61 protein-coding genes and 1 pseudogene (1 of these 62 cut by a window edge) are annotated in these 56,009 nt (G+C 68.6%); 26 read left to right on the top strand and 36 right to left on the bottom strand.

Going from position 1 to position 56,009, the window contains the following annotated elements; all coding sequences use genetic code 11:
• The first annotated feature begins 151 nt into the window (after positions 1-151).
• From hemG to E3T48_RS07545, 10 genes are all read left to right on the top strand, one after another.
• Positions 152-1,573: a protoporphyrinogen oxidase gene (hemG, locus tag E3T48_RS07590; RefSeq protein ID WP_166789667.1), complete on the top strand. Its 1,422-nt coding sequence runs from the start codon at positions 152-154 to the stop codon at positions 1,571-1,573.
• Complete coding sequence (locus E3T48_RS07585) at positions 1,570-2,772, top strand: TIGR04053 family radical SAM/SPASM domain-containing protein (RefSeq protein WP_241986712.1); 1,203 nt, start codon at positions 1,570-1,572, stop codon at positions 2,770-2,772. The genes hemG and E3T48_RS07585 overlap by 4 nt, the downstream gene beginning before the upstream one ends.
• 1 nt (position 2,773) lies before the next feature.
• On the top strand, positions 2,774-3,862 hold the full coding sequence (locus tag E3T48_RS07580) for a ferrochelatase (RefSeq protein ID WP_241986711.1): 1,089 nt from the start codon (positions 2,774-2,776) through the stop codon (positions 3,860-3,862).
• A 265-nt stretch (positions 3,863-4,127) separates the two neighbouring features.
• The gene (locus tag E3T48_RS07575; RefSeq protein WP_134523377.1) at positions 4,128-5,285 is read left to right on the top strand and encodes a LolA family protein; all 1,158 of its coding nucleotides are present in this window, start codon (positions 4,128-4,130) and stop codon (positions 5,283-5,285) included.
• Positions 5,282-6,304: an ABC transporter ATP-binding protein gene (locus E3T48_RS07570; protein WP_134523376.1), complete on the top strand. Its 1,023-nt coding sequence runs from the start codon at positions 5,282-5,284 to the stop codon at positions 6,302-6,304. Before E3T48_RS07575 ends, E3T48_RS07570 begins: the two co-directional genes overlap by 4 nt.
• Before the next feature lie 52 nt (positions 6,305-6,356).
• Entirely contained in the window at positions 6,357-7,211 is an 855-nt protein-coding gene (locus E3T48_RS07565; RefSeq protein WP_166789670.1) for an ABC transporter permease, read from the top strand.
• A gap of 280 nt (positions 7,212-7,491) precedes the next feature.
• Positions 7,492-8,133: a hypothetical protein gene (locus E3T48_RS07560; RefSeq protein ID WP_134523374.1), complete on the top strand. Its 642-nt coding sequence runs from the start codon at positions 7,492-7,494 to the stop codon at positions 8,131-8,133.
• Positions 8,134-8,235: 102 nt separating this feature from the next.
• Positions 8,236-8,682, top strand: coding sequence for a DUF2269 family protein (locus tag E3T48_RS07555; RefSeq protein WP_134523372.1), 447 nt, complete (start codon positions 8,236-8,238; stop codon positions 8,680-8,682).
• 98 nt (positions 8,683-8,780) lie between these two features.
• Positions 8,781-9,050 (top strand): SHOCT domain-containing protein, encoded by a 270-nt coding sequence (locus tag E3T48_RS07550; protein ID WP_134523370.1) that lies wholly within the window; start codon positions 8,781-8,783, stop codon positions 9,048-9,050.
• 28 nt (positions 9,051-9,078) lie between these two features.
• Entirely contained in the window at positions 9,079-10,566 is a 1,488-nt protein-coding gene (locus E3T48_RS07545) for an MFS transporter (protein WP_166789666.1), read from the top strand.
• Positions 10,567-10,734: 168 nt separating this feature from the next.
• On the opposite strand, the gene E3T48_RS17405 is transcribed toward E3T48_RS07545, so the two are convergent.
• The 3 genes from E3T48_RS17405 to E3T48_RS07535 all read right to left on the bottom strand — a co-directional run bounded on the left by E3T48_RS17405 (position 10,735) and on the right by E3T48_RS07535 (position 12,984).
• On the bottom strand, positions 10,735-10,860 hold the full coding sequence (locus tag E3T48_RS17405) for a hypothetical protein (protein ID WP_255455819.1): 126 nt from the start codon (positions 10,858-10,860) through the stop codon (positions 10,735-10,737).
• Between the two features lie 211 nt (positions 10,861-11,071).
• The gene (locus E3T48_RS07540; protein ID WP_134523366.1) at positions 11,072-12,169 is read right to left on the bottom strand and encodes a YVTN family beta-propeller repeat protein; all 1,098 of its coding nucleotides are present in this window, start codon (positions 12,167-12,169) and stop codon (positions 11,072-11,074) included.
• Between the two features lie 308 nt (positions 12,170-12,477).
• Positions 12,478-12,984 (bottom strand): MarR family winged helix-turn-helix transcriptional regulator, encoded by a 507-nt coding sequence (locus E3T48_RS07535; RefSeq protein ID WP_134523365.1) that lies wholly within the window; start codon positions 12,982-12,984, stop codon positions 12,478-12,480.
• A 45-nt stretch (positions 12,985-13,029) separates the two neighbouring features.
• Between E3T48_RS07535 and E3T48_RS07530 the strand changes: the two genes are divergently transcribed.
• Positions 13,030-13,929: an EamA family transporter gene (locus E3T48_RS07530; protein WP_198417639.1), complete on the top strand. Its 900-nt coding sequence runs from the start codon at positions 13,030-13,032 to the stop codon at positions 13,927-13,929.
• Here E3T48_RS07530 and E3T48_RS07525 read toward each other — a convergent pair.
• The 9 genes from E3T48_RS07525 to E3T48_RS07485 all read right to left on the bottom strand — a co-directional run bounded on the left by E3T48_RS07525 (position 13,874) and on the right by E3T48_RS07485 (position 22,529).
• Positions 13,874-14,935: a DsbA family protein gene (locus tag E3T48_RS07525; protein ID WP_134523363.1), complete on the bottom strand. Its 1,062-nt coding sequence runs from the start codon at positions 14,933-14,935 to the stop codon at positions 13,874-13,876. The two genes, E3T48_RS07530 and E3T48_RS07525, sit on opposite strands and share 56 nt — an antisense overlap.
• Positions 14,936-16,165 (bottom strand): aminotransferase class V-fold PLP-dependent enzyme, encoded by a 1,230-nt coding sequence (locus E3T48_RS07520; RefSeq protein WP_134523361.1) that lies wholly within the window; start codon positions 16,163-16,165, stop codon positions 14,936-14,938.
• Between the two features lie 35 nt (positions 16,166-16,200).
• Complete coding sequence (locus E3T48_RS07515) at positions 16,201-17,712, bottom strand: multicopper oxidase family protein (protein ID WP_134523359.1); 1,512 nt, start codon at positions 17,710-17,712, stop codon at positions 16,201-16,203.
• Positions 17,712-18,002: an SHOCT domain-containing protein gene (locus E3T48_RS07510; protein ID WP_134523357.1), complete on the bottom strand. Its 291-nt coding sequence runs from the start codon at positions 18,000-18,002 to the stop codon at positions 17,712-17,714. The genes E3T48_RS07515 and E3T48_RS07510 overlap by 1 nt, the downstream gene beginning before the upstream one ends.
• 101 nt (positions 18,003-18,103) lie before the next feature.
• On the bottom strand, positions 18,104-19,066 hold the full coding sequence (locus E3T48_RS07505; RefSeq protein ID WP_134523356.1) for a F510_1955 family glycosylhydrolase: 963 nt from the start codon (positions 19,064-19,066) through the stop codon (positions 18,104-18,106).
• 14 nt (positions 19,067-19,080) lie between these two features.
• Positions 19,081-19,743: a DUF305 domain-containing protein gene (locus E3T48_RS07500; RefSeq protein ID WP_241986710.1), complete on the bottom strand. Its 663-nt coding sequence runs from the start codon at positions 19,741-19,743 to the stop codon at positions 19,081-19,083.
• A 43-nt stretch (positions 19,744-19,786) separates the two neighbouring features.
• On the bottom strand, positions 19,787-20,326 hold the full coding sequence (locus E3T48_RS07495; protein WP_134523354.1) for a hypothetical protein: 540 nt from the start codon (positions 20,324-20,326) through the stop codon (positions 19,787-19,789).
• 165 nt (positions 20,327-20,491) lie between these two features.
• Positions 20,492-21,049, bottom strand: coding sequence for a gluconokinase (locus E3T48_RS07490; RefSeq protein WP_134523502.1), 558 nt, complete (start codon positions 21,047-21,049; stop codon positions 20,492-20,494).
• A gap of 34 nt (positions 21,050-21,083) precedes the next feature.
• Positions 21,084-22,529 (bottom strand): GntP family permease, encoded by a 1,446-nt coding sequence (locus tag E3T48_RS07485; protein WP_241986709.1) that lies wholly within the window; start codon positions 22,527-22,529, stop codon positions 21,084-21,086.
• A 255-nt stretch (positions 22,530-22,784) separates the two neighbouring features.
• Here E3T48_RS07485 and E3T48_RS07480 point away from each other — a divergent pair, with 255 nt between their 5' ends.
• Positions 22,785-23,534 (top strand): FadR/GntR family transcriptional regulator, encoded by a 750-nt coding sequence (locus tag E3T48_RS07480; protein ID WP_134523352.1) that lies wholly within the window; start codon positions 22,785-22,787, stop codon positions 23,532-23,534.
• A 62-nt stretch (positions 23,535-23,596) separates the two neighbouring features.
• Here the strand turns inward: E3T48_RS07480 and E3T48_RS07475 are convergent, their stop codons facing one another.
• Together E3T48_RS07475 and E3T48_RS07470 are read right to left on the bottom strand one after the other, a co-directional pair.
• On the bottom strand, positions 23,597-24,883 hold the full coding sequence (locus E3T48_RS07475; RefSeq protein WP_134523350.1) for an ATP-binding protein: 1,287 nt from the start codon (positions 24,881-24,883) through the stop codon (positions 23,597-23,599).
• Positions 24,884-25,095: 212 nt separating this feature from the next.
• The gene (locus E3T48_RS07470; protein ID WP_134523348.1) at positions 25,096-27,717 is read right to left on the bottom strand and encodes an excinuclease ABC subunit UvrA; all 2,622 of its coding nucleotides are present in this window, start codon (positions 27,715-27,717) and stop codon (positions 25,096-25,098) included.
• A gap of 205 nt (positions 27,718-27,922) precedes the next feature.
• Here E3T48_RS07470 and E3T48_RS17400 point away from each other — a divergent pair, with 205 nt between their 5' ends.
• Both E3T48_RS17400 and E3T48_RS16700 read left to right on the top strand, forming a co-directional pair.
• Positions 27,923-28,048 (top strand): hypothetical protein, encoded by a 126-nt coding sequence (locus E3T48_RS17400; protein ID WP_255455818.1) that lies wholly within the window; start codon positions 27,923-27,925, stop codon positions 28,046-28,048.
• A gap of 8 nt (positions 28,049-28,056) precedes the next feature.
• The gene (locus E3T48_RS16700; RefSeq protein ID WP_166789665.1) at positions 28,057-28,233 is read left to right on the top strand and encodes a hypothetical protein; all 177 of its coding nucleotides are present in this window, start codon (positions 28,057-28,059) and stop codon (positions 28,231-28,233) included.
• A 100-nt stretch (positions 28,234-28,333) separates the two neighbouring features.
• Here the strand turns inward: E3T48_RS16700 and E3T48_RS07465 are convergent, their stop codons facing one another.
• From E3T48_RS07465 to E3T48_RS07455, 4 genes are all read right to left on the bottom strand, one after another.
• Positions 28,334-28,882: a helix-turn-helix domain-containing protein gene (locus tag E3T48_RS07465; RefSeq protein WP_134523347.1), complete on the bottom strand. Its 549-nt coding sequence runs from the start codon at positions 28,880-28,882 to the stop codon at positions 28,334-28,336.
• An 8-nt stretch (positions 28,883-28,890) separates the two neighbouring features.
• The gene (locus E3T48_RS17395; protein WP_255455817.1) at positions 28,891-29,022 is read right to left on the bottom strand and encodes a hypothetical protein; all 132 of its coding nucleotides are present in this window, start codon (positions 29,020-29,022) and stop codon (positions 28,891-28,893) included.
• A gap of 284 nt (positions 29,023-29,306) precedes the next feature.
• Complete coding sequence (locus E3T48_RS07460; protein WP_241986708.1) at positions 29,307-30,320, bottom strand: acyl-CoA thioesterase; 1,014 nt, start codon at positions 30,318-30,320, stop codon at positions 29,307-29,309.
• 321 nt (positions 30,321-30,641) lie between these two features.
• Positions 30,642-31,124, bottom strand: a complete 483-nt coding sequence (locus tag E3T48_RS07455) for a heme-degrading domain-containing protein (RefSeq protein ID WP_134523345.1) — start codon at positions 31,122-31,124, stop codon at positions 30,642-30,644.
• A 139-nt stretch (positions 31,125-31,263) separates the two neighbouring features.
• On the opposite strand from E3T48_RS07455, the gene E3T48_RS07450 reads away from it, so the two are divergent.
• Positions 31,264-31,467, top strand: a complete 204-nt coding sequence (locus E3T48_RS07450; RefSeq protein ID WP_134523344.1) for a three-helix bundle dimerization domain-containing protein — start codon at positions 31,264-31,266, stop codon at positions 31,465-31,467.
• A 38-nt stretch (positions 31,468-31,505) separates the two neighbouring features.
• Here the strand turns inward: E3T48_RS07450 and E3T48_RS07445 are convergent, their stop codons facing one another.
• Both E3T48_RS07445 and E3T48_RS07440 read right to left on the bottom strand, forming a co-directional pair.
• Entirely contained in the window at positions 31,506-32,006 is a 501-nt protein-coding gene (locus tag E3T48_RS07445; RefSeq protein WP_134523342.1) for a hypothetical protein, read from the bottom strand.
• A gap of 29 nt (positions 32,007-32,035) precedes the next feature.
• Positions 32,036-32,545 carry a universal stress protein gene (locus E3T48_RS07440; protein WP_134523340.1) on the bottom strand — a complete coding sequence of 170 codons (510 nt, stop codon included), beginning with the start codon at positions 32,543-32,545 and terminating at the stop codon, positions 32,036-32,038.
• 177 nt (positions 32,546-32,722) lie between these two features.
• On the opposite strand from E3T48_RS07440, the gene arsD reads away from it, so the two are divergent.
• Positions 32,723-33,145 carry an arsenite efflux transporter metallochaperone ArsD gene (arsD, locus tag E3T48_RS07435; RefSeq protein WP_134523339.1) on the top strand — a complete coding sequence of 141 codons (423 nt, stop codon included), beginning with the start codon at positions 32,723-32,725 and terminating at the stop codon, positions 33,143-33,145.
• A gap of 13 nt (positions 33,146-33,158) precedes the next feature.
• Positions 33,159-34,940, top strand: a complete 1,782-nt coding sequence (arsA, locus tag E3T48_RS07430) for an arsenical pump-driving ATPase (RefSeq protein ID WP_134523337.1) — start codon at positions 33,159-33,161, stop codon at positions 34,938-34,940.
• On the opposite strand, the gene E3T48_RS07425 is transcribed toward arsA, so the two are convergent.
• Complete coding sequence (locus E3T48_RS07425) at positions 34,924-35,415, bottom strand: FBP domain-containing protein (protein WP_134523335.1); 492 nt, start codon at positions 35,413-35,415, stop codon at positions 34,924-34,926. The two genes, arsA and E3T48_RS07425, sit on opposite strands and share 17 nt — an antisense overlap.
• 74 nt (positions 35,416-35,489) lie before the next feature.
• Positions 35,490-36,059, bottom strand: a complete 570-nt coding sequence (locus tag E3T48_RS07420) for a TetR/AcrR family transcriptional regulator (RefSeq protein ID WP_134523333.1) — start codon at positions 36,057-36,059, stop codon at positions 35,490-35,492.
• Positions 36,060-36,193: 134 nt separating this feature from the next.
• On the opposite strand from E3T48_RS07420, the gene E3T48_RS07415 reads away from it, so the two are divergent.
• The 5 genes from E3T48_RS07415 (at position 36,194) to E3T48_RS07395 (ending at position 40,937) form a co-directional block, all read left to right on the top strand.
• The gene (locus tag E3T48_RS07415; RefSeq protein ID WP_134523331.1) at positions 36,194-37,570 is read left to right on the top strand and encodes an FAD-binding oxidoreductase; all 1,377 of its coding nucleotides are present in this window, start codon (positions 36,194-36,196) and stop codon (positions 37,568-37,570) included.
• A gap of 23 nt (positions 37,571-37,593) precedes the next feature.
• Positions 37,594-38,904, top strand: a complete 1,311-nt coding sequence (locus E3T48_RS07410) for a class I SAM-dependent methyltransferase (RefSeq protein WP_241986707.1) — start codon at positions 37,594-37,596, stop codon at positions 38,902-38,904.
• A gap of 975 nt (positions 38,905-39,879) precedes the next feature.
• The gene (locus E3T48_RS07405; RefSeq protein ID WP_134523327.1) at positions 39,880-40,083 is read left to right on the top strand and encodes a ribbon-helix-helix protein, CopG family; all 204 of its coding nucleotides are present in this window, start codon (positions 39,880-39,882) and stop codon (positions 40,081-40,083) included.
• The gene (locus E3T48_RS07400; RefSeq protein WP_134523326.1) at positions 40,080-40,448 is read left to right on the top strand and encodes a type II toxin-antitoxin system death-on-curing family toxin; all 369 of its coding nucleotides are present in this window, start codon (positions 40,080-40,082) and stop codon (positions 40,446-40,448) included. The genes E3T48_RS07405 and E3T48_RS07400 overlap by 4 nt, the downstream gene beginning before the upstream one ends.
• A gap of 291 nt (positions 40,449-40,739) precedes the next feature.
• The gene (locus tag E3T48_RS07395) at positions 40,740-40,937 is read left to right on the top strand and encodes a hypothetical protein (protein ID WP_134523324.1); all 198 of its coding nucleotides are present in this window, start codon (positions 40,740-40,742) and stop codon (positions 40,935-40,937) included.
• 12 nt (positions 40,938-40,949) lie between these two features.
• Here the strand turns inward: E3T48_RS07395 and E3T48_RS07390 are convergent, their stop codons facing one another.
• The 3 genes from E3T48_RS07390 to E3T48_RS17000 all read right to left on the bottom strand — a co-directional run bounded on the left by E3T48_RS07390 (position 40,950) and on the right by E3T48_RS17000 (position 41,821).
• Positions 40,950-41,207: a type II toxin-antitoxin system RelE family toxin gene (locus E3T48_RS07390; RefSeq protein WP_134523322.1), complete on the bottom strand. Its 258-nt coding sequence runs from the start codon at positions 41,205-41,207 to the stop codon at positions 40,950-40,952.
• Positions 41,204-41,452 carry a type II toxin-antitoxin system Phd/YefM family antitoxin gene (locus tag E3T48_RS07385; protein WP_134523320.1) on the bottom strand — a complete coding sequence of 83 codons (249 nt, stop codon included), beginning with the start codon at positions 41,450-41,452 and terminating at the stop codon, positions 41,204-41,206. The genes E3T48_RS07390 and E3T48_RS07385 overlap by 4 nt, the downstream gene beginning before the upstream one ends.
• A 174-nt stretch (positions 41,453-41,626) precedes the next feature.
• A complete protein-coding gene (locus tag E3T48_RS17000; protein ID WP_198417638.1) occupies positions 41,627-41,821 on the bottom strand; it encodes a dihydrofolate reductase family protein in 195 nt (64 codons plus the stop codon).
• A gap of 503 nt (positions 41,822-42,324) precedes the next feature.
• On the opposite strand from E3T48_RS17000, the gene E3T48_RS07375 reads away from it, so the two are divergent.
• Positions 42,325-43,122 carry a hypothetical protein gene (locus E3T48_RS07375; RefSeq protein WP_134523318.1) on the top strand — a complete coding sequence of 266 codons (798 nt, stop codon included), beginning with the start codon at positions 42,325-42,327 and terminating at the stop codon, positions 43,120-43,122.
• A 68-nt stretch (positions 43,123-43,190) separates the two neighbouring features.
• On the top strand, positions 43,191-43,595 hold the full coding sequence (locus E3T48_RS07370; RefSeq protein ID WP_134523316.1) for a hypothetical protein: 405 nt from the start codon (positions 43,191-43,193) through the stop codon (positions 43,593-43,595).
• 82 nt (positions 43,596-43,677) lie between these two features.
• Here the strand turns inward: E3T48_RS07370 and E3T48_RS07365 are convergent, their stop codons facing one another.
• From E3T48_RS07365 to E3T48_RS07355, 3 genes and pseudogenes are all read right to left on the bottom strand, one after another.
• On the bottom strand, positions 43,678-44,169 hold the full coding sequence (locus E3T48_RS07365; RefSeq protein ID WP_134523314.1) for a GNAT family N-acetyltransferase: 492 nt from the start codon (positions 44,167-44,169) through the stop codon (positions 43,678-43,680).
• 484 nt (positions 44,170-44,653) lie between these two features.
• Positions 44,654-45,019: pseudogene (locus E3T48_RS07360) on the bottom strand (recombinase family protein); the annotation flags it as partial.
• Positions 45,020-45,052: 33 nt separating this feature from the next.
• Positions 45,053-46,048: a DMT family transporter gene (locus E3T48_RS07355; RefSeq protein WP_134523310.1), complete on the bottom strand. Its 996-nt coding sequence runs from the start codon at positions 46,046-46,048 to the stop codon at positions 45,053-45,055.
• Here E3T48_RS07355 and E3T48_RS07350 point away from each other — a divergent pair.
• Positions 46,047-47,459 (top strand): aminotransferase-like domain-containing protein, encoded by a 1,413-nt coding sequence (locus E3T48_RS07350; protein ID WP_134523309.1) that lies wholly within the window; start codon positions 46,047-46,049, stop codon positions 47,457-47,459. The genes E3T48_RS07355 and E3T48_RS07350 overlap by 2 nt on opposite strands.
• 320 nt (positions 47,460-47,779) lie before the next feature.
• Here E3T48_RS07350 and E3T48_RS07345 read toward each other — a convergent pair whose 3' ends face one another.
• The 7 genes from E3T48_RS07345 to E3T48_RS07315 form a co-directional block, all read right to left on the bottom strand.
• Complete coding sequence (locus E3T48_RS07345) at positions 47,780-48,382, bottom strand: hypothetical protein (RefSeq protein ID WP_134523307.1); 603 nt, start codon at positions 48,380-48,382, stop codon at positions 47,780-47,782.
• 122 nt (positions 48,383-48,504) lie between these two features.
• Positions 48,505-49,692, bottom strand: a complete 1,188-nt coding sequence (locus E3T48_RS07340) for an MFS transporter (protein ID WP_338145229.1) — start codon at positions 49,690-49,692, stop codon at positions 48,505-48,507.
• Positions 49,693-49,778: 86 nt separating this feature from the next.
• A complete protein-coding gene (locus E3T48_RS07335; RefSeq protein ID WP_134523306.1) occupies positions 49,779-50,003 on the bottom strand; it encodes a YgaP family membrane protein in 225 nt (74 codons plus the stop codon).
• Positions 50,004-50,062: 59 nt separating this feature from the next.
• Positions 50,063-50,683, bottom strand: a complete 621-nt coding sequence (locus E3T48_RS07330) for a class I SAM-dependent methyltransferase (protein ID WP_134523304.1) — start codon at positions 50,681-50,683, stop codon at positions 50,063-50,065.
• Between the two features lie 61 nt (positions 50,684-50,744).
• On the bottom strand, positions 50,745-51,413 hold the full coding sequence (locus E3T48_RS07325) for an HAD hydrolase-like protein (protein WP_241986706.1): 669 nt from the start codon (positions 51,411-51,413) through the stop codon (positions 50,745-50,747).
• Positions 51,414-51,548: 135 nt separating this feature from the next.
• Complete coding sequence (gene nucS / locus E3T48_RS07320; RefSeq protein WP_134523302.1) at positions 51,549-52,244, bottom strand: endonuclease NucS; 696 nt, start codon at positions 52,242-52,244, stop codon at positions 51,549-51,551.
• Positions 52,245-52,253: 9 nt separating this feature from the next.
• Positions 52,254-53,507 carry an MFS transporter gene (locus E3T48_RS07315; protein ID WP_134523300.1) on the bottom strand — a complete coding sequence of 418 codons (1,254 nt, stop codon included), beginning with the start codon at positions 53,505-53,507 and terminating at the stop codon, positions 52,254-52,256.
• A gap of 156 nt (positions 53,508-53,663) precedes the next feature.
• Here E3T48_RS07315 and E3T48_RS07310 point away from each other — a divergent pair, with 156 nt between their 5' ends.
• Entirely contained in the window at positions 53,664-55,082 is a 1,419-nt protein-coding gene (locus tag E3T48_RS07310) for a pyridoxal phosphate-dependent decarboxylase family protein (protein ID WP_134523299.1), read from the top strand.
• 36 nt (positions 55,083-55,118) lie between these two features.
• Here E3T48_RS07310 and E3T48_RS07305 read toward each other — a convergent pair whose 3' ends face one another.
• A protein-coding gene (locus tag E3T48_RS07305; protein ID WP_134523297.1) for an APC family permease crosses the window boundary here: on the bottom strand, positions 55,119-56,009 show its 3' portion. The gene runs 1,095 nt beyond the window's last position; the window shows 891 of its 1,986 coding nt (coding positions 1,096-1,986); its start codon lies beyond the right edge, outside the window — the gene reads right to left on this strand; its stop codon occupies positions 55,119-55,121.

Below are 56,009 nucleotides of genomic sequence, written 5' to 3'. Positions count from 1 at the left end.
GGCATGCACAGACGTGCAAACCGACGTTTTCCGTCGTGCCGCCGCCCGTCTGCCGCGATTTCCGGGGCATCGACCGCCGTAGGATCTGAGATAACAAGGATTGCCACAGGGTGTCGGCTGCGCCGGTTCCGGGCAATTGGAGGAAGATACAGTGCACTCTCGACCACGGATTGTCATCGTCGGCGGCGGAATCAGCGGATTGACAAGTGCACACTATCTGCATCGCCGACTCGGGGACGGGGTGCAGGTCACCCTTGTCGAAGGCGCTCCGCGACTCGGCGGGAAGATCGCCACGGTGCCGTTCGGCGGGCACGCCGTCGATGTCGGACCGGACGCCCTGATGGTGCGTTCCCCCGTCGTCGCGACACTCATCGGCGACCTCGGCCTCGGCGACCTCGTGGTCGCACCCAACGCGGGCGGCGCACGGATCTGGTCGCGCGGGAAGCTGCGCCGGCTCCCGGCCGGCACCCTGTTCGGCATTCCCGACCGGTTGCTGCCCCTGCTCTGGAGCGGGCTCCTTTCCCCCGCCGGGGTGGCCAGGGCGGCCCTGGACATCGTGCTGCCCCGCCGCCGAGGCTCGCAGCCGCCCGACCCCACCATCGCCGAGCTGGTGCGCCCGCGGATGGGTGCGGAGGTGTTCGACCGGCTGGTGGACCCGCTGCTCGGCGGAGTGCACGCCGGCCGCGCCGACGAACTCAGCGCCCACAGCACAGCCCCCGACATCGAGGGCCTCGCCCGCACCAACCGCAGCCTGTACCTCGCCCTCGGCGCACGCCGCCGCGCAGCCCCGCCGAAGACCGCCGCCGCCCTGGTCACCCTTCGAGGAGGACTGGGCACGCTGATCGACGCCCTCGCGGCCCGGCTGGGGGGCGACGACATCCGCCTCGGGAGCCCGGCCTCGCTGATCACCCGCGCCGGCGCCGGCTACACGGTCGCCCTCGCCGACGGCACGAGCATCGAGGCGGATGCCGTCGTGCTCGCCACGTCGGCCGGCGTGGCCGCCGATCTCCTCGGTGCGGAGTCGCCCGACCTGGCAGCAGCACTGGCCGACGTGCCCTACGTGGACGTCGCCACCGTCTGCCTCGCCTACCCGCGCTCCTCGGCCCCCGCCGAACTGGACGGGACCGGATTCCTGGTGCCGCCGGTCGAGGACAAGCTCGTGGTCGGCTGCACCTGGTCGAGCGCGAAGTGGCCGCACCTCGCCAACGATGAGCTCGTGCTGATCCGCTGCATGGTCGGCCGGCGCGGCGACAACCGTTGGCTCGACCTGGACGACGACACCCTCGTCGACCTGGTCCACGGCGAGCTGGTCGAGGCGATGGGGCTGACCCAGCGCCCGATCGAACGGCACATCGAACGCTGGCCCCAGGGGATGCCGCAATACGTGGTCGGCCACCAGGCGCGCCTCGACGCCGCGACGGTGGCGCTGCTCGCCCTTCCCGGCATCCGGCTCACCGGGTCGTCGTATCGCGGCGTCGGCCTGGCCAGCTGCATCGTCGACGCCGAACGCACGGCGGACTCGCTCGCCGCCCTCCTGGCCGGCGACCGCCCCCTCACCGAGGTGGCACCGTGAGCGTCGGCGAGGTCATGCCCGGCGACGTCATGAACACCGTCGCCCAGGCCGGAGTGCTCCCCAGCGTGCCGACCAGGACACGCGGGCCGGGCCCGGACTACGCGCAGCGGCCCATGCTCGTCTTCTGGGAGACCACCCGCGCCTGCGCGCTCGCTTGCCGACACTGCCGCGCCAGCGCGACCATGCAGGCCCTGCCGGGTGAACTCACCACCGAGCAGGGCAAGAACCTGATCGACCAGGTCGCCGGTTTCGGCCGCCCCTACCCGATCCTCGTGCTCACCGGCGGCGACTGCCTGATGCGGCCCGACCTGTTCGAACTCGTCGACTACGCCACCGGACTCGGCCTGCCGACCGCGCTCTCCCCGTCGGTGACGCCCACCCTGACCGCCGAGATGATCGAGAAGATCGTCGCCAGCGGGGTCAAGGCCGTCTCGATCAGCCTCGACGGCGCGATCGCAGCCACCCACGAGGGCGTGCGCGGCATTCCCGGCCACTTCGACGACACCGTGCGCGCCATCCGTGCCCTCTCCGCTGCCGGGCTGACCGTGCAGGTGAACACCACCGTGATGCGCGCCAACGTCGACGAGCTGGCGGATGTCGCTGCCCTCATCGCGGGCGCGGGCGCGTCGATCTGGGAGGTCTTCTTCCTCGTGCAGGTGGGGCGCGGGGTGTCCACCGAGGCCGTCTCCGCCCTCGAGCACGAGGAGATCTGCCAGTTCCTCTTCGACGCGTCCCAGCACGGCTTCATCGTGCGCACGGTCGAGGCGCCGTTCTTCCGACGGGTGGTCGCCCGCCGCCGGGCCGGCGACCCCGCACCGGCCACGCCGCGCTACCTCGCGCTGACCGAACGGCTCGAAACCCTGATGGGGCCGCCGATCGGGCTGCCCAGGGCGCAGACGGCCTCCACCCGCGACGGCAAGGGAATCGTGTTCGTCGCCTATGACGGGGAGGTCTACCCGGCCGGGTTCCTGCCGCTCGGCCTCGGCAACGTGCTCACCACACCGCTCGCGGAGATCTACCGGGACAACACCCTGCTCAAACAGATCCGGGCCACCGAGTTCACCGGGCGCTGCGGCAGCTGCGAATACGCCGACCTGTGCGGCGGATCCCGGGCCAGGGCCTACGCCGACAGCGGCGACCCGCTCGGCGAGGACCCGGCCTGCCCGTACCAGCCGGCGGCGCTCGGTGCCGGCGCCTGACGTGGAGCCCGCCACGCCGGCCTATGACGCCGTGCTGCTGCTCGGGTTCGGCGGGCCGGAGGGCCAGGACGACGTGATCCCTTTCCTCCGCAACGTCACCCGCGGGCGCGGCATCCCGGAGGCCAGGCTCGAGGCCGTGGCGACGCACTACCGGGCCCGCGGCGGGATCAGCCCGGTCAACGCGCAGAACCGGGCCCTGAAAGCGGCGCTTGAGACCGAACTCGCCGGTCGCGGCATCGACTTGCCGGTCTACTGGGGCAACCGCAACTGGACGCCGTACCTCGGCGACACCGTCACCGAGGCAGCAGCGGCCGGGCACACTCGGATGCTCGCGCTCACGACCAGCGCCTACAGCTCCTACTCGAGCTGTAGGCAGTACCGCGAAGACCTGGCCCAGGCCCTCGATCACACCGGGCTCGCGGGCCGGGTGGCCCTCGACGCGGTGCGACCCTACTTCGACCACCCCGGTTTCGTCACGCCCTTCATCGACGGGCTCCGGGCTGCCCTCGCCGACCTCGCCGGGCGGCAGATCGCATCCGTCGACACGCACATTCTCTTCACGACCCATTCGATCCCGACGACGGATGCCGCCGCGAGCGGCCCACGGGACCGCGACTGGGGTCCCGGCGGCGCCTACGTGGCCCAGCACCGTGCCGTGGCCGAGGTGATCATGGCCGCACTGGCGCCGGGCGCTTCCCCGGCCTGGTCACTCGCTTTTCAATCCCGCTCCGGCCCGCCTGGCATGCCCTGGCTGGAGCCGGACGTCAACGACGCCATCGCCGACCTCGCCGCCGCGGGCAGGTCAGCCGTCGTGGTCGTGCCGCTCGGCTTCATCTCCGACCACATGGAGGTGATCTGGGACCTCGACACCGAGGCCGCCGCCACGGCCGCCGCTCTCGGCCTGGCCTTCCTCCGGGTTTCCACGCCGAGTCTCCACCCGGCGTTCGTGGCCGGTCTCGTCGACCTGCTGATGGAGCGCCTGCCAGCCGACCCGGATCCAGTGAGAAAGGCGTTGACCACGCTCGGTCCCTGGCGTGACGCCTGCCAGGCCGGATGCTGCGAGAAGGCCGCGGCCCGGCGGCCGGACTGACCTGGTCGCCCAAGCGCCGATGGCGTGCCCGCGCGACGCCGACCGCGCCTGCTGCGCCGCTGCGCTACAGGCGCACCAGGAGCGAAGCGGCGCAGGTGGCGCGCTCGTCGCTGGCTTGCGCAGCGCGCGGGCACGGCGGGCACGGCGGGCACCGGGCGCTGGGAGTTCGCCGAGTTAGCCTGCATCCGGTCCCCGGGAGGGGTGTGGTTCACGGATGCCGGACGTAGGATCGCAGTATGAATCGCGTCAGTCGAAGGAGGCTGTCATGACCCTCCGTTTGCGCAGCTGGCTCCCCGTGGCGGTCGTCCCCGCCGTCGTCATCGTCGGCGTGCTGACGGTGCCGCTCCAGGCCGGCGCCGCCGTGGATCTGCCCGACAAGACCCCGGCTCAGGTGCTCGCCCTGATCGGCGACAGCAACGTGAAGGCGCTCTCCGGCACGATCGAACAGACCTCCGAACTCGGCCTCCCCGCGCTGCCCAGCACCGGGTCCGGTGCGGACGCCTCCGCCTCCTCCGCCCTCGAACTGCTCACCGGTTCGCACACGGCGCGGGTCTATCTCAACGGACCCGACAACATCCGTGTGCAGGTCATGGACCGGCTCGCGGAACGCGACCTCGTGCGCAACGCCTCCGACGTCTGGATGTACAACTCCAAGGACAACACCGCCCTGCACGTCACCCTTCCGGACACGACCGGCATGCCGCGCCCGGAGGCCGACGGCTCCCAGCAGACGCCCGCGCAACTTGCCGAACGGATGCTCGCGGCGATCGACCCGAGCACCGCCGTCACGGTCGGGAAGGACACCCGGGTGGCCGGCCGCACGGCCTACGAGCTGCGGCTCACGCCCCGCACCGACGAAACCCTGGTCGGCGAGGTGTCGATCGCGGTCGACTCCGAGACCGGGATGCCGCTCCGGGTCGAGGTGCAGGCCCGTGGCCAGTCCGCCCCGGCCTTCTCGCTCGCCTTCTCCAAGCTCTCCCTCGAGGCGCCGAATGCCGACCTGTTCGACTTCACCCCGCCGGCCGGCGCGAAGGTCGAAGAAAAGTCATTGCCGGATGCATCCGCCATGCACGACAAGGCCATGCACGACATGTCGCTGACCGGCGGGAAGATGCCCGCCACCGAAGACGAAGCGACGAAGCTCGTGGAACAGCTTAAGGACGAGAAGTTGAAGAACGGCGGGGGCATGCTCCCCGGCGTGAGCGTCGACGGGACCGGCTGGGCATCCGTCGTCGAGTTGCCGGCCGGCACGGTGCCGGCCGACGTCCTCGCCGACCCGCTGCTCGCGCAGGTGACCGAGAGCGTTGACGGAGGCCGGCTGCTGTCGACCGCCCTGGTCAACGTGCTGGTCACCGACGACGGCCGGGTGTTCGCCGGGTCGGTTCCGGCGGCGCGGCTGCAGACCGCGGCCGTCGGGGGTTGACCGCCGCGACCCCGTCCGTCGAACTGGCGATCGAGACCCGGGGGCTGACCAAGCGGTTCGGCCATCAGACGGCCGTCGACGGCGTCGACCTCGCGGTACCCCGCGGCGCGGTCTTCGGCTTCCTCGGCCCCAACGGGTCAGGCAAGACCACCTCGATCCGGATGCTGCTCGGGCTCGCCACCGCCACCAGCGGCGACATCGCGGTGCTCGGCCAGGAGATGCCCGGCCGGCTCCGCGACGTGCTGCCGCGGGTCGGCGCCCTGGTCGAGGGGCCGGCCTTCTACCCGTTCCTCTCCGGCGCGGCCAACCTGCGCCGGCTCGACACCGCCGACCCCGGCGCGTCCTCGGCCACCCGTTCCGCCCGCGTGCACCTGGCCCTCGAGCGGGTCGGCCTCACCCACGCGGCCGGTAAGAAGGTGCGCGCCTACTCGCTCGGCATGAAGCAGCGTCTCGGCATCGCGAACGCCCTGCTGGTGCCGCGCGAGCTGCTCGTGCTCGACGAGCCGACGAACGGTCTGGACCCGCAGGGCACCCGCGAGGTGCGCAGCCTGGTGCGTTCGCTCGCCGCCGAAGGCACCACGGTTTTCGTCTCCAGCCACCTGCTGGCCGAGGTTGAGCAGATGTGCACGCACGCGGCCGTGATGAGCGCCGGCAGCCTGGTGGCGCAGGGCACGCTCGACGAACTGCGCCGGGTGGGCGAGGCGCATGTGCGGGTGCGCACCCCCGATGTCGCCGACGCACGCCGGGTGCTCGCCGGGCTCGGGCTCGTGGCCGACAGCGTCGATGCCGGCCGGGTCGGTGCCGGCCGGACCGACGCGGACCGGTTCGGGGTACCGGGCGACCGGAACGCCGACGGCCTGCTCAGCGCGCCCCTGGCCGACGGCGCAGCGGCCCCCGAAACGATCGTCGCGGCCCTCGTCGCCGACGGGGTGCGCGTGCGCGGGTTCTCGGTGGTGGGCGCCAGCCTCGAGGAACGGTTCGTGGCGCTGACCGGCGAGGGGTTCGACGTTGTCCAGTGACACCCGGCCCACGGATGCCGCGGCATCCGTCACGCCGGTGACCGGGCCGCAGATGACCGGCGCCCAGGCGGCTGACCGGCCGCGGCCCTCCTCCGGCTGGGCGCTGATGGTGTCCGAGCTCACCGTGCTGTTCCGGCGTCGCCGCACGTGGGCGATGCTGCTCGCGCTCGCCGCCGTCCCGGTGCTGATCGCCGTCGCCGTGCGGCTGGCCAGTTCGCCCGTGGCGCCGGGGCGCGGCCCGCCCTTCCTCGACCGGGTCGCCCAGAACGGCCTGTTCGTGGCGATCACCGCGATGGTGGTCTGCATCCCGCTGTTCCTGCCGCTGACGATCGGCGTCGTCGCCGGCGACACCATCGCCGGCGAGGCCGGCCTCGGCACGCTGCGCTACCTGCTGGTGGCCCCGGCCGGGCGGGTGCGCCTGCTCATCGTCAAGTACGCGGGTGCCGCCGTGTTCTGCCTGGCCGCCACCCTCACCGTCGCCGTCTCCGGCGCGGCCATCGGCGCCGCCCTGTTCCCGATCGGCCCGGTCACGCTGCTCTCCGGCGACACCATCGGGGTGGGCGAGTCCGTTCTGCGTTCCCTGCTCATCGCCGGGTACGTCACCGTCTCAATGCTCGGGCTCTCGGCGATCGGCCTGTTCATCTCCACCCTGACCGAGGTGCCGGTGGGGGCGATGGCGGCCACGATCGTGGTCTCGGTGGTGGCGCAGGTGCTCGACGCGCTCCCGCAGCTGGACTGGCTGCATCCGTGGCTGTTCAGTCACTACTGGCTCGACTTCGCCGACCTGTTGCGTCAGCCGCTCGAGTGGACGTCGTTCGGGAACAATGCGCTGCTGCAGGGCGGCTACCTGCTCGTCTTCGGGGCGCTGGCCTACGGCCGGTTCGTCACCAAGGACATCCTGTCCTGAGCCGCCCGGTGGTCGAGCGACTCGGTGGTCGAGCGACTCGGTGGTCGAGCGACTCGGTGGTCGAGCTTGTCGAGACCAGATCGCGCCGGGGTCTCGACGGGCTCGACCACCGGTGACGGGCTCGACCACGGGTGACGGGCTCGACCACCGGTGACGGGCTCGACCACGGGTGACGGGCTCGACCACCGGTGACGGGCTCGACCACCGGTGACGGGCTCGACCACCGGTGACGGGCTCGACCACCGGCTACGCTCGAAGGCAGGAGAGCCAGGGAGAAACCGTGACGCATTCGTATCCGCTCTATCAGGCCATCCGGGCCCAGTGCTTCTGCTGCCAGGCGCTGCAATCCTTCACGTTCACCTCCGCGACCGACCAGGTTGTCTGCGCGATGTGCCTGCACCACCTCGGCGACGACAAGGCGGAGCGCCGGGACGCCGAACACGTGCAACTCTGGCTGGCGCAGTACGCCGACCTGCAGGAGGTGCACCGGAGAGGCGTCGAGAAGGCGAACCTGGATGCCGCAGAGGCCGCCGCGACGATCCTGACCCTGACCGGGCAACTCGACGAGCTCCGCGGGCTGGTCGCCGGGCGTTTCGATCGAACGGTGAGCGGGGACATCCGTGGCCTGCTCGAAAATGACCTGGTCAGGCGCGCCGAACGCCGCGGCATGCTGGCACTGCGTCAGCTGGACTGGGCGATGGCCGTGATCTGGCGGCTCGGGATGCTGCACCACGACGACCTGGCACACCCCGGCTCCTGCGTCTGCGGGCGGCCCGTCACGGCCTGCGCCGAGGGGCGTGCGCTCGACCCGCAGCGGCAGGCCGTGCGCGACTGGGAGAAGAAGAACCTGGCACTGCTGGCGGCGGCTAAGCGCCACGGCCTCCCCGACGACCACCACCGGGTTGCCGGGGCAGGTGCCTGACGGCCTCCTTGACTCCGTCGCTTGCCCTCACCTCGCCGACGAGTAGCGACCACCCGGGCGAGGCGGGCGGATCCCGTCCGGGCGACGCTCTACGCTGAAGCCATGGATACTCTGTTCACCACCCTGCACATCGTCGCCGCGGTCTTCATCGTCGGCCCGATGGCCGTCCTGCCGATGACCGCCATGCGTTCCATCCGTACGGGGGAGGCCGGACAGGTCAGCTCGCTGGCGAAGTCGGTGAACCTGTTCACGCTCCTGTCGATTGTCGTCGCCGTCTTCGGGTTCGGCGCGCTCGCGATGGGGAGCGGCTATTCCTTCACCTCGACCTGGGTGCTGCTCTCGATCGTCGCCTATGCGATCGCGCTGGCGATCAACCTGTTCGTGGTGGTGCCGGCCTTGCGCCAGGCGGCGGAGGCCATCACGGCCGGAGCGGGGGTCGCTGCAGCTCCCGACATGAAGGTCGCCGGATACTCCCGGGTCGCCATGGGATCCGGGATCTCCTCGCTCCTGCTGGTCATCGTCGGCGTGCTCATGGTCTTGAAGCCGTAGCCCGCGAGGTCGGCGTCAGTGTCCCTCGACACGCCACCGAAGAGTAGAGTCGGAACGTGCCGGGATCCCCGGCACAGGCACCAACAAGGAGACTCAGCATGATGTATTGGGGCGGCACTGACATCGGCGTCTGGGGCTACGTACTCATGATCGTCAGCATGGTGCTCTTCTGGGGCGCCGTCGTGACCGGGATCGTTCTTCTGGTTCGGTCCTTCGGACCGAGTTCCGAGCGGCGGATCGATCAGTCAGGGACATCATCGGCCGAAAGCATCCTCGCCGAGCGCTTCGCACGCGGTGAAATCGATGAATCCGAGTACACCGGCCGGGTCGCGGTGCTTCGGGGGAAAGACACCACCACACGTCCGTGATTGGACGACAGCGCCCAGGGCATTGCGGGTGAGTCTCGACGAGGGCAATCCGCGACCGCTGCGTCAGACCGCGGGTGAGAACAACCAGTCAGAGGCGCAGGGAACCGATCCGCGGCGCTCCCGGTGGAGCGTCCTGGCGGCGCTGACCCTGGTCACGTTCCTGCTACTGCTGGATGACACGGCGATCTCGGTGGCGCTTCCCTCGATTCAAAGGCAAATTGGACTGGAGTTCGGCGGGCTGGAGTGGGTGGTCAATGCCTACACGCTCGCCATCGCCGCATTCACGCTGGTCGGAGGTCGTCTCGCTGACCGCAACGGTGCCCGGCACATCTTCCTGTTCGGTCTCCTCGTCTTCATCATCGGCTCGCTCATTGCAGGGCTCGCTCCGAACGCCGGCTTGCTGATCGGCGCCCGCTCCGTGCAGGGGCTGGGGGCAGCGCTGGTCGCTCCCGCATCCCTCGCGCTCATCGCGGGAGCATTCCCGCGACACCTTCGGGGTACGGCGTTGGGAGTGTGGGCGGGAGTGTCGGCGACCGCGCTCGGAATCGGTCCACTGATCGGTGCACTCATCACTGATTCGCTGGGCTGGAACTGGATCTTCCTGCTGAACATTCCCCTGGGTGCGCTCGCCTGGCTGGTGGCGCGATTCCTCCTGGCGAAATCTCGCGCGCCAGAAACGACCCAGCGCCTGGACCTCGGCGGCGCGGCACTGTCCGCGGCTGCTCTGCTCACCCTCCTGCTCGGCCTCAACCAGACGACCGAATTCGGATGGGCGTCACCACTCGTCCTCTCGCTTTTCGCGTCGTCGGTACTCTTTTTCGTATTTTTCGTGGTGCACGAAGGCCGCACTCAGGATCCCCTGGTCGACCTGGCCCTGTTCAGGAACAGGTCCTTCACCGGAGCGAATACGGTCACCTTGCTCGCTACCGCGGTCATGTGCAGCCTTTTCTTTTTCCTGGCGCTCTACTTCCAGACCGTGCGCGGTTTCTCGGCTCTCGCCTCGGGTGCCAGCCTGCTGCCGCTGACCCTGACGATCATCAGCATCACTCCACTCGCGGGTCGTCTCTCAGACAAATTCAATCCGCGCACTCTGATCGTCGGGGGCATGTTGCTGCTCGCGACCGGACTGGCGGGGTTATCCGGGCTGACCGCCGACACCAGTGTCGGTGTCCTCATGGTGTGGTTGACCGTGACCGGTGTCGGCATCGCCCTGGCCCGGGCCCCCACGACAACGGTCGCCCTCGGAGCCGCCGATGGCTCCAACTATGGCGTCGCCGCCGGAGTGTTCAACACGTTTCAGGCCACCGGCCTTGCCCTCGGGATTGCCCTGATGAGCGCAATCCTCTCCACATTCGGACCGAATGCGGCGTTCGATCGAGAATTCGACGAGAGCCACCACCTGGCCTTCGTTCAGGGATTCTCGACGGCGCTCGCCGTGAACGCCGGTATAGCAGTCTTCGCGGCGATCCTGGCCGTCGTGATGCTACGGGGGACTCGGCGGGACAGCCGGCGGTAGGGTCGGCGACGGCGATCCGGCGGGTGAGCTGCCCTCGACGCAGAGTACGGCCAGCCGAACCCGTGCTTCGCCCGTCCTGCCGGCCTCAAGGATGGTCCTGGCCTGTCTGACCTCCGCGACCGAGACGCCATCCTGGTCTTCAGAGGCCAGTGCGTCGTTGATCATTGCCTAGGCCTGGGCAATGCCGGCGGGGGTGGTATCCGTGACCAGGAAGCTCAACGCCTGTTGAACCTTGACGTATCCCTCGTCGACGACCACTCCGCCTTCTGACCCTCCGTGGATGACGCAGCGCACGATATCACCGAATCGCGCAGGATGACACTGGGCGTGAAAAGGCCATGTGGCCAGCCAGTTTCAGGGCTCTGCGCCCCCCCTATCCCGCACGGGGGCGAATCGATCGCCCTCACCGATGAGGTCCTCGGCGTGCGCCAGGATTTTCTGGCCTGAGAGAGTCTGCCCAGCACCACGGGCCCGCCGATCACCCGGACGTGCAGGCCTCTCGGCCCTAGTGACCCATCGAAGGCGCGCCGTTTGAATCCATCCGGAGATCGAGTCCCGTCGCCGGGGAGCGTTTGACGACCTGAGTTGAGAAGCTGATTCCGTTCGGCGTGGATCCGACCGGAATTCGGGAGACGACCTTGAGCGACTTGAGGTCGAGGACGGCGACGCTGTCTTCAAACATATTGGTGATGTATGCGTGACGGCTGGACGGGTCGACGACGACGCCGTGGGCGCCCTTGCCAGTCTTCACGGTTTGCAGGACCGTGAACGTTTCGGTGTCAAGAACGGAGACTGTCGTGCCGGGTTTCTCCTTGGTGCCCTGGTTGGCGACGAGAAGAAACTTGTTGTCCGGGCTCACAAACGTCTGGATCGGTCCGGGGCCGACCGCTGTCTTTGCGACGAGTTTCCGGGTTGCCACGTCGACTTTCGCCACGGCGCCCTCCCCGCTGAGCGAGGTGTAGACGAAGCGTCCGTCCGGCGAGAAAGCCACTTGAGCGGGCGTCGTCCCGACCTCGACTTCAGCGACCTGTGAGTTGGTTGCAGTGTCGATCACGCTCAGCGTCGTACCGCCGATGTTGGCAACGTAGATCCATTCTCCGTCAGGACTCGGCCTGAGACCGTGCGGGCCGGTTCCGACCGCGATCGTGGCGGTGGACTCCATCGTCGTGGTGTTGATCGCCGTCACGGTGTTGTCGGCGTTGTTGCTGACGTAGCTTGTCTTCAGGTCCGGTGTGACGACAACATGAGTCGGCATGGCGCCCGTGGCGACCGTGCCGGTCACGGCCAGCGACGATGAGTCGATCTTGACCGCCATGGACGTCGTTCCGCTCACCGCCCATACCGAGCGTCCATCGGCTGACGCTTGCACATTGTGCGGGCTCTCGATGCCGGTCAGGGTGGTTGCTACCGTGTTCGACGCCGCGTCGATGGCCGTGAGGCTGCCACCGTCTTCGTTGGCGACCCAAACAGTGCCGGTCACGAGGTCCTCATGCGGGGAGGCCTGTGACTTCGTGTCATCGGCGGTGGCCACCAGGACCGCCGCCGCGAGGGCAAAGACGACGACCGGGATCGCACCGATGGCCACCGCGCGTTTTCTGTTCATTGCTTTCCTTCGCTCGTCGGTCATTTCGCTGCGGTTCACGGGAGCCATTGAACGAACCGATGAACCAGCACTATTAGTTACAATGCTATTCCTTTTAATTAGTCTGAGCTGAGAGTCGCCTTCGCGCCGATACGGCCAGGCGTTCGATCCGGGCCGGGGAGGCCGGATAGGTCACCTCGCTGGCTAAGCCGGCTTGCCGCAGCTCCGGATGCCAGGGACGCCGGCTACTCGCGCATCGCGATGGGGTCGGGGATCTCGTCGTTCCTGCTCGTGATCGTCGTAGTGCTCTTGGTCTGGAAGCCGTAGCCTCAGACTGATTCGTCCGCGGAGCGCGTCAGCGAGTCGGCCAGCGCCTGGAGCAGGGTCGCGAGGGCGGACCGCTGCTCCTCGTTCAGGCCCGCGAGCATCCGTTGCTCGGTGGCGACGTGGTCAGGTAGCGCCCGGTCGATCACCGCCAGACCCTCCGGGGTGAGGCTGACGTCGGTGCCGCGGCCGTCGGCCGCATTCGGGCTGCGGCGCACGAGGCCCTCCCGCTCAAGCCGGTTCAGCCGCTGGGCGATGGCGCTGGAGGTGACCATGGCGCTCAGGCCGATCTCGGTCGGTGTCAGCCGAAACGGCGTTCCGCTGCGCCGGAGGGTGGCGAGCACGTCGAAGGATGCCGCGTCGAGGCCGTGCCGGGCGAACGTGGCGCCGAGGCTCGCGTCGGCCAGCCGGGAGGTGCGGGCGAGCCGGCCGAGCACGGCCATCGGAGACACGTCGAGGTCGGGGCGCTCGGCCGCCCATTGGGCGAGGATACCGTCAACGTGGTCTGTCATGCATTCAATCTAGCTTTTTCCTAAGTACTTAGCTAATATCGCTAAGTGCTTAGTAATCGACTCTGGATGGTGCCGGCCACCATGGTGGCCCCGATCCTCTGGGGGACCACCTACCTGGTCACGACCCAGTTCCTGCCGGCCGACCGCCCGTTGTTGGCCGCAACCCTGCGCGCCCTGCCGGCCGGCCTTCTGATCGTGCTGTTGACCCGGAGGCTGCCCCGCGGTGCCTGGTGGTGGAAGTCGCTTGTGCTCGGCACGCTGAACATCGGCGCGTTCTTCGCCCTGCTGTTCCTGGCCGCCTATCGGCTGCCCGGCGGGGTGGCCGCCACGATGGGTGCGGTGCAGCCGCTTCTCGTCACGGTGCTGGCCGCCCGGTTCCTCGGCGACCGGGTCACCGGGCTGAGGGTTGTGGCGGGGGTCGCCGGGATCTTCGGCGTGGCGCTTCTGGTGTTGCAGGCCACGGCCCGGCTCGATCTGGTTGGTGTGCTCGCCGCACTCGGCGGCGCCGTGGTGATGGCCGTCGGCACGGTGCTCGCCAAGCGCTGGGGCCGGCCGGCGCATCCGCTCGTCAGCACCTCCTGGCAGCTCGTGGCCGGCGGGCTGGTGCTGCTCCCGCTCCTGCTGGTCGTGGAGGGGCTCCCGACGGAGCCCCTCACTCCGGTCAACCTCGCCGGCTACGCCTATCTCGCCGTGCTCGGCACAGCGCTCGCCTACACGCTCTGGTTCCGGGGGATCGAGAACCTGCCGGTGGCCTCCGTCGCCTTCCTCGGGCTGCTCAGCCCGATCGTCGCCGTCACCTGCGGCTGGGTGCTGCTGCGGCAGCCGCTCAGCCTCGGCCAGCTGCTCGGAGCGGCCATCGTGCTCGCGGCCGTGGTGGCCACGAACGCGGTCAGTCCAGGTCGCCGACCGAAACCAGCCCGTCGTGGCGGCGTCCGTCGAAGATGAGGGTCGGGATCTTCACGGTGTGGATCCGCTCCTCGACCAGGGTCTTGTTGTCGGCGATCACCTGGGCGACCTTCGCCGAACCGGCGACGGATGCGACGGTGTCGACCTGCGCCTGGCTCAACCCGAATTCACGCGCCCACTCCTGCAGCAAGGTGGTGGTCTCCGCCGGGTCCGCGCTGTTGATGGCGCTCTGCCACGACACGCCCTCGTCGTTCTCCTCGGTGTAGATCCGCTTGAGGATCTGCCAGTCGACCGGGGTTTTCGCGTCGGCGAGCGGGTTCAGGCGCAGGGCCTCGAGGTACTGGGTGACCAGCAGCGAGTTCGGGAATTTGTAGCCCGTCGCCGACTGGATCGGGAAGGCGATGTAGCTGAGGTTCTGGCGGTCGGCGAAGCCGGCCTCCTCGATGTTCTGGAACAGCTGCAGGCAGTAGGTGCAGCCGGGGTCGATGACCTCGAGAGCCGTCTCCTTCTTCGCGTCCAGGCCGTTCAGGTAGGTCGCGTTCGCCGGCAGGTACTCCAACGCGTCCCAGTTCTGCATCCGCGAGGGGATCGCGGAGAACGTCTCGCCGAGCCGCACGAAGTCGTTGCCGAAGGCACCGACGATGTCCCAGGCCGCGATGGATTCGCCGACGGTCGGGGTCTGGTCGGGGATCGAGCAAGCCTCGGCGCCCAGGCTGCAGGAGGCCGAGTCCTGCTTGTTGCAGGTGCCGTAGACGTAGAGGTTCGCCGCGCTTCCGACGACGACGTAGCCGCTCCAGAGCGTCGTGAGCACGACGAGGAACGCCACCACCTCGAGGGCGACACTGGCGGGGCCGACGAGTCCGGGGCGGCGCGCCGCGAGCGGCGCGAGCATGTGGTCCTTCAGGTCTTGCTTGAAGGTCGTGTCGCACGGGCGGAACGTCATCCGGCGAAGGGTGCAGCTCGCCGCTTTCGCGAGGTAGCGCCGGTAGCGCGCCGAGATGGCGGCCATGAACAGGAGAACGATGAAGGCGGCAATGCAGAACACTTAGGAGAGGCCTTTCATGAGGCGCGCGAGGGCGTCCTGCGCCCGGTCGACGTCCGCCGTGGTCGAATGCAGTCCGAGCGAGAAACGCAGCAGCGGGGGCAGGCCGAGGCGTTCCTTGAGGTAGTGGTGGGCGCAGAAGTAGCCGCTGCGCGCGGCGATGCCCGACTGGGAGAGGAAGACCGCGAGCCGGTGGGAATCCTGCTTCGGCGCGTAGACGCTGATCACCGGGCTGGCCGCGGTGTTGACCATGGTCAGGCCGGGGATGTCGGAGAGCGAGTCGAAGAGCCGCTCCGACAGGGCCGAGACGTGTTCGGCGGGGGGCCGGCCGCCGGGGCGCACCTGGCCGAGCCAGTCGGTCGCGTGGCGGAGGGCGATAATCTCGGCCCAGGCCTGCAGCCCGGGTTCGAGCAGGGCGCCCGGGTCGTTCGGCAGCAGGTCGTAGGAGTCTTCACGGACATCCGCGACCATGCCGCCGCCGACGAAGGAGAGCTCGAGCGAGGACAGCAGCTCGCGCCGGGCGACGATCACGCCCAGGCTCGCGCCGTACATCTTGTGCGCGGAGAAGCAGATCGCATCCGCGTCGGTCTTCTGCAGCAGGGCGCGTTCGTGCGCCATCGACTGCGCGGCGTCGAGGATGACGATCCCGCCCTTGGCATGGGTGTCGCGCACGAGGTCGGCCAGGTTCGTCAGGAGCCGGCCGTCGATGTTCGAGGCGGCATTGACGACCACGACCGCGCGTTCGAGCTGGGCCGGTTCGTAGAGCAGGGCGCCGTCTTCGGCCCGGCCGAGCACGAGCCGGGGGACGCCGAGTCGTTTCGCGGCCGTCATGGTGGGCAGGAACACCGAGTTGTGCTCGACGTGGCTGGTGACGACCCGGGCGTAACGGCCCAGCGGCAGCTGCTGCAGCAGCAGGTTCAGGCCGAAGGTCGTGTTCAGGGTGAAGGACACCGCGTAATGGCGGCCCGACAGGCCGAGCAGGCCCAGAACGCCCTGGCGTGCGGCCGCCACCTCGTCATCGACGCGCCTGCCCCAGGCGTATTTCACCCGGCCGCCGCACGCGTTGTAGCTGGTGTAATACTCCGTCAGCGCATCCAGCACCGGCTGGGGGCGCAGGCTCTGGCAGGCGGAGTCGAGGTAGACCACCCCGGGGTCGAGGTAGGAGAAGTCGGCCAGACGAGTGGTCTCGACCGCCTCCGGCGTGGTCCGCCGGAAAAGCCCGCTGTGTTTCATGTCCTGATTCTTTCCGGTCCACTCCAGGGGAGTGGTCAGTTTGCGGCGCGGGCGTCGATGACGCCCATCATGCCGTTGTCTTCGTGGTCGAGGATGTGGCAGTGGTACACGGTCTTGCCGGTGAACCCGGTGAAGGCGACCCGCACCCGCACGGCCGAGCGGGCCGGCACGTTGACGACGTCCTGCCAGAGCACGGAGTCCACGGCCCGGCCTACCCGTTCGACGACCTGCATCGGCCACACGTGCAGGTGCACGGGGTGGTCCATCTGGCTGGCGTTGGTCAGGGTCCATTCCTCGACGCTGCCGCCCTGCACGGTGGTGTCGACCCGGCCGCCGTCGAATTCGCGGCCGTTGATGGTGAAGCCCATGCCCCCGCCGCCCATCATGCCGCCCATGCCCATCTCGAAGACGAATTCGCGGCGCGCCGTGACGGTGGCACCGCGGAGGTCCACTGGTGTGGCCTGGCGGGGGATTGCCGGCAGCGAGTCGGCCGTGTCGCCGGCACCGGCATCCGCACCCTCGACAGTCACCGTGGCGAGGGTGACCTCGGCGAGGGAGGATCCGCGACCCCCGCCCATCATGCCGTCGCTGCCGCGATCGTAGGGAACGGCGCGCAGGGCAGTGCTGCCCTCACTCGCGGTGACGAGCAGATCGGCTCGATTGCCGGGTGCCAGCATCACCTCGTCCACCTTCTCCGGTTTGGCGAACCGGCCGGAGTCCAGACCGAGAAGGTGCAACTCCTGCCCGTCGAGGCGGAGTCGCAGGTAGCGCGAGGCGCAGGCGTTCACTATTCGCCAGCGTTCGCGTTCGCCCGAACGGATGTCCACCGACGGCTTCAGCTGGCCATTCACCAGCACCAGCTCACCCTCTCGGCCGTGCATCCGTTCGGCCACGGTCGACCGGGTCAGATTGCCGGCGGAGTCCAGGGTGAGGTCGGAGATCACCAGTACGCGTTCGCGGGTGACCGGGATCGGCAGAGGGTCGTCGACGACGATCGCGCCGTACAGCCCGCCGAAGACCTGGCCGGCCGCGACTCCGTGGTGGTGCGGGTGGTACCAGTAGAGACCGGGCGGGTGGTCGGCCGGCAGCCGGAACTCGTAGTCGAACGAGTCGCCCGGTTCGACCACAACGAACGGGTTGTCACTGTTGCCCTCTGGAGAGACGTGCAGCCCGTGGGTGTGAAGGTTGGTGGGGTCGGTGAGACCGTTGCGCAGGGTCACCGCGAGCCGGTCCCCGGCCCGCACCCGCAGCGTCGGGCCGGGGAGGCCGCCGTTGTAGCCGAGGGTCGTGGCGTTCCGGCCGCCGATCCGCATTCGGCCGGGGGAGGCATCCAATGTCACCTCGAGCACGCCGTCACGACTCCTCTGCTCGGTCGGCTGGCGCAGCGGCTCGCCGGATTTCGCCCTGAAGGCCGACCGGGCGACCGGCTCGCCGAACGGGGTGAAGCCGGGCTGAGCGGTCCAGAGCAGGCCGGCGCCGCCGATCGCGGTGCCGGCCAGCCCCAGGCCGCCGAGGGTGACGGCGGTCCGGCGGCTGATCGGCTCCACTAGGCTTCCTCGCCGAGAACCTGGATCTGTTCGCGGTACTGCTCGGACGTGAGCTCGCCCTGTGCGAAACGCTCGTCGAGAATCTGGCGGGCGCGGCTGCGACCCTGGGCGAGCGGCGGCTGGGCTGCGGGCGGCTGCAGTCCCGGTGCGTCCCGTCGGTCGATCCCGGTGCGGTCGATGCCGCCGCTGAACAGCCGCACCAGGAGCACGACCAGCAAGGCGATGCCGACCAGTGCCAGCAGGCCGAACACCCAGCCCCAGCCCATTCCTCCTCCATAGCCCCACATCATGATCTGTCTCCCTTCGTGTGCGACGGTGTCTCCGTCAGTGTAAGTATGCCCCCGGGGGTAATTTCGGGCGCCGAGCCCGCGGTCTGCGGCTGGTCCATGACTCAGGCCTCTGCCGGGACGAGAACCGTCCAGCTCGCCCCGAAGTCGTCGCTCGCCACGACGCCGCGGTCGTCTGCGGCGAGGATCCACGGCACGCTGCCGCCGACATAGCTGAGGGCGACGGGGGCGCCCTCGGTGCGACCGCCCTTGGTCCAGGGACCGGCCGCGGATTTCTGATGCCAGACCACGCCCTCCGGGTCGATGCCGACGAGTCCTCCGCCGGTCAGTGCATCGCCGACGTCGATCAGGAACAGTGTCGGTGCGTCGGGCTGCAGGCTGAAGCTGCGGCCGGCATCGCTGCTGCCGACGAGTCCGTCGGCCGTGGTCGCGAAGACCTGGTCCGGGTTCGCCGGGTCGGCCGCGAGGTCTCGCAACGGCACGGTTTCGCCCGGTGACCAGGTCGCGCCCGAGTCGTCGCTGATAGCCAGGGTGCCCGTGCCCGAGTTGTAGCCGTACACCCGCAGATCGTCGCCGGACAGAGGCACCGCGTCGAGGTCGTGGAAGTCGGTCTCGCCCTGGAGCGACAGCTGAGTCCAGGTTTCCGCGGCATCCGTGCTGGAGATCAGGCCCAGGTTGGGCAGGGCGAGGTCCGACGGCGCGTCGGGATCAGGATGCCCGGAGGCCAGCAGCAGGCCGGGTGCGGCCACCGTGAAGCCCATGACGTCCAGCACGCGGCCGGCGATTTTCGCCGGCTTCGAGATGTCGCCCGCCGAGGACCTGGCCGGGTAGCTGGCCGGAAGGGCGTCGGTGGGGATCAGCCACACCCCCTGATGAGTGGCCACAAAGGTCTTTCCGGCCGCGGTGTCCGTGCCGAGGCCGTGAATGTGTTCGAAGCCTTCGGCTGCGGCCGACCGGGCCGCCGGGCCGGCATCCGGGCTCGGCGCACACCCGGCCAGGATGATCGCGAGGCCGGTCGTGAGGGCGGCGGCACCGCCGAGGTGCCTGGTTCTGGGAGAGGAGATCATCGTGTTCCCCGGGTCTAGAGCGTAGCGAGGAGGTCGGTCATGACGGCGATCTCCTCGGTCTGCGAGGCGACGATCGCTTCGGCCAGGGCGAGGGCGTCCGCGTCCTTGCCGTCGGCCAGTTCGGTCTTGGCCATGGCGATGGCGCCCTTGTGGTGGGCGACCATCTGGGTGAGGTAGATCCGGTCCGCATCCGGCCCGGTGGCGTTGTCGAGCGTCATCATGTCCGCGTCGCTCATCATGCCGTCGGTGCCGTGGTCCATCTCCGCCATCGAATCCGTGGGCGCCCCCCAGGCCTTCAGCCAGGCCTTCATTCGAGTTATCTCCGGAGCCTGGGCGGCCTTGATCGTCGTCGCGAGCGCGGTCACCCGCGGGTCGACGTTGGCCTTGGCGAGCATGCCCTCGCTCATCTGCACGGCTTGTTCGTGGTGGGGGATCATCATCTGGGCGAATTCGATGTCGGCGGTGGAGGCGTCGGCCGCTGAGGCGTCCGCCGTGCTGGACGGGCCGGCGGATTCGCCGGAGCCGGTGCCGGTCGTTGCCCCCGAGCAGGCGCTCAGGGTGAGGGCGGTCGCGATCGCGGCCAGGGTGAGGAGGGAAATGCGCGAGGTGCGCGAGGAAAGCTGCATTTTGGTCGTCCATTCGTCGGGGAAGTGAGTGAAACCGGTGGCCGTTGACACGGCGAATCCACGCTGCCGGAGTGGGCGCGCGGGCGGGTTCGGTCTAAACGCGACTGATGGAGAGAAGGGTGAGGCTGGGGCGGTGCAGGTGCAGCGGGATGGCCCGGAAGGTGTCATTGACGAAGCCGCCGGAGGCGAAGACCAGCCCCGGGTCCGACGGCATCCGCGCGAGAACGGCGTTGGAGTTGACCATGAGCACGGCGGAGCACAACATCGACGCCGAATCGCCGCCGCCGAGGGAATTGTGCTGTGAGCACAGCGCCGGCTGCTTCGCGGGCGCGGCCAGGGTCATCGTCGGACCGGTGCGCGTCGCATGCGTCGTCGGCCTCGTGGACGTGACCGGGAGCATATCCGTCACCAGGGTCGCGCTGGCCATCTGATGCGTGGCCGTGCCGGTCGTCCCTGTATCGGCCATGGAATGCCCCGCGCCGGTGGAGGGGTGCGCGATCAGGGAGAGGAGCGCGACCAGGGCGAGGAACGTCGCGGCCAGGGTCAGCAGGGAGAGGAGCGCGGCGCGAAGACGGGAACCGTGTGCGACAAACGCGTGGCCGGCTGGTAGCGCGAAGGAGACGATCGGGCTCATCTCACCTCCGCTCGTCCGGCACGGATGTGCGGCCCGGACACCGGCCGGACACACCGGCAGGTACCCGATCAGAGTAGCCGAACTCGGCGGGGAAACCCTGTGAGCCGCCATTGCGCACGAGCGGCCCCGCGAAACCGGGGCCGCTCGTCGGTCGATCGGTGGGGGTCAGGCTCCCTGGGCCGGGACGCCGCGGCCGACCGAGGACTTCCCGGGCTCCGGGGCGCCCAGGCTCGAGGAGCCCGGGCGCGGCGCGAGGGCGAGGCGTCGAACGATCTCGGCGGCCTCTTCGGCCGGCGCGCGGCCGGCGTCGATGGTGATCGCCCGCTCGTCGGCATCCGGCGCCTCGAGGGTCGCCACCTGCGAGTCGAGCAGGGAGGTCGGCATGTAGTGGTCGTGCCGGGTGGCGAGCCGCCGGCCGATCAGGTCCTTCGAACCGGCCAGGTGCACGAAGATCACATTGTGCTCCCGCAGCACGTCGCGGTAACGGCGCTTGAGCGCGGAGCAGGTGATGATCCCGGGCACGCCCGCCATGGTGTGCTCGATGATCCACGACGAGATGGTGTCGAGCCACGGGGCGCGGTCCTCGTCGTTCAGGGCGTGGCCGGCGGACATCTTGTCGATGTTCTCCTGCGGGTGCAGGTCGTCACCCTCTTCCAGGTCCCAGCCGAGCTGGCCGGCGAGGATGCCGGCCACCGTCGACTTTCCGGAGCCGGAGATGCCCATGATGACGAGTACGGGCTGTTGGTTCTCGAACACGCTAGATCACGATGTTCAGGAGGAGCACGCCGGCCAGGCCGGTGACGGAGATGAGGCACTCCATGATGGTCCAGGTCTTCAGGGTCTGCCCGACGGTGGTGCCGAGGTATTCCTTGACGAGCCAGAAGCCCGCATCGTTGACGTGCGAGAGGAACAGGGAACCGGCGCCGATCGCGAGCACCATCAGCGAGAGCTCCGTGCCGCCCAGGCCGGCGGCAACGGGGGCGAGGATGCCGGCGGCGGTGACGGTCGCGACCGTCGCCGAACCGGTGGCGACGCGCACGAGCGCGGCGACGAACCAGGCCAGGACCAGCACCGAGACGCTGCTGCCGGCGACGGCATCCGCGATCACGGTTCCGATCCCGGTGTCGATCAGCACCTGCTTGAACCCGCCGCCGGCGCCGACGATGAGGAGGATTCCCGCGATCGGGGGCAACGAGTCGGCGAGCGACTTTGAAACCGCGGCGCGATCCATGCCGCCGCCGCGACCGAAGACGATCATCGCGTAGATGACGGCCAGACCCAGGGCGATCATCGGCGTGCCGAGGAAGTCGAGCGTGGCGTTCAGCGGAGCCGTGGAGCCGGGGGCCAGGGCGTTGGCGACCGACTTGCCCAGCATGAGCACCACGGGGAGCAGGATGCCGGAGAGGGTGATCAGGAAGCTCGGGCGTTTGGTCAGCGTCTCGCCGGCAGCCAGGTCCTCGGTGGTGATGAAGAGGGCGGGCACCGGCACGGAGACCCAGCGGCTGGCGAACTTGCTGAAAATCGGGCCGGAGATGATCACCGTGGGGATGGCGACGAGCACGCCGATCGCGAGGGTGAGGCCGAGGTTGGCGCCGAGGGCCGTGACGGCGACCAGGGGGCCCGGGTGGGGCGGCACGAGGCCGTGCATGACGGATAGTCCGGCGAGGGCGGGGATGGCGATCCGGATGAGGGACATCCCGCTGCGGCGTGCGACCAGGATGATCACCGGGATGAGGAGCACGAGGCCGACCTCGAAGAACATCGGCAGGCCGATCAGGCCGCCGATCAGTGCCATCGTCCACGGCAGCGTGCGAACGCTGGAGCGGGTGACCAGCGAGTCGACGATGCGGTCGGCTCCTCCGGAGTCGGCGAGCAGCTTGCCGAACATGGCGCCGAAGCCGACGAGGATGCCCACGCCCGCCATGGTGCCGCCGAAGCCGGTGCTGAAGCTGGTGACGGCGGCGCCCGGTGCGAGCCCTGCGCCGGCGCCGACGCCGACGGCGCCGATCGCGAGGGCGAGGAACGGGTGGACCTTGAGCCAGGTGATCAGCACGATGATGACGGCGATGCCGACGATCGCGGCGATGATTAGCTGGGCGTCGCTTCCGGCCGGGGTGATCGGCACAACCGGCGCGGGCGCCGCGGTCGCAAGGGAGAGATACATCTGGATGTCCATTCCGAGGCCGCGTCCCTGCGACCCCATCGTCATAAGTGGCGCACGGGGAGTCGTCCGGCCGGCTGCGAGTCCGGCATAGTGGGAGGAGACACCGTGCGGTAATAAATCTGATAAATCAGATAATTGAGTGTTGCATACCTCACGTGGTTTTGGGAAGAGCGATCACGCAATCCACCGATACGATCGCGGGACAGCGATCGCTGATACCGGTCACCGCACCGCGGTCGCCGAGAGCGAGCGCCGAGAGCGAGCGCCGCGAGCGGCCCAAAGAAGGAAGCACTGATGATCACTGGAGCTGGCCCCGGATCGTGGCGCGAACGAGGGCTGCACGCCCGGGTGCTGAACTCTCTCGGCCAGGAGATCGTCGACGGACGGTACGCGCCGGGGGACATCCTGAACCTGGACGAGATCGCCGCGGCCTTCGCCGTGTCCCGCTCGGTGCTGCGCGAGGCCCTGCGGGTGCTGCAGTCGCTCGGCCTGGTCGAGCCGCGCCAGCGGGTCGGAACGCAGGTGCTCCCGCGCGAGGCCTGGGACCTGATGAACCCGCAGATCATCATCTGGCGCGGCCGGGGGCCGGAGTACTTCACCCAGATGCGCGAGATGCTCGAGCTGCGGCTCGGGATCGAGCCGGTCGCCGCCCGGCTGAGCGCCCGCCTGATGACGGATGCCCAGCTCACCGCCGTCGCCGAGGCCGCCGCGGCGATGGTCGCCGCCGATCTCGCCGGCGACGGCCGCCGGTTCCTGGAGTCGGACATCGCCTTCCACTCCCTGATCCTGACCGGCTCGGGCAACAGCGTGATGGGGCACTTCGCCGGCACGGTCGCCGCCCTGCTGCGCACCAGGGAGGAGGAGAAGAGGTTCACCATCACCGAGTACACCCCGCCCTCCGCGCACCGGCACAACCAGCTCGCCGTTGCGCTCGCCGGGCGTGACGCCGACGCAGCCTACCGCTGGTCGTACGCGACGATCGAGGCCACTCTGGCCGAGTTCATGCAGGAGGCGGGCGACGCCGCGAGCCGGCCGGTGGTCTGACGCCCCGGCATCCGGCCGGGCCCCTCGACCTGACGCCCCGGCATCCGTTCAGTGCCGCATGATCAGAGCCGGGCGAGCCGCTCGATGTCCTCCAGGAACTCGGCCGCCACCTGGGCAGACACCGTGGTGCGGGTCGACCGGATCGCCGCCAGGTAGTCGTCGGTGCCGGGGCCGCTCGGGTCGGCGTCGTTTTGGTCCTCGAAGAGAGCCCGCTCCAGCGCCTGCTGTGAGGCGCGCCGGGCGGCGTACTCGATGTCGGCCGGGGAGAAGCCGCCGCTTGCCTCCACCAGGGTGGCCAGGTCAACGGAGTCGGCGAACGGTTTGGGGATGTAGCCCTCCCAGATGGCCTGGCGGGCGGCGACGTCGGGCAGGCCGATCGGGATGACATAGTCGAACCGGCCGTGCCGCAGCAGCGCCGAGTCGAGGGCGCGGATGAAGTTGGTCGCGCAGACGAGCAGCCGGCCGGGCTGTTCCCGGAAGGCGGGAATGATCTTGAGCAGCTCGTTGGTCACGCCCTGCAGGGGCGAGGGCGGTTCACCGCCCCGCTGCGCGGCGATCTCCTCGACCTCGTCGATGAAGACGACCGCGTGCTCGAGCTCGGAGATCTTGAGGAACGTCTCCCGGAGTGCGCCGGCCAGACCCTGGGGATCCCCGGCCAGCCTCGACGGGAACACCTCGACGAACGGCCATTCGAGCCGGGAGGCGATGGCCTTGGCGAAGGTCGTCTTGCCGGTGCCCGGCGGCCCGAAGAGCACAACGGCCTTCGGCGGCACGACGCCGTACCGGTCGGCCATCTCCGGCTTGGAGAGCGGCATGACGAGTCGCCGTTCGAGCAGCTCCTTCTCCTTGCGCATGCCGCCGACCCCGGCCCACAGGTCCCGGGGGAGGATGCGGCCGCCCAGCTCGCTGAGGGCGCGCAGGCCCTCCCGTTGCACCGGGATGTGGCGCTCGAAGTAGCGCAGCTGCTTCTTCACCTCGAAGCCGCGGTTGAGGAATGCGTCGACCCGGCTGGCGGTCTCCGGCATCAGGGCGGACAGCTTCGTTATCCCGTGCGGCGCCATCCTCGCCTCGAGGGCCGCGAGCATGGCGGTACCGATGCCCTGGCTCTGCCAGGACTGCCGGGTGGCGAGGAAGACGATCCAGCCCTGGGCGTGAGCGGCCCGGCCGACAGCCGCGCCCACCACCTCGTCGCCGTGCAAAGCGACGACGGCGTGGTCCATCTGGCAGGATGCCATCACCTCGGAGAGCCCGTACACCGGCTCGGTCTTGGCCGCCGTGATCTCCTGCCAGAGCTGCAGGATGCCGTCGAGATCGTCGGCATGGAAGTCCCGAATACGCCAACCGGTCATTGAGGCTCCTTCGCGCCATGAGGTGTGTGACAAATCTAGGTCACCGGGCGGCGGTCGCGCCCACCGGCATCCGTCGTCGCCGCGTGCCGCGTCGCCGTCGCGGACGCCGGGGATGGAGTTTGTGGGACACGCCGCGTTGATCGGGCGCGCGACACGGCGGGTCCGAAAATTCTCCGTCCGAACGAGCCTGGCGGCGCTCTCGGCGCGGCCGGTCAGAGTGCGTTGGCGTCGGCCAGGCGCCGGGCCAGGTAGGGGGCGGTGCGGCTCCCGGCGTGCGCGGCCACGGTCTCAGGCGGCCCGGAGACCAGGATGCGGCCGCCCGCGTCGCCGCCGGCCGGCCCGAGGTCGATCACCCAGTCGGCCGCGGCGACCACGTCGAGGTCGTGCTCGACCACGATCACCGTGTTGCCGGCGTCGACGAGCCGATTCAGCTGGGTCAGGAGCAGTTGCACGTCGGCGGGGTGCAGGCCGGTGGTCGGCTCGTCGAGGAGGTAGAGGGTGTGGCCGCGGCGGGCGCGCTGCAGCTCGCTTGCGAGCTTGATCCGCTGCGCCTCGCCGCCGGAGAGCTCGGTGGCCGGCTGGCCGAGCCGGAGGTAGCCGAGGCCGACCTCGCGAAGGGTGCCCAGGCTGCGCGCGGCGGCCGGGACGCCGACGAGGAACTCCGCGGCGGCGTCGACGGTGAGGCCGAGCACCTCGGCGATGCTGAGCCCGTTGTAGACGATCTCCAACGTCTCGGGGTTGTAGCGGGAGCCGCCGCAGGCCGGGCAGGGTGCGTAGCTGCCCGGCAGGAAGAGCAGTTCGACGGCCACCGACCCCTCGCCGAGGCAGGTCTCGCAACGGCCGCCAGCCACGTTGAAGGAGAAGCGACCGGCGCCGTAGCCGCGCGCGCGGGCCTCGTCCGTGCCGGCGAACGCCGAGCGCACCGCGTCGAAGAGCCCGGTGTAGGTGGCCAGGTTGGACCGCGGGGTGCGGCCGATCGGCTTCTGGTCCACCCGCACGAGGCGGTCGACGGCGGCCAGCCCGGTGAGGCGGTCGACGGTCGCTCGGGCGGGGAGCGGGGCGGGGGCGCCGGGGCGGGAGATGTCCTCGTCGCCGGTGGTGTCGGCATCCCTGGTGTCGGTGTCCGTGTCGTCAGGATGCAGCTCGTGCCGCACGGCGTCGGCGAGCACCTGGCTGACGAGGGTGGACTTGCCGGACCCGGAGACCCCGGTGACCGCCGTGAGCACGCCCAGCGGGAAGCGGGCGTCGAGGGCACGGAGGTTGTGGCGGCTGATGCCGTGCAGGCCGAGCCACTCGGCGGGCGCCCGGCGGTCCGGCCCGGCCGGGGCGGGGGACCGGACCGCGGAGCCGTCGGCGTTCCCGGATCCGTTCTCGGTGCCGGTCCCGGCGAAGAGAAAGCGACGGGTGATCGACTCCGGCACGTCGGCCAGGCCGGCGATCGGCCCGCTGTAGAGCACGGCGCCCCCCTCGGTGCCGGCCCGCGGCCCGACGTCGACGACCCAGTCGGCGCTGCGGACGACGGCCATGTTGTGCTCCACGACGAAGACGGAGTTGCCGGATTCCTTGAGTTGCTCGAGCACCACGAGGAGCGGTTCGGCGTCGGCCGGATGCAATCCGGCAGAGGGCTCATCGAGCACATAGATCACGCCGAACAGCCCGGAGCGGAGCTGGGTGGCGATCCGCAGGCGCTGCATCTCGCCGGGCGAGAGGGTGGGGGTGGCCCTGGCCAGGCTCAGGTAGCCGAGGCCGAGTTCGAGCAGCACCTCGAGCCGGGAGAGCAGGTCGCGGGTCAGCGTGACGGCGACCTCGGTGACCTCGCCGGATGCCGCATCCGGCCGGGCCGCCCCGGCCTCGGTGAGCGCCGCCGTGGGCCGGATGACCTCGGCGAGGCCGGTCAGCGGCAGCGCGGCCAACTCGGCGATCGACCGGCCGGCGAAGGTGACCGTGAGGGCGGCGGGGGTCAGCCCGGTGCCGCCGCAGAGGGGACACGGCCCCGACTCCACGAAACGCAGCGCCCGCTCGCGCTGGCTCTGGCTCTTCGAATCGGCCAGGGTGTGCATGACATAGCTGCGCGCGCTCCAGAACCGGCCCTGGTAGGGCTTGGCGATCCGGTCGCGCTGCGGCACGACCTCCACCACAGGCTGTTCCTCGGTGAACAGGATCCAGTCGCGTGCGGCGGGGGGAAGGTCCCGCCAGGCGGTGTCGACGTCGTAGCCGAGCACGATCAGGATGTCGCGCAGGTTCTTGCCCTGCCAGGCTCCCGGCCAGGCCGCGATCGCCCCGTCGCGGATGCTCAGGGTCGGGTCGGGCACGAGGGAGCCGGCCGTGACGGTGTGTGCGATGCCCAGCCCGTGGCACTGCGGGCACGCTCCCGCGGCGGTGTTCGGTGAGAACGAGTCTGACTCCAGGCGCACGGCGCCGGCGGGATATGTGCCTGCGCGGGAATACAACATCCGGAGCGAATTGGAGAGGGTGGTGAGCGTGCCGACCGATGATCGGGAGCTGGGGGTTCCGCGTCTCTGCTGCAGCGCGACCGCCGGCGGCAGCCCGGTGATCTCGTCGACCCGGGGGCTGTGCCCCTGCTGGATCAGCCGGCGGGCGTAGGGGGCGACCGATTCGAGGAACCGCCGCTGGGCCTCGGCGAAAATGGTGCCGAACGCCAGGGAGGACTTGCCGGAGCCGGAGACCCCGGTGAAGGCGACGATCGCATCGCGCGGGACGTCGACGTCGACGTCCCGCAGGTTGTTCTCCCTCGCACCGCGCACGCGCACGAAGCCGGTGCGCGGGTCGAGGGTCGGTTCGGTGGAGCGTGAGGCGCGGGGCTGCGTTTGCATCAGGACGACTCTAGTGGGCGCGGCTGGCCGATACCCGTTCCGGCGGAGGTATCATAGGGGTTGCGATCCCGTCCACTGATGGTGGTGGGTCGGTGGGACATCTCTCGTGCAGTCCGATGCCAAACCGTGACAATCTCGATCGTCCATTCATTGAACAAGGCTCAGCGGCGTGCCGTTCACTTCACGTGTGAGACTGAGAGACCCATTGGCCGATTCCACGAACATTTCAACGATCCAGTACGTCTCGGCGCTTCGGTGGGCCGCGCTCAAGCGGGAGTTCGTCTCTCGCCAGGTGGCCGCCGGCCGCAGCCGGGACCAGGGTCGGGACTGAGAGCGACAGTGGCTGACCCGTCCGCAACCGAAGCGACGCAACCGTCGCCGGTGAACCAGGTGTCACTGCCGCGCTGGGCGGAACTCAAGCGCGCCTATGTGGCGCGCCAGGGCAAGGACCACGTCGGGTCGACGGCGGGCGCGGAAAACGCGGCCGACCCTGACCCGATCGCCTCGGAGAGCTGACTTGCCCGTCCCGCGCGGCTGAGGTGCGGGAATGTCACGCTCGCGCGCTCGACGAGGGTGTGTGACGAGGGTGCTTTGTCCGCAACTCAGCGTGGTTTTTTTACGGGGCGGGTGCCAGCATCCACAGCACTTCGCACTCCTCGGAGTCGGACGCGTTTTGCCAGGTGTGCGGGTCGCGGCCCCGGAAGGTCATCGCGTCGCCCGCGCCGAGGGTGAACGTCTCCTCACCGATGACGATGGCCAGGGTGCCGCGCAGCACGTAGGCGAACTCGATCTCGGTGTCGAGCACGTACAGGTCCTGGCCGGCCGAGCCGCCGGGGTCGATCACGGACCGGATCACCTCGACCTGGTTCTGGGTGCCGGGCGTCAGCAGGCTCTCGGTCGCGCCCCGGCCACCGAAATTGATCGGCGAGCCGTGCCCCGCGCGCACGATCTGGGTCGGGGGAGCCTCGAACAGCTCGCCGACCCGCAATCCGACGGCGTCGCAGATGGCCACCAGGGTGGCAACGGACGGCGAGACCTGGTCGCGCTCCAGCCGGCTGACGAATCCCTGGCTGATCCCGACGCTGGTGGCGACGGCCTCGAGGGTGAGCCCCTTGCCCAGCCGCGCCGCGCGCAGTCGCGAGCCGATCGGAACCTGTCGTGCCATGGGGATCCCTACAATTCGAGGTGCAGCGCCACCGCGCGGACCGGGGCGCCGTCGGCTGCTTCAAAGGCTATCGGTACCAGCGAAATGACCGGACCGGCGAAATCGATCGAGGCGATATTGGTGAGGTTCTCGCTGATCACGCCACCGACGTCGGCGATGAGGTGGTGTACGGGAAAGCCCTCGCCGGGGTGCGTCTCGTCGGGGGTCTCGTCGATGTTGATGGACCGGTCGGTGCCGCAGGAGCGGCTCGAAACGCGCGCCGCCTACGAAGCGCTGTGGCGAGACTGGGAGAAGACCAACGGGTTCCGCGTGCTGGGCTGCACCTCGGCGAGCCGGCGCCTGCAACTCTTCGGCACGGTCGCGGTGTTCAGCCACGACGTGACGACGGTGCTCGATCCCGACGGGGTGGAGGAGACCCGGCAGCCTAGGGTCGGCGGAAGAGCTCCACGGGCATCATCGCGAGCGGCGCGCGCAGGGCGATGAGCGCCCTGGCCTGCTCGTCGAGGGCCTCGTCCTCCGCGGTGATCAGGGTGAGCGGGGTGACCGGTTCGGCGTACCCGTCGGGCCCGATCGCGACGAAGATGCTCATGCACGCGGTGGTGAGCTGGAGGTCGTGCGGGTTGCGCGGGCTGCCCGAGCGAACCCGGACACTGATGTGCATGCTGCGATGACCGGTGTGGATGAGCCGGGCATCCACCTCGACGATGTGCCCGATGTGGATGGGCCGGTAGAAATGTATGCCGCCCGAGTAGACCGCGACGGCAGTCTCCGAGCTCCAGCCCGCGGCGGTGGCGAACGCCGCCTCGTCGATCCAGCGCATGACCGTGCCGCCGTGGGCGTTGCCGCCCCAGTTCGCGTCGGCCGGGGCCGCGAGGAAGCGGAAGACGGTGCGTGGCGTCGTACCGTCATCCGTATATTCCGCTGCGCGCATGACCGACTGGATGCGCTTGCGCGGTTCGAGCCGGGCCCGGGCGTTCTGTTGGAGGGAGCGGTCCACGTCCGAACGCGGGGTCCAGGTTGGCACCTCCCTGGGCTTGCCGGTCTCGTCGACGGCGACGAAGACGAGGATGCAGTGGGTCGCCGGGCTGTAATCCCGGGCGCGCACATCCGTTGTCTCGACGGCGACGAGCACGTGCATGCTCGTGCGTCCGGTATGGATGATCCGGGCGTGTACCTCGACGAGGTTGCCCGGCTTGATCGGGCGGGTGAAGTGGACATTGCCGACGTATGCCGTCACCGTGTCCGAGGCGCTCCAGCCGACCGCGCAGGCGTAGGCCGCCTTGTCGATCCACTCCAGCACGCTGCCGGCGGCGACCGTTGCGCCAGAGGCTGCCACGTCCTGGGGCACGGCCATGAAACGCAGGGTGATGCGGTCGGCGGGCTCCGCGCCCCGGGTGCTGTCGTCGGCATCCGGTGTCGGCGTCGTCGGTGTGGTCACGGGAACTCCAAGGGAGCCAGGTCGGGGGCTGGCTTCCAGAATCGCACGCCTGGCCGCCTATCGGAAAAAGGTCAGGCCTGCAGCCGGATCGAGGCCCGGAGAAGCGCGCAGCAGGCCGGCGGCGCGGGCCCCGGCCGGCCGGATCGTGATCCGAGGTTACATCTGTCCGAGCTCGAACATCTGCAGGCTGAACCGGCCCTTGCCTTCGCTGAGGCAGGGATGACCCTCGGCGAGGGCCTTGGCCTCCTCGAGACCGGCGGCCTCGACGATGCTGTACCCGGTCAGGTCTTTGGCCTAAGCAGGCGCCGGGGTGGATCAGGCTCAGCCCTGGACCAGGCGGTGCTCCGCGAGCACCTCGACCACGAAGTCGTGGTCGTCGCGCTGGGCCAGGCCGGAGACGCCGACCACCCCGATCAACGAGCCGCGCACACGCAGGGGGAAGGCGCCCCCGTGCGCGGCGTGGGTGGCCGGGTCGAGGTTCGAGGCGGTGCGGAAGTCACGGCCGAGCGAGCGGAAGCGCGTACCCACCGCGAACGAGGAGTTCGCGAACCGGCGCACCACCCGGAACTTGTTCTCGAGCCAGGCGTCATTGTCGGCGCTCGAACCGGGCAGCGCCGCATGGAAGACGCGCTGGTCGCCGAACGTCATCGACACGGTGATCGGATGCCCGCGCAGCGAGCCGAGCTCCACCAGCCGGGAGCCCACCGCCCAGGCGTCGCCGAAGTCGAAGGAGTCGAATTGGATGGTGCGTTCCTGGTCGAGCAGGGTGATGAGGAGGTCTGCCGCCTCCGATGCATCCGTCATGGTCCGCCTTTCGCGCGAGCGCGTCGGAGTGCGCCCGGAGCCCCAGTCTTCCACGCGGTCGGGGCATCGACGCCGGGGCGAACCTGCCAGACGCCGCCTGCAAGTTGACCAAACGGTGGCTGGGGCAGAAACTGGAGAGGTGAATCCCCAAGAGGAAGACCGTGCCGTCGCCAAGGTCATCGACCGGTTGGCCGAGAAGTTCCCGGAATCGCCGCGAGTGCGGATCGAACAGGCAGTGCACGAGCAGCAGGAGGCGCTGGCGGGAAACCCGGTGCGCGACTACGTTCCCGTGCTGATCGAGCACGCGGCGAAGGACCGATTGCGCAGTCTCGCCTCGAGCTGAAAGCGGCGCCGCGAACTGTACGAGCGCGAAGGCGAGCGTCAGGTCCGCCAGCGCCACCCTTCCGCTCCCGGGATCGCCGACTCGGGCATCCGTCGTGGATAGAGCCCTCGCGAGGCGGAACGGATGCGGGCCTGCAGGTCAATCAACGGGCACGCGCATCGGCTGCGGTCGATGAGCCGGCTCGTCACGAGCATGCCGATCAGTGCGGACGTCAGTCGTAGTTGAACCCGCTGGTCCTGACGTTCCTGGCTGCCCGGATCGAGCCATGGCTCGCGCAGGAACAGGTCGAGGCCGAAGAGCAAGTCCTCGGCGTGCATGGTGCGGGCCATCGCTCCGAGGGGCTGGATCTCACGTTCGGCGGCGAGCAGCACGCGGTCATCCCCGACCAGGATGACTTCCGATTCGGTTTCCAGGCAGTCCAGCAGTCGCTGGTGAACGCGCGTGATGCGCTGGCGCGTGACAGGACCGGTGCGCGCCTCGAGCTCGTGCTCGAAGAACACCCGGAGGATTTCGTCGATGTGGGGCTGAGTCATATTCATGGCGGCAGGGTCCCAGTAACCACTGACAGTCAGCCAAACTCCCAGGGGAGCCGTTCATCGAATGGCACGGGGGCGAGCGGAATCATCACCACCGGGCGGTGCTGGCGGTGGGCCAGGCGTACGGCAATCGACCCGGTGAAGAACGCCTGGAGGCCGCCACGGATGCTGGATTCCCGCGTGCCGACGATGATCATCGACGCCCCCAGAGTCTCGGCGAGGCGACCGAGGGCCAGGGCAGGGTCGCCGGCCAGGGCCCGTGTGCTCCACGCCACGCCACGCCCCTCGAGCAGGCTCTCCAGGTGGGCGCGCAGCCCCGGGTGGAATCCCTCGTCGGCCAGGTCCGTGTTGTCCGGGTCGAACGACAGGGTGGACATGCTCCCGTCGGGGTGCTCGGAGACCATGTAGCGGCCGGCATCGACCCAGGCGCAGACCAGTTCCGCCGCGAAATGGGAGGCGAATCCAACCGCCTGCAGCACGACGGCATCCCGTTGGCCCGGGGCGACACCCACGATCACGCGCGCCGGGTGGCTAGCAGTCATGGTGTGCTCCCTTTCGGCGCGGTTGGATGCCGACCAGTCCGATCGTGCCACCGACCGCCGGGCATTGCGAGCAATCACCGTCGATCACCACAAATATTGATGATCATCGATATACTGAAATGACCGACACCGCGGACAGGTCGTCCCCACGGATGCCGGACCAGGAGTTGGTGCGCAGTGGCAAACATCCGGATCTTCGAACCAGGCCTGTGCTGCGGCACGGGAATCTGCGGCGTGGACGTCGACCAGGCCCTGGTCACCGTGTCGGCAGACCTCGACTGGACCCGGTCGCAGGGCGGACAGGTCACCAGGTTCAACCTGGCCCAGGAGCCCCTGGCCTTCGTCGAGGACGAGGTCGCCCATGCCTTCCTGCTCACGGCCGGCGAAGAGGGCCTCCCGCTCACCGTCGTCGACGGCGCCACGGTGCTGACCGGGCGGTATCCGTCCCGGGCGGAATTGGGGAAGTGGGCCGGTCTCCCCGCCGATCAGTCTGCGGTGCAGCCGGAGGGCTCGCCCCGACTGCTCACCATGGCCGCCCCGGGCGGCGCACCCGACGCCGAGTCGGGTTGTTGCGGCGGCGGCACCGGCGGCTGCTGCTAGGCCGCGGCGCGCGATGACAAGCCCCCGGTTTCTCGACGACGCCCCGCGCTTCCTCTTCTTCACCGGCAAGGGCGGGGTGGGGAAGACGTCGATCGCCTGCGCGACCGCCGTGCGCCTGGCCGATGGCGGGGCATCCGTGCTGCTCGTCAGCACCGACCCTGCCTCGAACGTCGGCCAGGTCTTCGGCGTGGTCATCGGCAACACGGTCACCCCGATCGGAGCGGTCCCCGGGCTGTCCGCCCTGGAGATCGACCCGGAGCAGGCCGCCGAGCAGTACCGCGAGCGGATCGTCGGCCCGGTGCGCGGCCGCCTGCCGGCCGCCCAGGTGGCCTCGATCGAGGAGCAGTTGTCGGGCGCGTGCACCACCGAGATCGCCTCGTTCAACGAGTTCACCGAACTGCTCACGGATGCCGCCTGGACCGCCGCCTACGACCACATCGTTTTCGACACGGCCCCCACCGGGCACACCATCCGTCTGCTCCAGTTGCCCGGCTCGTGGACGGATTTCCTCACCGAGGGGACCGGCGACGCCTCCTGCCTCGGGCCGCTGTCGGGGTTGGAGAAGCAGCGCGCCGTCTACGCGGAGGCCGTTGCGGCGTTGTCGGACCCCGACCGCACCCGACTGGTGCTGGTGGCCAGGGCGCAGCGCTCGACCCTCGCCGAGGCCGCCCGCACCCAGGCCGAACTGGCCGCAATCGGGATGACCCGGCAATACCTGGTGGTCAACGGCATCCTGCCGGAGCAGCCCGCCGGCACTTCGACCGACCCCCTCGCCGCCGCCATCCGCGCCAGAGAACAGCGGGCGCTCGCCGACATGCCCGAGGCATTGCTCAGCGCGACGACCGACCGGGTGGCGCTGAAAAGCACCAACATGGTGGGGCTGCTCGCCGTGCGGAGCCTGCTCGAGCCGGAAGACCTCCCGGAACAGCCCGGCCCGGCGGCCGACATCGCCCCGGCCCCACTGTCGGCGCTCATCGACGAAATCGCGGCCCGCGGTCACGGCCTCGTGATGCTGATGGGCAAGGGCGGTGTGGGCAAGACCACCATGGCGGCCGCGATCGCCGTGCAACTCGCCGAACGCGGACATCAGGTCCACCTGACGACGACGGATCCGGCCGCGCACCTGGTCGACACCCTGGCCGGCGGACTCCCCGGGCTCGAGGTGTCCCGGATCGACCCGGCCGCCGAGATCGCGCACTACACCGACCGGGTCATGCGCACCAAGGGGGCGCACCTCGACGAACAGGGCAAGGCGATGCTCAGGGAAGACCTCCGCTCGCCGTGCACCGGGGAGATCGCCGTCTTCCAGGCCTTCTCCCGGGTGACCCGCGAGGCGAAGAACGCCTTCGTCATCATGGACACCGCGCCCACCGGCCACACCCTGCTGCTGCTCGACGCGACCGGTTCCTACCACCGCGAAATCCAGCGTCAGATGGGCCCTGGCATGCACTTCACCACACCGATGATGAAGCTGCAGGATACTGAGCAGACCAAGGTGATCCTGGTCACCCTCGCCGAAACGACACCGGTGCTCGAGGCCGCAGAACTGCAGGACGACCTGCTCCGCGCCGGAATCACCCCCTGGGCCTGGATCGTCAACAATTCGATCGCCGCGGCGGCGCCGAGCGCCCCGCTGTTACGGCTTCGGGCCGAGGGCGAACTGCCGGAGATCGCGCAGGTGCGGGAGCTGAAGGCCCTCCGCCTGGCGGTCGTGCCGCTGCTCGCCGCGGAACCGGTCGGCATCCAGGCGCTGCTGGCGCTCGGCGACGGCGTTCCCGTTAGCTCCCATCCCTGACCTCTCGCACGAAATTCCGAACGTGTTCCCTCAGCGCGTCGATACGTTGCAGGCGTGCGGCCTGGACGTCGAAGCCGAGGTATGCGACAGGGGGGAGTTTGCGGACGTTCGCTGAGCATTCGAAGTTGGCGCACGCGAGTGTGGCGATGGTGTTCCCGTTCCGTCCCGCCTGGCCGGCGCGCTTGGTGCTGAAGAACACCACGTCGTTTGGCAGGCGCACGTCGTCGCACCACGAGCACTGCGGCCGTGTCCTGATCGCTCCCTTGGCCTGGCGGACAAGTATCCCGACCGGACCGTCCTCCAGCTCGACGATGACGTAGCCGATGCCACGGATCTTGGGGTCCCGCCAGCCGAGATAGTCGAGGTTGTCCCACACGAGAGTGCTGACGTTCGGGGGGAGGGTGAGGGCTTTTCGCTCGCTCAGCGAAGCGTTGATGAGCGAAGCCCTTATGTTCTTCTCAAGAAGTGGGAGCATGAGGTGTTGATGCCTTGTCTGTCTGCCTCGCTTCAGTGCGGGAGGCGAGGGTGTTTAAGAGGGGGCGCCGCCCGTCAAACGGGCGGCCAGTTGTTCAGAACTGCGTCGAGGGCGTCCAGGGTTCTGGCCCATGAGGCATCCGCTGTCCGCGGGGTGTGTTGGAAGCCGCCGGTCCTTTCCAGGAGTACGTATCCGTGGAACGCACTGTGCAGCAGTCGCACCGCATCGGTCTGGTCCGGCTCGGCCAGGTCGTAGCCCCGGAGCATGGCCCGTGTCATCGCCGCGTGCCGACCCGCCGCGCTGGCGGCAGCCACCTCCGGTTCAAGCTGCATCTGCGTCGCGGTGTAGCGCCCAGGATGTTCCTTCGCGTAGGCCCTGTAGGCATTCGCAAATGCCACCAGCGCGTCCTTGCCCGCGCGCCCGGCCAGCGCCGCGGCGACCTGGTCGGCGAGTTCCGCCAAAGCCAGCACGGCCACCCTCGCCCGAAGATCCTGCACGCCCTTGATGTGGGAATACAGGCTCGCGTCCTTGACGCCGAAGATGCGCGCGACCGCCGACACCGCCACCCCCTCGAAACCGACTTCGTCGGCCAGGTCGGCCGCGGCGAGGGTCACCCGTTCCGTGGTCAATCCTGCGCGTGCCATACCGTCTCCTTTCCGTGCTGCCTACGATAGCAAGTCTTTTGCCTAATTATATTAGGCACTTCGAGCGTGGCGCTCCGGACAGTCGCGGCCGGCCGGCCGGCGCGGTCGCGGCGACCGAGGACTAGCTTGGAGGCGTGTACCCTTCCGCGATCGACGCACGGACCGCTCACGCCGCCGGCGTGGAGCGCCTCGTCGAGAGCTATCGGGCGGTGCCGCCGACGGCATCCGTTCGGCTATACAAGCCCACCTCGAACCTGTTCCGGTCACGCGCGAAGCCGACGGTCAGGGGCCTCGATACGTCGGGATTGAGGGGCGTCATCGCGGTCGACCCGGAAGCTCGCACGGCCGACGTGGGCGGCATGTGCACCTACGACGATCTGGTCGCCGCGACGCTGCCCCACGGGTTGGCGCCGCTGGTGGTGCCGCAACTGAAGACGATCACCCTGGGCGGTGCGGTCACCGGCCTCGGCATCGAATCGACGTCCTTCCGCAATGGCCTGCCGCACGAGTCGGTGCTGGAAATGGACATCCTCACCGGCGCGGGCGAGGTGGTCACCGCCTCGCCGGTCGAGAATGAAGACCTCTACCGCGCCTTCCCCAACTCGTACGGCACGCTCGGCTACGCCGTTCGCCTGCGCATCCGACTGGAGCCGGTCGAACCTTTCGTCGCGCTCCGGCATCTGCGGTTCCACTCGCTCACCGACCTGGTCGCGGCGATGGACCGCATCATCGCGACCGTCGCGACGGACGGTGTTCAGGTGGACTACCTCGACGGCGTGGTGTTCAGCGCCGACGAGAGCTACCTCTGTGTGGGCACGCAGACCGCGGAACCCGGCCCGGTGAGCGACTACACCGGCCAGCAGATCTACTACCGCTCCATCCAGCACGATGACGGCATCACGCACGACCGGCTCACGATTCACGACTACCTGTGGCGGTGGGACACGGACTGGTTCTGGTGCTCTGAGGCGTTCGGCGCACAGCGCCCGTGGATCCGCCGGCTCTGGCCAGGGCGCTTCCGGCGCAGCGGCTTCTACTCGAAGCTGATGCGCTACGAGCAGCGATTCCGGATCGGCGATCGCATCGAGCGACTGGGCGGCCGCCCGCCACGCGAACGCGTCGTGCAGGACGTGGAGGTGCCGATCGAGCGGTGTGCGGAGTTCCTGGACTGGTTCCTGGCCACCGTGCCGATCGAGCCGATCTGGCTGTGCCCGCTGCGGTTGCAGGGCGACGGCTGGCCGCTCTACCCGATCCGGCCGGAGCGGACCTACGTCAACGTAGGCTTCTGGTCGACGGTTCCGGTGGGGTCGACCGAGGGGCAGACGAACCGTCTGATCGAACGCAAGGTCAGTGAGCTGCGCGGGCACAAATCGCTGTATTCCGACTCCTACTATTCCCCGGAGGAGTTCGGCGATCTGTACGGCGGACAAACGTATCGGACCGTGAAGAGGCGCTACGACCCCGATTCACGTCTCCTCGACCTCTATGCGAAGGCGGTGCAACGACGATGACCACGTTCGAGGAACGATCGCCGGTGAAGGCGGAAACGGCAGGGAAGCCGAGCGCAGAGGGGAAGCTCGCCCTCGCCGAGATCCTGGAGATCCTCGCCGGCGGGCGGCTCCCGCTGAGATTCACCGCTTACGACGGGAGTGCGGCCGGTCCGCCCGACGCGCCGCTCGGGCTGGAGCTGAAGACGCCGCGGGGCACGACCTATCTGGCCACCGGCCGCGGCGACCTGGGCCTGGCCCGCGCCTACATCGCCGGTGACCTTGAGGTCCATGGGGTGCACCCCGGTGACCCCTACGAGCTCCTCACGGCGCTCGCGGGCGAGCTGGTCTTCAAACTGCCGCCGCCGCGGGTGACGGCCAATATCATCCGCTCCATCGGCGCCGTGCACCTGCGCCCGATCGCGCCGCCGCCGGAGGAGGCGCCGCCGCGCTGGCGCCGCGTCGCAGGGGGACTCCGGCACAGCAAGACCCGAGACGCCGAAGCGATCCGCCACCACTACGACGTATCGAATACCTTCTACGAGTGGGTGCTCGGGCCGTCGATGGCCTACACCTGCGCGTGCTACCCGCGCCCCGACGCATCCCTGGACGAAGCGCAGGAGAACAAGTACCGGCTGGTGTTCGAGAAGCTGCGGCTGAAGCCGGGCGACCGGCTGCTCGACGTCGGGTGCGGCTGGGGCGGCATGGTGCGCTACGCCGCCCGCCGCGGCGTCACAGCCACCGGCGTGACACTGTCGGAACAGCAGGCCGCGTGGGCACAGCGGGCAATCGCGGAGGAGGGCCTGACCGATCTGGCCCAGGTTCGCTACGGCGACTACCGCGACATCGCAGAGACCGGCTTCGACGCCGTGTCGTCGATCGGGCTTCTCGAGCACATCGGAGTGCGCAACTATCCGTCGTACTTCGGCTTCCTGCAATCCCGTTTGCGCCCCGCCGGCCTGCTGCTCAACCACTGCATCACCCGGCCGGACAACCGATCCGAAGCGTCCACCCGTGGATTCATCGACCGCTATGTTTTCCCCGACGGGGAGCTCACCGGCTCGGGGCGCATCATCACCGCGGCACAGGATGTCGGACTGGAGGTGCTGCACGAGGAGAACCTGCGCCAGCACTACGCGATGACACTGCGCGACTGGGGGGCCAACCTCGTCGAGCACTGGGATGAGGCGGTCGCCGAGGTGGGGTTGCACACCGCGAAGGTGTGGGGCCTGTACATGGCCGGGTCGCGGCTTGCTTTCGAGACCGGTGGAATCCAGTTGCACCAGGTGCTGGCGGTCAAGCCCGATGACGCTGGCGGCGTCGGCGACCTGCCGCTGCGGCCGTGGTGGACGCCCTGAGCGCTCGCAGGGCGGCGGTCACCCGGCTACCAATCGAATGCCCTACGATCCGGTTCGAGCACACGTGCTGATCGCGCAGAGATGGAGCCTGCCCTCGTCTGTCCGATGCCGGCATCCCGCACCAGAGCTTGGGTCCTGTGGCCGTTTTGGGTACTGGCTCGCAAACCGAACCATTTTGTGAGCACGCAGGCCTGCTGCACAGCGCAGCGGGCGTACACTCAGCGGCAGGGCTGAACGGTGCCGTTCCCTGGTCGGCCGGGCGGCCCGCCACCCTGGGGGCGGTGGTTGTTCGGGCGGAGAGCTTTGCAGTCGGCCGGATGGATTGCGCAGTTGGACGCTGCAGGTTGACAAGCGGAAGGTAGGCAACATGATCGGGGACGCCGACGAAAGCGTTCAGGAGGACGAACCTGGTCCCGTTGTCGCGGACCCGCTGGACCGCTGGCGAGCCTTGCCGGCTCGGGTACGAGTGGAGGAGCAGCACACGTCCCTGCCGGTTTCGGATGAACCGGATCCTGAGGGTGGCAGGAACCCTGACAACGACTGGCTGCTCCGTGGCGTGTGAACCGGTGTGCAAATCCAACCAAGTAGAAGGTCGGCTGTGGCAGGTCGTTGTCTGGGTCGGGGACCGTCGCTGCGCTCCGGACCGCAGCCTTCGGGTGACCTGGGCCTGATCCGGAAGGTGAGCATTGGCTAGGCCGGAGGCGGTCGCCAGAGTGTGGGAATGATCTCCTGGACGCGCTAGTCAGTCACTTGCAGTGGCGATTCCCAAATAACTTCCCGCGCTCGACGCCGCAAGCATCGGCCGGGCTCTCTGAGTTGACCACATCACAGTGCGTGTTCGGGGGCGGGCCCGCCAGCGGAACCCTCAGCGGTGCCGGCATATGCCAAATTCACCTCTACACCCGCTGTAAAGCATGGCACCAAGTGGTACCGTTTGGTACATCCAAAGTTGAACCGAAAATACGGAGGGCCCAGATGGCTATGAACTTGCGCCTCGATGCTGCGCACGACGAGTTGTTGGAGGCTCTCGCCGCACAAGAGCGCCGCTCGAAGACGGAAGTCGTGAAGATGGCAATTGAAGAGCGCGCGGCCAAGGCGGACAAGAGCGCCCGTACCCGTGCGATCTTTGAGCGCATCATGCAGGAGGACGCTGAGCTGCTCGATGCCCTCTCCAAGTGACGGAGTATCTGGAACCCGCCGACGTTGAGGACCTCATCGCGTTGGCGGGTTTTCATGTCCGCGGCCGGAACCTTCTACTGTCTGCTCTCGCCGCGCCGCTGCCTGTGTTCGGCGAGGAGGTCTACCCCGGCCTCCATGACAAGGCCGCCGCTTTGCTCATCGCCATCAACAACGATCATCCGCTATCCGATGGCAACAAACGCCTGGCCTGGATAGTCACAAAAGGTTTCCTTGCCCTCAACGGGCATCACCTTGCCGCCGGCAGCGCGGCCGACGGCGACGCGTTTGTGCGTTCCGTGGCCGACCACCGGGTTGAGCGCATAGCCATCGTGGACTGGATTGAGACGCACTCGAGGCGACTCTGACCTGAGGCCGGGGCGCGGTTTCGGTTCGACTTGAGTGCTTGACCGAACTCGGTATCCCGAGGCTTGGGGTCGGTTCGGTCGCCAGAGCGCAAGCACGGATGCCAGTGGCCACCCCTCCGGTGGCGTGCACGTTTCAGCCCAGATTCGCAGACGGTCAAAGCTCCACGCCGTCATCCAACCAATCAAACGGCGCATGACCAGCCTGTCGCCCGTCGTGAACCGAAGCGCCGAGGTGCTCGTTCCGTCGGGTCGCTGTCGCTCTCCCAGAGAGGTGCCTGTTCCCGTGATCGTGTGGAGGAGCATTCGGCGCTGGTAGACGAAACGGTTGCCGCCGGTCGGAAGATCGGCGAAGGGGGTAATGGTGCTGAAACGCAGATCCCAGCGCGGATGCTGAGCCGGGTCTTGCGTGAGTTGCCATACTCGGTCAACGTCGGCTCTGACCTCGATCTCTACATAGATCGCCTTGTCACCCATTGGACCACCCGCTAATGCGCGAGGCCTTCAGCGGTCGTAGACGTCGCGGCGGTGACCGAGTGTGATCACTGCGACGACGAGGACATCGTCGTCGACGGTGTAGATGATGCGGTAGTGCCCGATGCGAACTCGGAGGCCAGAGCGCCCCTGGAGCGCTTTGGCGCCTGGTGGCCGTGGATCCTCCCCAAGGAGCGCGATCGCCCCGCGAATGCGGTCGCGATCCTGGTGATCAATTCGCCTCAACGCACGAACTGCGGCAGGTCGCAACTCGATCTTGTAGGTCACGTCCAGCCCAGATCGGCCTTTACCTGAGCCCAGGGGATGTTGGGGCCTTCCTCTGCCATCGCCTCGTCGAACGCGGCGACGTCTTCGGCGTCTTCGAGCGCCTCTAGCATCCGCTCATACTGCTCGGGGCTGACGACCACGGCGGCGCGCTGACCGCGACGCTCGATGAATACGGCTTCGCTCTTCGCGCGAGCGATGACGGTGGAAAGGTGATTGCGCGCGTCTGCAACGCTGACGATAGCCATGAATGAATTGTACATCTGAGTGCGCTGAATGTACATCATGATGCGTGCCCTGGTCATTCCATTCGGCTCGTAGCGTCCGTTGCCCGGTCCCGCAGCGGGAACCCAATCCGTGCCCGTGCATTCCATGCTTGTTGCCGTTGGCGCTCGTAGGTCTGGCCCTCGCGGACGGCGGTTTCAGTCCGGTTGCGGGCGGGCGCGCCGATCGCGCTCGTAGATTACCCGCGAGCCGAATGTACGCGTCCCGACCAGATCAAGCGAAATGTCTCGGGTGACCGGTGGGAAGAAGGGCGTGCCCCCTCCGACGACGACCGGATAGCGGAACATATGCAGTTCGTCGACGAGATCGAGCTCGATCGCTTCGGCGGCCAAGCAGGCACCGCCATCGAGATGTCCTTGCCGGTGGCTCCGAGCGTGGCGGCGACCTCCTCGGCCACCGACACCTCGGCGAGCCGAGCGTTGCCCTGACCCTGTCGAGTGTACGGCTGAAGACGATCTTCGGGAGAGCGGACCAGACGTTGGCGAACGCGGCCCCGGGCTCGGTGTCGCGCAAAGACGGATCGGTTTCCCAGACCCGCATCGTCTCACCGGAGCGACGGACCATGAACGCGATGAGATTCACCGTCGAAGTTGACATCGGGCTCTCCCTCCTTCTGCAGGCTTGCTCTGCCGCAGTAGGTGACCGAAGTCTCCTCGTGCCGGTCGGTCCGAGCGACTATACATCGATTTCGGCCGCATTGAAGATCCCGCAACCCAACGTCTTCCGGGACGGATGTGCGACGTGCTGGGTGGTCTCCGGCCGGTTCCGGCTGTCGCTTGTTCTCGGGAACGCGCCGTGCCCGGGGCCACCTCGGTCCGCGCGCTACATTGTGACCGTGGATCGACAAGCCTTGAAAGCGCGTGCAGGCGCCGCGATGATCGGGGCGCTGTCCATCGCAATCATGCTGACTTCCTGCGCCTCCTCGCCGAAGACAACGTACCGGGCCGACAGTGGGGAAGCGGTCACTGTCGACTGGGCGGCCTATCCGGGGCACGCCGGCATGGATGCGGGCGATGTCCTTCGAGCTCCCCCTGCCGAAGAAACCAGGGCGGTGTCGGCGAGGATTCTGGGGGAGATCGAGGCTCGCCTCAGCGATGAATTCGCGCTCGCCTGGGAAGACGGCCCAACTGACGGGCATGTTGGCGAGGGCGAGTTCTACCCTCAGGAGGGCAACGGGTACGGCGGTAGATCGCTGTACGTCACGTTCAACTCGGCCGCACGCGAAAGCTTGAGCATCCCCTCGCGCGCAGAAGACTGGAATCGCATCGTCGAGATCATCACCGACGTGACCCAAGCGCACGGCCTGGGATCGTTGAAGCTTGACAGTCTCGATTCCGAACGCGCCGCTGAGAACGCTGAGCGGTCAGGTTCGGAGAACCCGGACGAGCAATGGCAGTGGTTTGGCACCGCCAACGGAGATTCGCAGTGGGTGGCAGTGTCCCTGATCAATATCGACCGGGACGAATCCGGCAAAGCGGCAGGCGAGATCGGCGTCGAGACTGGGTGGAACGCCCGTTCGATCAACATCTCGTATGGAGCCACGACTGTGGGTATCGGGGACCGAGACGCCTTCCTCAAACGGATCGAACCATATGAGGGATTGACACGGCCAGACGCAACCACGTCCGACTGAACGCCGCCAGCCGAACCCTTGCGGACCGATTTCGTAGAACGATATGTTTGCCTGAATCAGGGAGAGAAGTGGCCGACAAGTGGACTTTTGTGTGGTTGGTCGCAGCGTCGGTGACGGTACTCACCATGACGGGCTGTTCACCTGCCGATGGCTTCTCCGACTTGCAGAGAGCGCCCAGGGCAGAGGACGCCATCCCGAGTGGCCTTCCGGACTATGCATTGGACGGTTTCGACACTGACAGCGTGCGATTTGTGGGTGTCGTTGACGACACGCGGCTGTACTTGGCACGCGGGCGCGACTTGCCTGTCTGCCTGCTCGCCTACAGAGCAGCCGCGGAGTGGCAAGGAGCGTGCGGCTCGAACATGACGACAATGAAGTCGGCAGGCTTTGAAGTCATGATTGTGCAGGATGGCATGCCCAATCGAGAGGGCTGGAGCAAAGCAGGCGAGAACATCCGCATCAAGGACCAGTAGGTCCAGCGTTGGCCAAAACAAATCGTCAACGGGATCGAGGGGAATACCAGCAGAGGCACCCGGAAGGGGAACCTTCAGCGGGTCAAAACCTTAGAACCATCGTGTCCGAATTGCCGACCCGTCCCGCGACGACGAAGCCGTTGCTCAAGTACAGAGCGCGGGCTCGTTCGTTGTCGTCTTCGACGCTCAAGCTCAGTCCCTGGAGGCCACGATCCGCTGAGGCCCGTATGGTCTGCTCCAGAAGAACGCGGCCTACGCCCTGGCCTCGATGAGAGCTCACTACGCCCATGCCCAGTTCGGGGATACCCTCGTCAACGAATCCATATCCGGGATCTTCGGCGGTCATGAACCTCGCCCACGCCGCACCGAGCGGCTTGTCCTCTGCCTCGTGTGCCACGAAACCGAAATCTGAGCCTCGTTTCCAATCGGAGAGGTAGTGCCATAGGCCGGGGCTATTCATGATCGATTGCAGAGTCGCAGTCTGCCGGTCTTGGCGCCAGTTGATTGCTTCCAGCAGCATCACAGCGAGAAAATCGATGTCCTCAGTTGCGGCATCGCGGATATGTAATGTCATGGCGGTGTTCCTCAATTCAGAAAAGTGGCTAGGTCGATTTGTCGACGTGGATTGGCGCGCTTAGTGAAGGAACATGCCTCGAGTGTCGCAGTCATTGCGCGTAACGTCCAGCCTCGAACACCCAGGTTCTACCGTGGCCATAGACGAACCTTTGCGGGCTCAACCGGAGGCAAATTGATGGTCCCGACACACGGGCGTTGCTGCAGAGCGTCGATCTTTCACGGAAGGGTAGAAGATGCGGTCACGGAAAGCCGGGGTCCTGACGGACGATCTCATTCTTGCCGCCAGCATGAATGTCGGAGACGCGATCGGAGATTTTGACACTTCTTCACTGGGCACGGGTGATCATCGGCCACCGCTTGCCCTCTTCGCGATGAAAGCGACTGATCATGGTGTTTCTTTCTGGGCCGGCGTCAGGAATCCGCGAAAATTCGTGCAAATTCCGTGGTGACTTGTAAGGGACGTCCGCGGGGATCACGAATCGTTCCGCGACCATGGCCAGGACGTTAAAGAGGAGCCGTCCGACGGGATCAGTGCGGTCGTGGATGGAGCCTCCGATGCTGAGCTTGACTTCGCGGCGGGTGAGTTCGTCGACAATGTCCTTTGCATCGCGCAGGGATCGGGCCAGTCGGTCGAGTTTGGTCACGACCAGGGTGTCCCCGGCCCGGCAGGCGGCCAGTGCTTCCCGGAGTCTCGGTCGTGCCCGGTTGGCGCCGGTCAGCCCTGGGTCGGTGAACGCCTTATCCAGCGTCAGACCAAGAGCGACCAGGGTGTTTTTCTGGGCGGTGAGGTCTTGGTCGTTGGTGGATACGCGGGGGCTGCGGAAACGCGGCGATCGTGATCCGGAAATTTTGGGTGGCGCTTGCGCCGGTTCGGGTCCCGCTTACGGTCGAGCTGTGCTCGGAGGTACCACTACCTGTACTGGTTCGTTTTCGGAGTGCTGAAGGGGGCGCGGGGGTCGGGTGCGGTTGAGGCGTGTTCGTACGGCGATGCCGGCGCAGAGGATCACGGCGATACCGCCGATGATTGTTTGCCACGTCAACTGTTCGCGAAGGATCAGAGCGGCCCAGAGGATGCTCAGTACGGGTTGCGTGAGTTGCACCTGGCTTACTTGGGTCATGGGCCCAATAGCCAGTCCGCGGTACCAGGCGAAGAAGCCCAGGAACATGCTCACCACTCCGAGGTAGGCGAAGGCCGCCCACTGGGTCGGCGTACCGGTCGGGGGCTGTTCGAGGATGGCGATCGTGGCCAGTGTGATCATCAGGGGCGCGGCTAGTATCAGCGCCCAGGACACGGTCTGCCACGACCCGATCTCTCGCGCGAGCAGGCCTCCTTCGGCGTATCCGATGGCGGCGGCCGCAACGGCGCCAAAAAGGAGCAGGTCCGACCAGTGGAATCGAATAATCCCGCCGCCTTGCACGGACGCGAAAGCCACGGCCACAAGAGCGCCGATGGCGGCCATGATCCAGAACGGCAGCGGGGGTCGCTCCTTACTTCGAATGACGGCCATCACCGCTGTTGCGGCTGGGAGCAGGGCGATCACGACGGCACCGTGACTCGCCGAGGCAGTAGTGAGGGCAAATGATGTCAGGAGGGGGAAGCCGACGACGACGCCGCCCGCCACCACGGCCAGGCGAGACCACTGGCTGCCGCGAGGAAGGCTCTGTCGGGTGAGGGCCAGTGCGGCCGCGGCGAGCAAGGCAGCGATGACGGCGCGTCCGGATCCGATGAATAGCGGAGACATGCCCTCGACGGCGACTCGGGTGAGGGGAACCGTGAAGGAGAACGCGGCAACCCCGAGCAGTCCCCAGGCCAGGCCGGCCCGCGATGGTGATAGCGGTGCGGGCGTTTTTTTGATAGCGCTACTATGGTCTGACATGAATAACGATAGCAGTTGCCGGATCGTGGCCGCACTTCGCGAATGGATCGCGGGCAGCGTCCCCGGCGCGCGCCTGCCGACCAGCCGCACGCTAGTGGCGGAATACGGGGCGAGCCCAGTGACGGTTCAGAAAGCTCTCCGCACCCTCGTGGCTCAAGGCCTTATCGAAACGCGCCCCGGCGCGGGAACGTTTGTTCGCGCGGTGCGCACAGCGCGCCCGCTCGATTACAGCTGGCAGACGGCGGCGATGCGTTCCCCGCACAGCCGTCTCTCCGCGCTGAGTCCCGCACTTCGTGAAGCTCCGCAGGGCGCGATCGCCCTGCACGCCGGCTACCCTGACCGGGAGCTGTTGCCGGAGCGGTTGATCCGGTCCGCGCTGGCCCGCGCGGCCCGGAGCGATGCAGCGCTGACCCGTTCAGCAGTGGCGGGACTTCCGGAGCTGCAGTCCTGGTTTGCCCACGAGCTCGGTGCAGCGACACCGGTCGGCGTGACCCCGCCCCTGCCGAGCGATGTCATTGTGCTCCCCGGAAGCCAGAGCGGCTTGGCCACGATCTTTCGCGCCCTCGTCACCGCGGGCCAACCACTGCTGATGGAATCGCCCACCTACTGGGGTGCGATCCAGGCTGCAGCTCAAGCCGGCGTCGAAGTAATCCCGATTCCGACGGGGCCCGATGGCCCCGATCCGGACGAACTCGCCCGCGCATTCCAGGAAACCGGCTCCCGCACCTTCTACGCACAACCCACCTATGCCAACCCGACCGGCTCACAGTGGTCGGATGCCGCCACGACGCAGATCCTGGACGTCGTGCGCGCGCATGGCGCGTTCCTCGTCGAGGACGACTGGGCCCATGACTTCGGAATCGACACCGACCCGCGCCCGGTCGCCGCTCGCGATGACGCCGGACACGTCGTCTACGTGCGATCGCTCACCAAGAGCGTTTCGCCCTCCATTCGTATCGCGGCCGTCATCGCCCGAGGGCCCGCCCGCGAACGCATCCTCGCCGACCGCGGGGCCGAATCGATGTACGTCAGCGGGATCCTCCAAGCCGCAGCACTCGACGTCCTCACCCAACCCGGCTGGCAGACCCACCTCCGCAACCTCCTCCGCCCCCAGCTGCGGGCACGACGCGACCTCCTACTCAACAGCCTGCGCGTACACGCACCAGACGCACACATCGCCACCGTCCCCGCCGGCGGCCTCAATCTCTGGGCCCGCCTCCCCGACGCAACCAACCTCGACCGCCTTGTCGCAGACTGCGAGGCCGCCGGAGTCATAATCGCCACAGGCTCCGGCTGGTTCCCGGCCGAACCCACCGGTCCTTTCATCAGACTCAACTACTCCGGCCCCAACCCCGGCGCATTCGCCGACGGAGCCCGCATTATCGGACGGGCCCTGACCGCAAATCTCTGACCTAGTACAAGCCCAACCGGCCCAGCCAGCTCGGACGCACCACGCGGAACGCGGCCCAGCGCGAGCATGCTGCCTTTGGCGTCCCGTAGGGGGTTCCAGGCTGACTGCGTGGCCGCTCAAGACCGAAGTATCGGGTCCGACCCCGGCGCCTGGTCAGCCGCACTCCCCGAGGGTCACGCTAGTGAAAGTTGCATACGTCGGTGAGATCAAACAAATCGCGCTTACCAAAAGCGGATCCGGCTACGAACTCGGCATCGATATCTGCCCGCCTGAACGATGAGCTCGACGCCGGGGGACCGGTCCGAGGACGATGAGCTCACTCAGACGTTGGCCAGCGTTTCGGTATAGAGATCTCGGTTGTGTCTGGTCTCCCGCGAGACCAGCAGGTGTCGACGGCTGAGTCGACGGGCGTAGTGCCCCCGGAAGGGCAGCTGAATGATGGTGTCTATGCCGTGGTGCCAGGCGTGGATGAGGGCCGGCAGCGCCAGCCGCTCTGGAGTCTCAGCTAGCGGTGTTCGCTGGTTGTCGACCAGTGATGTCCGCCACTGATTTTTCGCTGCCTCACTGTCCATGCCGGTGTACCAGATCGCTGAGGGTCGCGCGGAGTAGGCCTCTTGAAGCTCCTCATCCGTGGACTCGGCGATACGGCGCAATTCGTTCTCGTCTGGAATTCGCCCTTCCCTGGGGTCGTCCTCAAATTGGGTCCAGGCACGTTGCCAGTCGATCAGCCAGAGTCGCTCCAACTCGTTGACTGCAGGCCGGCGTGGCCGGGCAGAGATTCCCGGATCCGGTTCCCGATCAAGAGGCGGAACACCAGCCGGTTCAAGGCCCCACGCGCTGCGCACAAACAACAACTCGCTGAGGAACGTCGGGGAATCTTCGATCGTGATTGTCATATCGTGCGGCCACGGATTGCCGGGCATCGGGTGACTTGATCTCATGGTTCATAATTCACACACCCGCACCGGTCTGGCAACAGGCACCCGGAATACACCGCCCGCAAAAGTGTCGCGCTCAGGTGCGCTGAGTGCACCAGCGCGTGAGGCTATCCGGCACGCTTCGCCGCCGCCAGCCGCCGCGCCGACCAGCCCACGATTACGGCCACGAGGAGCATGGTGACCAGGCCCAGCCCCGAATAGCCGGCCGCCGAGAGGATCGGGCCGGCCAGGGCGCCGCCGAGCGCTCCTGCCGCGTTCATCGAGAGGTCGGAGAAGCCCTGCAGAGGGGCGCGGTCGTGCACCCCGACGGCCTCGGCGATCAAGGCGGAACCGGCGACGACGGATGCCGACCAGCCGAGCCCGAGCAGGATCAGCCCGGCGGTCATCGCGACCGGGGAGTCGCCGTTCAGCCAGAACAGCGTCAGCGCGGCCAACAGCAGGGCCTGGCCGGTCAGGATCACCGGCATCCGCCCGATCCGGTCGGCGAGGGCGCCGAAGACGGGGGAGAGGGCGTACATCCCGGCCACATGCAGGCTGATTGTGAGCCCGACCACGGTGAGCGTGGCGCCGTGGTCGCGCAGGTGCACGGGGGCCATGGACATCAGGGCCACCATTGTGGCGTGGCTGAGGGCGATCACTCCCACGGCGAAGCGGGCGCCCGGGTTGGATCGGATGATGGCCAGTCCGCCGATCCGACGCCCGCCCGCGGAGCCGCTCGTGCGTGCGGCCAGCGCGGTGAGCAATGGATCGGGCCGGAGTCCGACCGTGTACACGACGGCCGCACCCACCGTGGCCAGCAGGGAGAACGCGAACGCCCCGGTCAGGGGCGGGAGGCCGAGGGCGGCGCCGACGGTCTCGCCCGGGCCGAACAGGTTCGGGCCGAGCACCGCGCCGATGGTGGTGGACCAGACGACGATCGAGAGGTCGCGGGCGCGGAACCGCACGCTGGCCAGGTCGGTTGCGGCGAACCTGGCCTGGAGGTTGGTGGCCGACCCCGCACCCAGGAGGATGAGGGCCAGCAGCAGCAGCGGGAACGCGTCGACGGCCACCGAAGTGATGGCCAGCACGGCCCCGGCTCCGGCGATGAGTGATCCGGTCGCCAGCGAGCGTCGCCGGCCGCGGGCCTGGGCGAGCCTGGCCAGCGGAACCGCGACGAGGGCCGCGCCGAGCGTGCTCATGGTGGCGGCCATGCCGGACCAGGCGCTGGAGCCGGAAAGCTGGGCCGCCAGCAGGGCGCCGAGGGACAGGGTTGCGCCCATGCCGATGCCGCCGAGGATCTGACCGACGACCAGCACCCGGACAACCGAGCGCTGAACCGGACTGTGGTCCGGCGTGCTCGGCGGCGTGGCGGGAGTGGGAACGGCCGTGGGCAGATCCGGGTTCAGGATGTGAAGGTCTTCCGGAAGGCGGGCCCCTGGAGCGGCTTGCCGAAGAGCGGGGCGAGGAGGCAGAAGTCGAACGATCCGGCGGCGATGAAGACGGTGCCGAGCACCGCCAGAATCCACCACCAGCCGCCGAGGACCACGGCCAGGACGACGAGGACGATGCCGGCGATGATCCGCGCCCAGCGGCCCGAAGTCGACCCGAGGAACTGAAGAATGGACATCATGTGCTCCTTTGTTCTGTACCTCCCAATATACCCCATGGGGTAATCCTCGCGAGGCCTCAAGCCGTGGCGACCAGGATGGTGTCGAGGGCCGCTCCGCGGATGTCCGCAGGGGACTCAGGGTCGGTGGCGAGGTCCCGGCTGACGGTTTCGCAGCGCACCACTCGCTCTGGCCCGACGATCGACGACAACAGCTCGGGCGTGTAGAGGATGTCGGGGTTGCCGGGGCCGGGACCGCCCGCCGCGATGTTGGCCCGGTCGTGGCCCAGCACGAGCAGGTGCCCGCCGGGGGCGAGCCAGCCCAGCGCCCTGGCCAGCAGGGAGCGGAACTGCACCTCCGGCAGGTGGAGGTACATCACGGTGACCAGGTCGAAGCGTTCCGGGGGTTGCCAGGTCGTGGCATCCGCCACCAGCCAGTCCACGTCGACGCCGGCGGCCCGCGCGTGCTCCCCGGCCTGGGCGATCGCCTCCGCGGAGAAGTCGAGCCCGGTGACGCTCCAGCTCCGGGCGGCCAGCCAGATCGCGTTGCGGCCGTCGCCGGTGGCCAGGTCGAGCGCGCGCCCCGGCGTCCAGGGTGCCACGGTGTCCTGCACGAGCTGCGCAGGCAGGGCCGACCAGAGGCGGGTGTAGTGGCCCTCGCGTGCCTGCCGGTAGCGGATGTCCCACTCGTCTACGTCCATTGAGAGGTCCCTTCGAAGCCGTCCCGGTCCCGACGCGGAGAATCGTCGTGCGGCGGTCGGGTCAGCCGAGCAGGAGCTTGGCGAGCTGGTCGACCGAGTAGACCGTCGCGGTCGCGGCGGCGGCCTCGGCGGGGGAACCGTAGCCCCACTCGACCAGGATGGTGGGAACGCCGTGGGCGGCGGCACCCTCCGCGTCGTAGCTGCGGTCGCCGACCATGACCGGGGCCGCAAGGTTGGCGCCGACGGCGCCGAGGCGGGTCAGCGCCTCTTCCACGATGTCGGCCTTGGAGCTTCGCGTCTCCGTGTCGGAGGCGCCGACCATGACCGTGAAGTACCTGGCGAGGTCGAAGTGCTCGAGGATGGCGATGGCGGCGTGCTCCGGCTTGCTCGTGGCCAGGGCCATCGGGATCTTCGCCTCGTGGATGCGCTCGAGCAGGCCGGCCACGCCGGGGTACACGGCCGTGTCGAGCATGTGTTCGCCCTGGTAGTCGGCCCGGTAGACGGCAAGGGCCTCGAGGGCTTCATCGGGCGTCATCCCGGCGTATTCACGGAAGGCCGCGAGCAGGGGCGGGCCGACGTAGGCAAGGAGTTCGGAGGCCGGCGGAACCGGGCGGCCGAGGAGGGCGAAGGTGCGGGCCAGGGAGTTGGTGATGGCCGGGGCGGAGTCGGTGATCGTTCCGTCGAGGTCAAAGAGGATGGCGCTCCAAGTGCGCGTCAATGTCGAATTCACTCGCTAATCCTAGGCGGCATTGACGCAAAGTCGTGCACCGGAAAGTGAGAACGGAAGTTTATTCCTGTTTCGCCGTGGCCGCCAGCCTCTTGCGCAGTGTGTCGCGGTTCCGTGGTCGGCAACTCGCGTCCGGGCCTAGAACAGCCTGGACTGGGTGTCGTCGAGGCCGCGCATGGCGTCGTAGTCGAGCACCAGGCAGCGGATGCCGCGGTCTTCGGCCAGGGTCCTCGCCTGCGGTTTGATGATCTGCGCCGCGAACACCCCGGCCACCGGGGCGAGGTGCGGATCCCTGTTCATCAGCTCGAGGTACCGGGTGAGCTGCTCGACCCCGTCGATGTCCCCGCGGCGCTTGAGCTCGACCGCGACCGAGCCGCCGCCGGCATCCCTCGCCAGGATGTCGACCGGGCCGATGGCGGTCATGTACTCGCGGCGCACGAGCGTGTGGCCGTCGCCGAGCAGGTGGATGTGCTCGGCCAGCAGCTTCTGCAGGTGCGCCTCGACGCCGTCCTTGATCAGACCGGGGTCGATTCCCAGCTCGTGGGCCGAATCGTGCAGCACCTCGTAGATGCTGACGATGAGCTGGTCGGCGGTCTTGGCGTGGGTGACCGTCCAGACCTCGGTGACGCCGGCATCCGCCTGATCGTCATCGGGCTCGTCGACCGCGAGGGCGCACGGCGGGCTCATCCAGTTCAGCGGTTTGTAGGAGCCGCCGTCGGAGTGCACGAGCACGCTGCCGTCCGACTTGAGCATGAGCAGGCGGGTGGCGAGCGGCAAATGCGCGTTGAGCCTTCCGGCGTAGTCGACGGAGCATTGGGCTATTACGAGGCGCACCGTTCGAGCTTAACCGGAGACGTGGCGGGTTTCGCGCGCGGCGGGCGCGGCGAGGCCGGCGAGCACCATCAGCGCGAGGATCAGGAACAGGGCGTTGAGGATGCCCCAGGCCTGGCCGAGCAGGCCGAGCACCGGAGGTCCGACCAGAAACGCGAAGTAACCGATCATGGCGACCGCGCTCACCCGCGCGGCGGCGTTCTTCGTGTCGTCGGCGGCGGCCGACATGCCTACCGGGAAGCCGAGCGAGGCACCCAGCCCCCAGAGCACGGTGCCGCAGTAGATCAGAGCGTGGCTGGGCGCCAGGATGAACAGGAGCAGGCCGAGCACGCCGAGCACCGCGCAGCTGCGGAGAACAGGCACTCGTCCGAAGCGGTCGATCACGGGGCCGCCGAGCACTCGGCCCACGGTCATCGCGGCCACGAACACGCCGAAGACGATCGCGCCCTCAGTGTTGCTGAGGCCGTGGCCGTCGACGGAGGCCAGGGCCAGCCAGTCGTTCGCCGAGCCCTCGGCGAAGGTCATCCCGAGCACGATCGTGCCGATCAGCAGGATCTTCGGGTCCGCCCAGACGATGAGGCTCTCTCGCAGCCGCTCACGCCGGCTCTTCGGGGACGCGGCGGGCGAGGCGGCCGCGGTTTCGGCCCGGGGATCGAGCTGCGGGATGTACCGCACGGCGACGAGCGCGGTGGCGAGCACGAGGATCGCGATGCCGACGAGGTGCAAGTGAACCGGTAGCCCGATGAGGGAGGCGCCGGCACCGACGAGGGCGCCGACCACGGTGCCGAGGCTGAAGCAGGCGTGCATCAGCGGCATCAGGGTCTTGCCGATCTCGCGCTCGGCCGCGGCACCCTCGACGTTCATCACCACGTCGAGCGAGCCGATGCCGAAGCCGACGAGGGCCAGACCGACGAAGACGAAGGGGGCCGAGGTGAGCAGGCTGGCGCCGCCTCCGACGAGGGTCAGCCCGACGACGGAGAGCGAGGCGCTGAGCAGCATCGCCCGCCGCGCGCCAAACCGGCCGAGCATCCAGACCGCGGCGACCAGGCCGAGCACCGACCCGGCCGAGAGGCCGAAGATGAGGATGCCGACCTCGGCGGTGCTCAGCTGCAGACCATCGCGCGCGGCCGGTATCCGGGACATCCAGGTGGCAAGGGTGAGCCCGCTGATGAAGAAGATGACGAAGACCGCGTTGCGCCAGGCGAGAAGGCCGCGGCCGGCCGTGCTGGGCGTGGTCGTTCCGGTCGGCTGTGCGGGCTGGGGCACGGGGAGTCCTTGGTGGGTCGGTGTGGCGGGTCTGGTGCGGCCGTCGTCGGCGGGCGGGACGCTTGGTGCCGAGCGGCGGAATCGGGCCGGATCGGCGCATCCGTCCCCTCCAAAACTAGCCGACCCGATCGACTCGCGGAGGGCTAAACTGGCGCCATGTCTGCCCAGCCGGACGCCTTCGAGGCGGCATTGCAACGGGCGAGAGTGCACACCATGGCGTGGCTCGCGTCCGTTCCCGCCCGCCCGATCGGCCCCGCAGTGCACGCCGACGCCCTCCTGGCCGGATTCGCAGCGCCGCTGCCGGAGCACCCCACCGATCCGGCAGCCGTCATCGACGAACTCGCCCGCCTGACCGAACCGGGCCTGATGGCGATGCCGTCCGGACGCTTCTTCGGTTGGGTGATCGGGGGGACCCTTCCCGCTGCGCTCGCGGCCGACTGGCTTGTCAGCGCCTGGGACCAGAACGCGGGCATGCGGTTTGCCACTCCCGCCGTCGCGGCGGCGGAGGAGGCGGCCGCGGGGTGGCTGCTCGACCTCCTCCACCTGCCGGCCGGTTCGGACGTGGGCTTCACGACCGGCGGGACCACCGCCAATTTCGTCGGCCTCGCCGCGGGCCGGCAGGCCGTGCTGGACGGGGTCGGTTGGGACCTGTCCGGCCTGGGGCTGGCCGGGGCGCCGCGCATCCGGGTGTTCGCGGGAGCCGAGCGGCACGATGTCATCGACCTGGTGCTGCGCTACCTCGGGCTCGGCGCGCCCATCCTCGTCGACGCCGACGACCAGGGCCGCATCCGCCCCGACGCGCTGGCTGCGGCCATGGACGGGGCCGGTCCGGCCGGTCCGGCCATCGTCTGCCTGCAGGCCGGCAACCTGCACTCGGGGGCGTTCGACCCGATGGAGGCGGCGATCGCCGTGGCGCACGAGCGCGGGGCCTGGGTGCACGTCGACGGCGCCTTCGGCCTCTGGGCTGCGGCCAGCCCGCGCTACCGCGGGGCCCTGGCCGGTCTCGAGCTCGCCGATTCGTGGGCGACCGACGGGCACAAGACGCTCAACGTGCCCTACGACTGCGGCATGGCCATCGTGGCCAGGCCCGACGTCGTGCGCGCGGCCTTCGGCGTGCACACCAGTTACCTCATCACCGACGACACCGGCCCGGGCGATCCGTTCGACAAGGTCCCGGAACTCTCCCGCCGCGCCCGGGGCGTCACCGTGTGGGCCGCGCTCCGGTCGCTCGGCCGGGCGGGCACCATCGCACTCGTTGAGCGGCTGGCCGACCGGGCGTCCGAACTCGCCGCCGGGATCGCCCGCATCCCCGGCGCCGAGGTGCTGAACGACGTGGTCTTCACCCAGGTCAGTGTCAGCTTCGGCGACGACGAGCGAACGCGGCGGGTGACCGCGGCGTTGCTCGCCGGCGGCGTGGCCTGGATGTCGGGGTCGCGCTGGCACGGCCGGGACGTGCTGCGCATCTCGGTGAGCAACTGGTCCACGGATGCCGACGACGTCGCGCTCTCGCTGGCCGCGCTCGCGCAGGCGGTCGCGGACGTCGATGCCGCTTCGTCCCGGGAATCGGCTGACTGACGACGTGGGCGCGGCGGCATCCGTCTGTGGGCCGGCTCAGCCCCCGCCGACGTGGATGCCGGGCCGGCGGGCCGGGTCGGGCTCGCTGGTGCGGAGGATCTCGCGCACAACGGGGGCGGTGTCGCCCTGCCCGAGCAGGAGGTAGCGGAAGAGGTGGCCGAGCGGGTTGCCCTCCGACCACTCGAAGTAGGCGTGCGGCCGCACGCCGGCGGCGTCCCGGAGCGCCAGCAGGATGGCGGCGATGGCGTTCGGGGCCGCCGGGCTCTTCGCCCGCAGCACCCGGTAGCCGTCCGCCTCGACCCCGCGAACCTGCAGCCGCTCGCTGAAGCCGGACGGGTCGACGACCTCGATCTCCAGGAACATGACGTCGGCCGCACCGGGAACCGGGTTCATCCCGCGCTGCTCGCGCTCCTTCTGCGCGTAGTCGCCGCGGGCGCCGGCCGCCCGCTTGTGTGCGATCAGGTTGAGGGCCCCGTCGTGGTCGAGGGAGTCCCGGATGTACCGCCGGGCCGTCTCGTCGAACTCGACCTGCTCCACCCGGAGCTCGGTCGTGCGCGATACCCGCGAGATCAGGGACACGGTGACGATCCCGGCGATGAAGAACGCCGAGATGGTGATGCCGTCCGGCTTCTCGATGATGTTCGCGCCCAGGGCATAGAGGAGCACGAAGGTGAGCACACCGAAGGCGACGCTCGCTCGTCGCTGCCGCCGCCGCACCGCGGAGATGGTCACCGCGACCGCCCCGGACACCATCATCGCCAGGATGCCGGTGGCGTAGGCCCCGGCCTGGGCGTTCACGTCCGCGTTGAACCCGATCGTGATCAGGATGCTCACGCCGGTGTAGACCAGCACGACCGGACGCACGGCCCGGCTCCACTCCGGGGCCATGCCGTAGGACGGAAGGTATCGCGGGACGATGTTGATCAG

Origin of the sequence: Cryobacterium fucosi (assembly GCF_004403515.1) — a bacterium.
Classification (GTDB): Bacteria; Actinomycetota; Actinomycetes; order Actinomycetales; family Microbacteriaceae; genus Cryobacterium; species Cryobacterium fucosi.
This window is presented reverse-complemented; position numbering and strand designations above follow the sequence as displayed.

Coding starts and splice junctions, on each gene's coding strand:
- E3T48_RS07575 (WP_134523377.1), top strand. CDS start 4,128: ATGACCCTCCGTTTGCGCAGCTGGCTCCCCGTGGCGGTCGTCCCCGCC.
- E3T48_RS07565 (WP_166789670.1), top strand. CDS start 6,357: ATGACCGGCGCCCAGGCGGCTGACCGGCCGCGGCCCTCCTCCGGCTGG.
- E3T48_RS07555 (WP_134523372.1), top strand. CDS start 8,236: ATGGATACTCTGTTCACCACCCTGCACATCGTCGCCGCGGTCTTCATC.
- E3T48_RS07550 (WP_134523370.1), top strand. CDS start 8,781: ATGATGTATTGGGGCGGCACTGACATCGGCGTCTGGGGCTACGTACTC.
- E3T48_RS07540 (WP_134523366.1), bottom strand. CDS start 12,169: ATGAACAGAAAACGCGCGGTGGCCATCGGTGCGATCCCGGTCGTCGTC.
- E3T48_RS07535 (WP_134523365.1), bottom strand. CDS start 12,984: ATGACAGACCACGTTGACGGTATCCTCGCCCAATGGGCGGCCGAGCGC.
- E3T48_RS07520 (WP_134523361.1), bottom strand. CDS start 16,165: ATGAAACACAGCGGGCTTTTCCGGCGGACCACGCCGGAGGCGGTCGAG.
- E3T48_RS07510 (WP_134523357.1), bottom strand. CDS start 18,002: ATGATGTGGGGCTATGGAGGAGGAATGGGCTGGGGCTGGGTGTTCGGC.
- E3T48_RS07505 (WP_134523356.1), bottom strand. CDS start 19,066: ATGATCTCCTCTCCCAGAACCAGGCACCTCGGCGGTGCCGCCGCCCTC.
- E3T48_RS07495 (WP_134523354.1), bottom strand. CDS start 20,326: ATGAGCCCGATCGTCTCCTTCGCGCTACCAGCCGGCCACGCGTTTGTC.
- E3T48_RS07490 (WP_134523502.1), bottom strand. CDS start 21,049: ATGGGCATCTCCGGCTCCGGAAAGTCGACGGTGGCCGGCATCCTCGCC.
- E3T48_RS07485 (WP_241986709.1), bottom strand. CDS start 22,529: ATGGGGTCGCAGGGACGCGGCCTCGGAATGGACATCCAGATGTATCTC.
- E3T48_RS07480 (WP_134523352.1), top strand. CDS start 22,785: ATGATCACTGGAGCTGGCCCCGGATCGTGGCGCGAACGAGGGCTGCAC.
- E3T48_RS07475 (WP_134523350.1), bottom strand. CDS start 24,883: ATGACCGGTTGGCGTATTCGGGACTTCCATGCCGACGATCTCGACGGC.
- E3T48_RS07470 (WP_134523348.1), bottom strand. CDS start 27,717: ATGCAAACGCAGCCCCGCGCCTCACGCTCCACCGAACCGACCCTCGAC.
- E3T48_RS07465 (WP_134523347.1), bottom strand. CDS start 28,882: ATGGCACGACAGGTTCCGATCGGCTCGCGACTGCGCGCGGCGCGGCTG.
- E3T48_RS07455 (WP_134523345.1), bottom strand. CDS start 31,124: ATGACGGATGCATCGGAGGCGGCAGACCTCCTCATCACCCTGCTCGAC.
- E3T48_RS07445 (WP_134523342.1), bottom strand. CDS start 32,006: ATGAATATGACTCAGCCCCACATCGACGAAATCCTCCGGGTGTTCTTC.
- E3T48_RS07440 (WP_134523340.1), bottom strand. CDS start 32,545: ATGACTGCTAGCCACCCGGCGCGCGTGATCGTGGGTGTCGCCCCGGGC.
- arsA (WP_134523337.1), top strand. CDS start 33,159: ATGACAAGCCCCCGGTTTCTCGACGACGCCCCGCGCTTCCTCTTCTTC.
- E3T48_RS07425 (WP_134523335.1), bottom strand. CDS start 35,415: ATGCTCCCACTTCTTGAGAAGAACATAAGGGCTTCGCTCATCAACGCT.
- E3T48_RS07420 (WP_134523333.1), bottom strand. CDS start 36,059: ATGGCACGCGCAGGATTGACCACGGAACGGGTGACCCTCGCCGCGGCC.
- E3T48_RS07405 (WP_134523327.1), top strand. CDS start 39,880: ATGGCTATGAACTTGCGCCTCGATGCTGCGCACGACGAGTTGTTGGAG.
- E3T48_RS07385 (WP_134523320.1), bottom strand. CDS start 41,452: ATGGCTATCGTCAGCGTTGCAGACGCGCGCAATCACCTTTCCACCGTC.
- E3T48_RS07365 (WP_134523314.1), bottom strand. CDS start 44,169: ATGACATTACATATCCGCGATGCCGCAACTGAGGACATCGATTTTCTC.
- E3T48_RS07350 (WP_134523309.1), top strand. CDS start 46,047: ATGAATAACGATAGCAGTTGCCGGATCGTGGCCGCACTTCGCGAATGG.
- E3T48_RS07355 (WP_134523310.1), bottom strand. CDS start 46,048: ATGTCAGACCATAGTAGCGCTATCAAAAAAACGCCCGCACCGCTATCA.
- E3T48_RS07345 (WP_134523307.1), bottom strand. CDS start 48,382: ATGCCCGGCAATCCGTGGCCGCACGATATGACAATCACGATCGAAGAT.
- E3T48_RS07335 (WP_134523306.1), bottom strand. CDS start 50,003: ATGTCCATTCTTCAGTTCCTCGGGTCGACTTCGGGCCGCTGGGCGCGG.
- E3T48_RS07330 (WP_134523304.1), bottom strand. CDS start 50,683: ATGGACGTAGACGAGTGGGACATCCGCTACCGGCAGGCACGCGAGGGC.
- E3T48_RS07310 (WP_134523299.1), top strand. CDS start 53,664: ATGTCTGCCCAGCCGGACGCCTTCGAGGCGGCATTGCAACGGGCGAGA.